The organism is Halorarum halophilum (genome assembly GCF_013401515.1).
GTDB classification, from domain to species: domain Archaea; phylum Halobacteriota; class Halobacteria; order Halobacteriales; family Haloferacaceae; genus Halorarum; species Halorarum halophilum.
The window spans coordinates 277312-333380 of the sequence record NZ_CP058529.1 but is presented as its reverse complement, the minus strand read 5'-3'; the positions used below and the strand labels follow the sequence as shown (position 1 = coordinate 333380).

The window sequence follows — 56069 nt, the reverse complement described above, 5'->3', positions numbered from 1 at the left end:
TTGCTGGCCTCGCGGTCGGACTCCCGCTGTACTTCGTGTTCGTCTTCCTGCCGCTGAACGTGTTGACGCAGACGTACCTCCGGACGTACCAGCTGGCGTCGCTCGCCGGGTTCGACTCCCGGTACGATACGCTCGGCCCCTACAGAGAGGACGACGGCGACGGCGGGAACGCCACCGACGCCCCCGGCGGCGGCACCGGAGGCGGGGGCGTCGGCGGTCACGGTGACCGGTCGGGCGGCGACGCGAGCGGCGGTGACGGCTTCGACGAGTTCGTCCCGGCCGAGAACCTGGTCGACGACGACACCGACGACGACGGAACTGGGGGCGTGCGGGATAGCGGAACGGCGCCCGTGCACTGATGTTTGCTCGGTAGCTTTTTCATCGGTGCTGCGGACCCCAGACCATGGGATTAGACGACGACGCGCGGGAGTACCATCGCGAGGAGCCGCCGGGGAAGATCGAGATCTCGACCACGAAGCCGACGAACACGCAGCGCGACCTCTCGCTGGCTTACTCGCCGGGCGTCGCCGCCCCGTGTCTCGACATCGCCGAGAACCCCGAGGCGGCCTACGAGTACACCGCGAAGGGGAACCTCGTGGGCGTCGTCTCGAACGGCTCGGCGGTGCTGGGCCTCGGAGACATCGGCGCGCAGGCGTCCAAGCCCGTGATGGAGGGCAAGGGCGTCCTCTTCAAGCGGTTCGCCGACATCGACGTGTTCGACATCGAACTGGACCAGCAGGACCCGGAGGACATCATCCGAACGGTGTCCGCGATGGAGCCGACGTTCGGCGGCATCAACCTCGAGGACATCAAGGCGCCCGAGTGCTTCGAGATCGAGTCGCGCCTGCGCGAGGAGATGGACGTGCCCGTGTTCCACGACGACCAGCACGGCACCGCCATCATCTCGGGGGCCGCGCTCATCAACGCGGTCGAGATCGCGGACAAGGAGCTCTCGGAGCTGAACATCGTCTTCTCCGGCGCCGGCGCCTCGGCGATCGCCACGGCCCGGTTCTACATCTCGCTCGGCGCGGACCCGGAGAACATGGTGATGTGTGACTCCTCCGGGATCATCACCGAGGCACGCGCGGACGATGTGAACGAGTTCAAGCGCGAGTTCGCCCGCGACGTGCCCGGCGGGAGCCTCGCCGACGCGATGGAGGGGGCCGACGTGTTCGTCGGCCTGTCGGCTGGCGGCATCGTGGACCAGGACATGGTGCGCTCGATGGCCGCGGACCCGATCATCTTCGCGATGGCGAACCCCGACCCGGAGATCGGCTACGAGGAGGCGAAGGCCGCCCGCGACGACACGGTCATCATGGCGACCGGGCGCTCCGACTACCCGAACCAGGTCAACAACGTCCTCGGCTTCCCGTTCATCTTCCGGGGCGCGCTGGACGTCCGGGCGACCGACATCAACGAGGACATGAAACGCGCCGCGGCGGAGGCGCTCGCCGACCTCGCCCGCCAGGACGTCCCGGACGCCGTCGTGAAGGCGTACGGCGACGAACCGCTGCAGTTCGGCCCGGACTACGTCATCCCGAAGCCGCTCGACCCCCGGGTGCTGTTCGAGGTCGCGCCGGCCGTCGCGGAGGCCGCCATGGACTCGGGCGTCGCCCGCAGCGAACTCGAGGGGCAGGAGTACGCGGAACGACTCGAGGCCCGCCTCGGTAAGAGCCGCGAGATGATGCGCGTCGTGCTGAACAAGGCGCGCTCGGAGCCCAAGCGCGTCGCGCTCGCGGAGGGGACCGACGAGAAGATGATCCGGGCGGCCTACCAGATGAAGGAGCAGGGGATCGCCGAACCGCTGCTGCTCGGCGACCGCGAGACGATCGACGCCACCGCCCAGGAACTCGGACTCGCGTTCACGCCCGACGTCGTCGACCCCGACGAGGACGGGAAGGCCGACGAGTACGCCGACCGGCTCCACGACCTGCGCAAGCGCAAGGGGATCACCCGGTCCGAGGCTGGCGAACTGGTCAGGCGGGACACGAACTACTTCGGGAGCGTCATGGTCGAGGAGAGCGACGCTGACGCGCTCCTCACTGGCCTGACCCACCACTACCCGAGCGCGCTCCGCCCGCCGCTCCAGGTCATCGGCACCGCCGAGGACGCCGACTACGTCGCCGGCGTCTACATGCTGACGTTCAAGAACCGGGTCGTGTTCTGTGCGGACACGACGGTCAACCAGGCGCCGGACGAGGAGGTGCTCGCCGAGGTGACGAAACACACCGCGGAACTGGCCCGGAGCTTCAACATCGAACCCCGCGCGGCGATGCTGTCGTACTCGAACTTCGGCTCCGTCGACAACGAGGGGACGGCCAAACCCCGGAGGGCGGTCGAACTCCTGCACAACGACGCGGAGGTCGACTTCCCGGTCGACGGCGAGATGCAGGCCGACACGGCCGTCGTCGAGGACATCCTCGAGGACACCTACGACTTCGCGGACCTCGACGGCCCCGCGAACGTCCTCGTGTTCCCGAACCTCGAGGCAGGGAACATCGGCTACAAACTGCTCCAGCGCCTCGGCGGCGCCGAGGCCATCGGCCCGATGCTCGTCGGTATGGGCGAACCCGTGCACGTCCTGCAGCGGGGCGACGAGGTGAAGGACATCGTCAACCTGGCCGGCGTGGCGGTCGTCGACGCGCAGGGAGAGTAGCACCGACGATGGAGTGAGCGTGGCATCGGGGGACAATCAAAACGGATTTCCCGTCGGCCTGGTGTCCAGAGAATCGGAATTCTCGACGCGATCATGATTCTCAAGATTCTCCACTATACCGTTCAGTCAATTTATTTATAGAATTCGTAGCGTCCAACCCATATATATAAGTTACCGTCAGTCTACCTCCCTCTCATGTCCAACGACGACACAACGAGGCGACGGTTCCTTCGGACTGCAGGATCGGCGACGGCCGCTGTTGCGCTCGCAGGGTGTTCGAGCGATTCGGACCAGCCGGACCAGACAGAGGAACAAAGTGATACGACCGGAGACAGCAGCGGGAACGGCGCTGGCAACGGGGGCGATGCGGAAGGAACGTTCTCTGTCGGGGTCACGATGGGCCAGATGGACTCTGGACTCGATCCCCAGGACCACGCCGAGACGAACACAGAAATCATCGTGGGCCAGGCCTACGAAGGGTTGATGGACCGCGACAAGGAGGGCGGTATCATCGAGAGCCTCGCGACGGACTGGGAGCGCGTTGAGCCAGGGGTTGCCCGATTCACCCTCCGTGACAACGTAACCTTCCATAGCGGTGATTCGCTCACCGCCGAAGACGTCGCATACAGCATCCGTCGGATCGTCTTCGAGGATGTCGATATTTCTAGCCCCCAGGCAAACGACCTCGGCGCCGTAAGTGAGGTCGAGGCTGGAGACGGGGAGGTTACCGTTATCTTCGACGGCCTCAATCCGATCGTCTTCCAGTTGTTCGCCACGAACGGGGAAATCATGCAACAGTCCTGGATCGAAGAGAACGACTCGGATTTCATCAACCGGAACACGAACGGTACTGGGCCATTCCAACTCTCGAACTACGATTCCGGCAACCAGGTTACCTTCGAAACGTACGAGGACTACTGGGGTGAGAAAGCCGAAGTTGACGAGGTAACACTCAGTGCATCCGGCGAGTCCAGCACCCGCGTCAACCGATTACTCGCCGAGGAGTCTGACATCGTCACCAATGTACCGCCACAGGAAGTCTCTCGGGTCGAAGGGTCCGACGTCGCGTCGATTAACGCGGTGCCGAGTACGCGAGTTATCTTCCTCCAGATGCGCTACGACGTTGAGCCGTTCTCGAGCCAGCAGTTCCGGCAGGCAATGAACTACGCCGTCGACGTCGAGGGGATTATCGAGAACGTTCTCAACGGATTCGGTTCGATCACCGGTCAGCCGACGCTCGAGGCGTTCACAGGCTACAATCCCGATGTCGATCCGTACCCCTACGACCCCGATGAGGCCGAACGACTAGTCGAGGAGTCCGGTCACGCCGGTGTCGAGATCACGCTCCAGACACCGATTGGGCGATATCTGAAGGACGTCGAGATTGCACAAGCTGCGGCCAGCCAGATTGATTCGTTGTCGAACGTCTCCTGTGAACTCGAACAGCGGGAGTTTTCCTCGTTGGTGCAGGACATAACGACGGGTAACATCGAGGATAAGCCACACTTCAACCTTCTCGGCTGGGGCAATGGGGAGTTCGACGCCTCACAGACAATCATTCCCCTGCTGGCCTCTAACGGCGCGCTGACGGTCCTCGAGAACGACGAAGTCGATGCGCTCATGGAAGAGGCTCAGAACGAGTCCGACTTGGAGAAGCGGGAAGCGATCCTTCGAGAGGCTAATCAGCTTCTCCACGACCTCGCACCGTGGGTGTTCATGCACCAGCAGTTCAGCGTTTACGGGGTCTCGAACGGAATCGAGTGGCAGCCCCGGAACGACGAGTTCATCGACGTCGACACGGTCTCCAGTAAGTAACCCAAAATGGAGGACTAGTCATTAATGTCATTCGGGCAGTTCGCAATCAAGAGAGTACTCCAGGGAGTTGGCGTCGTCTGGGGGGTCGTCACCGTTGTGTTCGCGTTGCGGTTTGTCACTCCAGGCAGCGCGATCAACGCGGTCGCCCCACTCGACGCTGATCAAGAGACGAGGCGAGCCATCGCTGCCGAACTTGGCCTCGATCAACCGCTATACGTCCAGTACGGTCAGTACATCTTCGACCTACTTCAGGGCGATATGGGGTTCTCGTATATCAGAGGCCAAGCTGTCACGTCTCTAGTGTTCTCGAAGGTGCCCGCGACGGTAGAACTGGCTGTCGCCGCCACAGTGGTAGCGATCATACTGTCGATTCCACTGGGCGTGCTCAGCGCTACTCGACGGAATCAGCCGATCGATTACGGCGCGACGCTGTTCTCCTTGGGTGGAATCAGCACTCCGAACTTCTGGCTGGGGATTATGATGATTCTGGTACTCGCCGTCGAGTTCGGAATCTTCCACACGAGCGGTCGTGGGGTCAATGTCGGCGACGTAGTACTGTCGCTAGTCGGTACCGAACCGTTCCTCGACACCCTCCTGAGCTGGCTCTCGTACATCACGCTCCCCGCGATCGCGTTGGGGACGTACTTCACGGCGCTGATTACCCGCCTCACGCGTTCAGGAATGCTTGATGAACTCAGCAAACCGTACGTAAAGGCAACACGTGCAAAGGGACTACCTGAAACGCTGGTTCGCTACAAGCATGCGCTGCGAAACACACTCATCCCAGTCATCACGGTACTGGGACTCCAGCTCGGAACGCTAATTGGGGGAGCCGTTATTACCGAAGCAGTCTTCTCCTGGCCCGGACTGGGAACGCTCGTAATCCATAGTATCAACCTGCGCGACTGGCCAGTTCTTCAGGGGAGCCTCATCGTCATCGGAACGAGCTTCGTCCTGGTGAACATCGTAGTCGACATGATATATGCTTACCTCGACCCACGGGTGGCGTACGACTGATGGTTTCGAAACGTGTCATCCGGAACCTGAAAAAGGAGTTCCGTACGAGCGCGCTCGTGAAGCTCGGACTCGTGCTCGTCATCGGGGTCGTGCTTGTTGCCGTATTCGCTCCGTTCATCGCTCCCCACAATCCGACCGCTCAGCAACTTGATCAATCAGAGCTCCCGCCGCTGGGGTTCACCGAGACCAAGGAAACGACTACATCCGAGATGGAAGACGGCGAAGTTGTGACGAAGACGGTAAACGAGACGGTCAGTGCTGACTCAGCGCATCCGCTGGGTACCGACGGTCTCGGACGTGACATGCTCTCCAGGATCGTTTACGGCGCCCGGACGTCTCTAGCGGTCGGGCTTCTTGGGACGATGTTCGCAGCGCTCATCGGTGTCCCGGTCGGACTCGCCGCGGGCTATTACCGCGGGAAATTTGACGACGGTCTGATGCGGTTTGCGGACATCAGCCTCGCGTTCCCATCGCTAGTGCTCGCAATAGCATTGATCGGACTCTGGGGCCGCGCAGCCGTTCCCGTTCCGGACCCGTTCGTCGTTTCCGGTCTGGTCTCAGGGATGCCGGAGATGTTTATCCTCCCCGGTACCGTTATCGCCGTAGTCGGGCTAGTGAATTGGGTTTGGTTCGCCCGGGTTGCTCGCGGAGAAGCGCTCTCCCTACGCGACCAGGAGTACGTCAAAGCCGCCCGTGCGCTCGGTGCTGGGGACGGCAGAATCATCCTGGGCCACGTCTTTCCGAACGCGATCACACCGATTATTGTGCTCGGGACAGTCCAAATCGCGGCCATCATCCTCCTGGAGTCGTCGCTGTCGTTCCTCGGATTCTCCGGGACGACGCTGTCTTGGGGTTTCGACATCGCCCAAGGCCGGAACTACATTTCTTCCGGCCAATGGTGGATCGCGACGATGCCCGGATTCGCGATTATGCTGTCAGTCATCGGTATCAATCTGCTAGGTGATTGGCTCCGTGACGCGCTCGACCCCGGGATCGAGGGAGAGGGAGGTGGTGGTGCATGAGTCGTGTCGCCGATGACGATGTGATACTTGCCGTCCGCGATCTCTCGACTCGATTCTTCACCGAGGAGGGGCAGGTGAACGCCGTCGAGTCGGTCGACTTCGACGTGCGTGACGGCGAAGTGTTCGGCATCGTCGGCGAGTCCGGGTCCGGCAAGTCCGTGACGGCGCTGTCGGTCGTCGACCTCGTCGACTCCCCCGGTCGCGTCACCGAGGGCCAGGTCTGGTACCGCGACGCCGACCTCGCCGCGGAGTTCGAGGACAGCGAGCCCGAGGCGGTCGACGGCGAGTTCGTCGACGTCCGACGGCTCCCACAGGGTATCCGCCGGTCGCTCCGCGGCCCGGCGTTCTCGATGGTGTTCCAGGACCCGATGTCCTCGCTCAACCCGTCGATCACCGTCGGCGAGCAGATCGCCGAGGCCGTCGAGGTCCAGCGACGCGCCAGCGCGAACCCGCGGCGCACCCGGTCGCGGACCCAGGGGTACGGGCTCGCACGGTTCCTGTCCGACGCGCTGCTCCCGAACCGGAGCTACACGAGCGAGGCGAGTCGCGCGCGCGCGATAGAACTGCTCGAACAGGTCGGCATCCCCGACCCCGCCGAGCGAGCCGACCAGTACCCCCACCAGTTCTCCGGCGGGATGCTCCAGCGGGCGATGATCGCCCAGGCGCTCGCCGGCGAACCGGACGTACTCGTCGCCGACGAACCGACGACCGCGCTCGACGTCACCATCCAGGCGCAGATCCTCGACCTGCTGCGCGACCTGCAGGAGGAGGAGGACACGTCCGTCGTGCTCATCACACACGACCTCGGCGTCATCGCCAGGATGTGCAGCCGCGTCGGGGTCATGTACGCCGGCGAGATCGTCGAGCGCGGCACGCTCGCGGACGTGTTCGAGACGCCGGTCCACCCGTACACGCAGGGGCTACTCGGGTCCATCCCGGACCTGGAGGACCCCGCGCCGCGCCTCCAGCCCATCGAGGGGAACGTCCCCTCGCTGCTGGACGCGGAGATGGGCGACCGGTGCTACTTCGCGGACCGCTGTCCGAAGGCGATGCACGACTGTCTCACCCGAATTCCCGAGTACGACGTCGAAGGGGGAAGCGAGGAACACGCCGCGCGCTGCGTCCTCGCCGACCGCGAGTTCGACGAGGCGGACGCGCTGCCGGCGGACTACTTCGACGCCGTCAGCACTGCCGCCCCCAAGGCGGAGGACCCGACCGAAGGGTCGACCGAGGCGGCTGACGAGGAGGTGTCCGCCGATGACTGAGGCGGACCCGCTGCTCCGCGTCCGGGGCCTCCGGAAGTACTACTACGAGGACGACACGCTGTTCGACAGGCTCCTCGGCCGCGAGCCGACGAGCGTGAAGGCGGTAGACGGCGTCGACCTCACCGTCGAACGCGGCGAGACGCTCGGACTCGTCGGCGAGTCCGGGTGTGGCAAGTCGACCACCGGCGAGACCCTGCTGCGCCTCCGCGAGGCGACCGAGGGCAGCGTCGAGTTCGACGGCGAGGACGTGCTGGCCATGTCGAGCCGCGAACTCCGCGAGTTCCGGAAGCGCGCACAGATCGTCTTCCAGGACCCGTTCTCGAGTCTCGACCCCCGGATGACCGTCGGGGAGATCATCGCCGAGGGGCTCTCGATCCACGGCCTGCCCGAGGAGTCGCCCGACGACGGCCGCTCGAAGCGCGAGTGGCGTCGGGACCGGTCGATGGAACTCCTCGAACGGGTCGGACTCTCTGCGGGCCAGGTGGACCGATACCCGCACGAGTTCTCCGGCGGCCAGCGTCAGCGGGTGGGAATCGCACGCGCGCTCGCGCTCGACCCCGAGTTCATCGTGCTCGACGAGCCGGTGTCCGCGCTGGACGTCTCGGTGCAGGCGCAGATCCTCAACCTGCTCGACGACCTCCAGGACGAGTACGGGCTCACGTACCTGTTCATCGCGCACGACCTCTCGGTCGTCCGCCACATCTGCGACCGCGTCGCGGTGATGTACCTCGGCGAGGTCGTCGAGACCGGGAGGACGGACGCCATCTTCGAGGAGGCGAAACACCCCTACACGAACGCGCTGCTGGAGTCGGTCCCGCGCGCGGACGTGAGCGAACAGGGGCGTCGGGTCGACCCGCTGTCGGGCGACGTCCCGTCGCCCCGTGACCCGCCCTCCGGCTGTCGCTTCCGGACGCGCTGTCCGGAGGTGATCCCGCCGCCGGGCGTGGAGATCGAGCAGTCGCACTACCGCAACGTGATGGACCTGCGCGATCGTCTCGAACGGGGCGGCTTCGACGCCGACACGGTTCGAGAGCGCATGGACGACCCGGACGCCGGCGCGGTGGAGTTCAAACAGGCCGTCCGCGACGAGTTCGACCTGGGGGACATCGACGGCGCCAACATGGACACCGTCGAGGACGCCCTCGAGATCCTGGCGAACGACCGGGAGGACGAGGCGGCGGCGCGCCTGCGCGACCGCTTCGAGTCCGTCTGCGAGACGGAGTCCCCGGTCCTCCCCGACAGGGAGCACCCCGCAGCGTGTCATCTGTTCCACGAGGGCGTCGCCGAACACCTCGACGACGACGAGGGGGACGACGGGCCGATCACCGAACCCGAGATCGGCGGGCCGGCCGGGATGGCCATGAACCGGCCCACCCCGGAGGAGACGCCCGAGACCGTCGAATCGGTCGACGGTGGCCCCTCACCGTCGTCGGAGGTCGGCGACGGCACGGGGGCGAACGACGAGGACGGCGGGCCGACGGGGAACGGAACCGGCGACGCGGCGGACGACGACACCGCCGGCCGCGACGACGGCTCGCCGAAACCGTAAACCTCACCGACGCCGGCGGGGAACCGTCGGTGTGAGCCGGTATCGAACCCTCTTCCTGTTCCTGCTGCTCGCGGCCGTCTGGGGCTCGGCGTTCATGGCGATCAAGGCCGGGCTCGGCACTCCGACCGGCCCCGGCGGTTTCTTCGAGACCCCCGTCCTATTCGCGGCCGTCCGGTACGACCTGGCGGGCGTCCTGATGCTCGCGTACGCCGTCATCGTCGTCGACGACCCGATTCCGCGGGGCCGCGACGAGTGGGCGACCGTCGCCGTCGGCGCCGTGCTGCTCATCGCCGCCTACCACGTGTTCCTGTTCGTCGGCGAGACCGACCCCGCAGTGACGAGCGCCGCGGCGGCCGTCATCATCTCGCTCTCGCCGGCGCTCACGACCGGGTTCGCGCGGGCGTTCCTGCCGAGCGAGTCGCTCACCGCCGTCGGCGTCGCGGGCCTGGGAGTGGGGCTCGCGGGCGTGGTCGTCCTGACCGATCCCGACCCGGGGAACCTCCTCGCGGGCGGCGTCGTCGCCAAGTTCCTCGTGTTCCTCGCCGCGGCCTCGTTCGCGCTCGGTTCCGTTCTCACGCGGCGCATCGACGCCGGGATGCCGATCGAGTCCATGGAGGCGTGGTCGATGCTCGGCGGGGCGCTCCTGATGCACGGGGTTGCCTACGGCAGCGGGGAGCGACTGGCGGAGGTGGTCTGGACGACCGACGCCCTCCTCGCGCTGGGCTACCTCTCGGTCGTCTCCTCCGCGCTCGGCTTCCTCGTGTACTTCGACCTGCTCGACCGCCTCGGCCCGGTGGAGATCAACCTCGTCTCCTACGTCGCGCCCGGGTTCGCCGCGCTCGCGGGGTGGCTGTTTCTGGCCGAGACGCCGACGCCCGCCACGGGCCTCGGGTTCCTGTTCGTCTTCGCGGGCTTCCTGCTCCTCAAACGGGACGCGGTACGGACGGAACTCGCGCGGTTCCGCGGTGAACCCGCCTGAGGTGGGAGCGTCGATCAGTTCCGACGAGAGTGGGGCGGTCGGGGCAGATATCGTGTACGGACATTATAATCCAGTCATAAAACCGGGACAACACGTCAGGTTGGAACCAGACCGATCGCGAAGGTGGTGAGTTCTCGGTCAATGAGTTCCTAAATTTCCCCCCTACACCCCAGAAATGCGGAATATTGAATCCTAAATAATATCTTGCGAAAAAGTATTAGCACCCACGATGAACTGTCTATCCGTCTCTCGACCCGCCGTGAAACGTAGTACCCCATCGGTACCAACCGGTGAAACGTCCGAAACGTTGCGAACGCTCGGTCGGCTATATGTCCCCTCTTCCCCATAAGTAAATCAGACACAGGGATAATGACGCCCTCCACTCCACTCAGGCAGTTCGTTCGGCTTACCAAGACGGTCCAAGACAACAGTCCGATCACCTCGCTCCGGGCGGTCGCGTTCTACTCCGCCATCGGGCTGCCCATTCTGTACCTCCCCCTGCTGGCCGACGGACTGAAGCTCGCGGAGGTCCCGCTGCTCGTCGCCCTGCTCTGTGCGAACTTCGCCGCGCTCCTCGCTGGCCACGGCTACGGCGAGAAGTAGGCCGGGCGAACTCCCCCTTTCATCGTTTATCCCATTTTAGAGAAATCGAGCGGTTCGACCGTCCCTTTGACGTCGTCGCGCGACCCCAGACGAGTTCCGCGACGTCTGTTCCACACTGTCGGCCGTATCGGCTGGGTGACCCATCCCCCCATCGTTTTCCGCGAGGAGTTCGATCGGGAACGGAGACGGGGCCAGGTGGCACCATATCGTCCGGGCGTTCCCACAGGTCGAATCCGTGTGGTGGTCGCGAGCACGACCTGCGTGAACGGCTGTCGACTCGAGAACGTCACCGAATACGTTCCGTACTCCAGTCACCCTGCCCGTCGGAGAGCCACGTCCGGACCCCACGGATCGGACGTCGAGTGGTCACCAACCGTCGCCGTCCGGTAACGACCTGAGCGCCATAAGTTCCGATTACCAATGGGTCGAAACGGAGTACGTCGATAGCGTGAAGAACGGCGTGTGCCGATCGTGTCCGAACCGGAGCGCCGAGAGCCGAACGACGGCTCCGATCTCGACCGACCCGGTACGGACGTCCGCACCCTCCGTATGAGCGTCCTGTCGACTCGATGTGAGGTGACCCGTCCCGTTCGGTCCAGCACTGCTGCCGTCATTCTGCCCCACGGTCCCGCCCGGCGGAGGTCGCTCTAGCCGTGATCGGCCCGGGAACTGACGTGGACGCCGAGGAACTGACGTCCTCGCGGGCCGACCTCCTCTACGGCGTGTCGTTCACGTACGCGGTCGCGTTCGCCGGCCTGCTCGCGTCGGCAGTCGTCCACGAGGGCCTGCACGCGGTCCTCCACATCCTCCTGGGCGGCGAGTTACGCCCGTGCGGGCTCGGCCCGTTCGGCATCAGCAACGGTCGCCTCCAGACCTGCTACGCGACACCGGGGAGCCCCGTCAACGCCCTGTTGACGCCCGTGATCGTGTCGGCGCTCGGGTTGGTCGCCATGCTGGTAGCACCCCGACTCGACCCGCCGCCGGTTCGCTGGGGTGTGTTCGCCGCCGGGTGCTACGTCTGGGGGGCCCAGGCGCTCTACTCGATGGGCAGTTTCGTTCCGCCCACGGTGACGGACGAGGGCGTGTACTACACCGGCGACGGGGTGGAGGCGCTGGAGGCGTTTGGCCTCGTCGCGGTCCTCCCCGGCGCGTTGCTGCTCACGCTCGGCTCGTTCGTGCTCGTCGCCCGGATGGTCGACGGCGAGCGTCTGTAGGGTCACGTTCGACCGGGTGAGTCGAGGCGACTCCGCTCTCGCGAGAACGGGCCACATCCGAGGTCGTCTGCCGCGACACGAGTCCCCCCCTAAACAGTTAGGGGATATATCCATTGGGGATAGGTAGAAAATGAAGTATAAGATGGAATTAACGTTCGGGAGGTACTGGAGAAAGTTCCGACAGGTCGTACTGGGACCGATCGATGCGGAGACCAAGCTTGGGGAGCCCTCGACCGAACCCATCGGGTGCACGAAATCCCGGGCCGACGAGGTTGAAACCGAACCGGAGGGAACGCTCGCCGACTACGATCCGAGCAAGTTGTGTAGCCGGCGGGACTTCGTCACGGAGATCGGCGTCCGCCCGGAGGAGTTATTCCCGCAGCTCATCGAGGAACACGGCGGCACGCTTCCCCAGAAGGAGTTCACCGAGTTCACCAACCTGTCGAACTCGACGATCAGCCGGCTCCTGCAGGAGATGGAGGACGATGGGCGGATCGTCCGCGTGCAGGTCGGCAGGGAGAACATGGTCTGTCTCCCCGAACACGCCCCCTCGGACGGGCTCCCCCCGACCGACCGCGCCGAGAGCCCCCCGCGAATCTAACCCATTCCTTCTCACATTCCATCACTGCCGTACCACGGTGACGGTTCCCGGCATATCCGGCGGGGCTGAGCCAGTCTGACGGCCGCTCGGAAGAACTCGCGAATCGAATCCCAGGAGGAACCGAATCACGAACCCTGGGCCTCCAGAAATCGAGATGGGTGGGACTATTTAACATGGACTGTACCGTTGTTCATCGTGTGTCCCGAGACGACGACTACGAATCCGAACTCACGGCCAGCCGTGAGGAGATCGCAGCGGTCCTGAGCGGCGTGGCGGACGGGATCCTCACCGGCTCCATTCGGTTCGGAGACGGCGCGGACGCCGTCGCTGTCGACGTCCCCGACGAACTCTCCCTGGAGATCGAACTCGAAACCGAGGACGACGAGTTGGCTCTGGAACTCGAACTGGAATGGCCCACCTCGGCGGGCGAGTTCGCTCCATCCCCCATGGAAGCCCTCCCCGACGAGGCGGATGCCCTCCCCGCGTCCGTTGGTGCCGCCGACGCATCCCGGTCGCTGGCCCGGTTCGAACTCTTCCGTGATCGGAACGAGGAATGGCGCTGGCGACTCCGCCATCGCAATGGAAACGTCATCGCGAACAGCGGCGAAGGGTACACCCGCAAGCACAACGCGTGGAAGGGCCTCCGGAGCGTGATGCGGAACGCTCCGGAAGCGGAGGTTACCGAGGACACCACGGACTGACGGACGCGACGAACCGAGAAGGAGCCCGTACGGGTTGGGGGAAATCGGGTCACGGTCGCCCGGCCCAATCGCTCCCCGATTCGAATTCGCCCGTCCACACGTCCGATCCCACGGACTCTCGCTCCGCTCCTCGTCGTGAGGAATCGAAAAGTGGGTTGGGGCAGATTTGAACTGCCGGTCTCCTCCATGTCAAGGAGGTGTCATAACCAGACTAGACCACCAACCCGACTGGTTCCCTTCGCATCCATGAGTATCGTAGGTACGTAATTGAAGCTTTCGACTCGGCGCCCCGACCGCCACGCCGTCCCACACTATCCGCCGCTGACCGGCGGAAACAGCGCGAGGTCGTCGTCGGCCTCGACTGGCGCAGCGAGACCCTCATCGCCGACCGGGTCGCCGTTTCGGAGGACGTTGACGTGCTCGCGGAGGGCACCCTCCTCGTCGAGGACGCGCTCGGTGAGCGCCGGATGGGCGTCGAGGAGGGCGTCCAGCGCCTCCCTCAGCGTGTCCGCGTCGCCGACGCCGACGTCCGGTTCGCGCGTCCCCGCCGCCTCTGCGAGGTCGGCGAACAGCTTCCATCCCATACACGACAGTCCCGACCCGGCGTTCAAGAGGGTTGCGCCCCGGCGTGCTCGACGTCGGCCCCGCCGACGGCGGCACGACTCTCCAGGTCGCGAAGCTCCTCCGGCCGCGCGACCACGTACAGGGTATCGCCGGCCCGCATCTCCAGCGAGTGCCCGGGAATCGTCTCCACGGGGCCCGTGGCCGGCCGGACGGCGACTACTGTGCTGCCGACCGACTCGACGGTCGCGCCGACGAGCGCGCTCCCCTCGCTCACCGTGACGACGCCCATCGTCTCGTCGGCCGCCCGGAGGAGCGAGGCGAACTCGCGGTCGGCGCGCGGGTCCGCAGGTAGCGTGAGGAGCCGATACGTCCGATCGTTCTCGAAGGCGGCGGCGTCCGACTCGTCGACGGCGATCGTCACCACGTCGCCCGCCGTCGCCCTGAGTTCCGCGGTCGCGATCCGTTCGGGCTTCTCGCCGTCGGTCCAGACCTGGACCGCCTCCCCCGGACTGGCTCCGTTCGGCGGATCCGCGCGGACGGCCACCGCGCACGTCCCCGGCCCAAGCGTCGGTCCGAGTCCCGCCACGCGTGCGCCGACGGCGAGTCTCACGGCCTCGTTACCGTCCAGTTCCACGTCCACGTGGCCGATGCCGTACTCCTCCTTCAGCCGGTCGACGAGCAGATCCCGAAGCGGTTCGCCCGACCGACGACGCGGGAACAGCATCGTCGTCCCCGCGAAGCGCTCCTTCGTGGCCGACGGGATGGGGTCGTACCCCTCGATGTCCTCGATCTCGGCCGGAAGTTCGATCGCGGTGACGCGCCCGAGCGTCCGGACGGCGCGGCTCACCTCGCCCTCGACGTAGTCCGCCCCCGACACGGCGACGACGTCCGTGATCGCCCGGTCGCCGAGCCGCCGCCCCACGGGGGCGGCCAGGACCGCCGCGCCGAGGCTCACGACGTTCACGACGACGGTGCGGATCGCGAACGGGTCCGTCTCGGTGGTGTTGCCGATCACCTGCCCGAACAGGCCGATCGTGTTCAGGGAGAACGCGACGACGGCGACCCCCACGAGCGTCGCCAGCCCGCGCGGGATGGGCTCGCGGACGTACCACCGGTAGGACAGGGAGGCGAGCGCCGCGACGATCAGCGAGGCGACCGCGAACCCCGCGATCGTGCCGAGTTCGACGGTCGTCGGGAGCTGTGCGGCCTCCGCCGACTGGAGGAGACCGAACCGGGGAAGCGATGACGCCGAATTCCGAAGGGGGTTCACGCGCCCACCTCCTCGACGAAGCGCGACAGGTCGTCGTAGGTGCCGACCACGATGAGGTCGTCGCCGGCGACCGGACGGACCCGCCCGCTCGGCGCCACGGACCACCCGCCCGCCGCCCTGACCGCGAGCACCGCGACGCCGTACTCGTCACGAACCGTCGCCTCCCGGAGCGACCGGCCGTCGAGGGCGCTCCCCTCGCGGACGGTCAGGCGACGGAACCGTCGGCCGGCGCGCCGAAGCAGCGACACCAGTTCGAACTCCCTTCTCGTCCCGCGGGAGCGAACGACCAGTCGGCGGAGGTCCGAACCGAGCGCGGCCGTCGCGTCCGCGCGATCGAGCGCGACCGTCACGCGACCGACCCCGCCGGTCGTCGTCGGCGAGGTGGAGGCCGGCGTCGGCGCCGACGTCGTCTCGTCCGTCCCACTGTCCGTCGCCGCATCCGAATCCAGTGTGGGATCCGCTGCATCGGGGGAACCGCTCGAGTCGGCCGACGACGACGCCGCCACGACCGTTCCCCGGTACTCGCCGCCGTCCGTGACGACGGTCACCTCGTCGCCCCGCGCGAGCCCGGTCGGCACCAGACCCGACAGCGACACCGCCCGTTTCCCGGTCGGGACGCGCTTCGACACGCTTCCGACCGGCGGGGCTGCTGCGACGGTCGCCCGACCCTGCTCGTCGAGCCTGACGGTCGCATCCGAGAGGTCGAACTCCGTGCGAAGCCGCGCGGTGACGAGCGACTCCAGTTCGACGAGGGGGAGGTGGGCGGGGAACGTCTCCGAGAACTCCCCGATCGACGCCCGGAGGTCGGCCGGTAGCGCCGGGTACCCCTCCATGTCGGCCACGTCGCCGGAGACGGTGACCCGAACCTGCCCCTTGCCGCCCACCAGTTCGACGACGTCGGTCGAGATGGTCCGGTCGGTGAGTTGCCGGAGGGAGAGCCGTTTCGGCATCGAGGCGCCCATCGCGTCGCCCTTCGCGTGGGCGTACATGGACAGCATCAGGATGACGATGATGCCGACAAGCAGCGCAGTCTCGTTCACCGAGTTGGCGATGTTCGGATCCACCAGCGCGACCAGCCCGCCGTTGACCCCGGCGATTGCGAGCGCGAGGACGACCACACCGAACCCGGGGATGGTGACCCCGGTGAAGTACTTGAAGAGGAACCCGAGCCCCCACGCGACGAGCGCGGGGATGATCCCCGTGAGCAGGCCCAGATACACGCCGAGGAGGACCTGCACGGGGAACGATGTCGGCGGCATGGTCGGGGGTGTCCCCCGGGGACCAAATGGCTACCGGCATCGGTAGGGCGACAGATACGCTGCGGCCACTGGACTGGCGACTCGGTCCGACGAGGTGATGGCGAGGTTTAAGCGGGCGGCCGCGATTTGTCGGGGCATGGCGGACTGGCGGGACCGACTCGGGGGGCGCGTGACGGTGCTTCTCACCGGAATCACGGCGCTCCTGTCGGTCGGCATCGGCATCCTCAACATCACGACCAAGCCGAGCGGCCCGCTCGTCGAGATACTCCCGCCGGCGGTGGTCCAGACGGCCGGGTTCACGGGGGCGCTCACTGGCTTTCTCCTGCTCGGGTCGGCGTACGGGCTCCGGAAGGGGTACCGCGGGGCGTGGTACTCGACGGTACTCCTCCTGCCGCTCTCGGCGGCGCAGGGGCTGTTGCAGGCGAGCGAGTACTCCTACCCGCTCGTCGGCCTCTCGCTGCTCGCGCTGCCCATCGTCGGGCTGAACCGCCAGGTGTTCGACCGACACGTCGACTTCAGCCTGACGCAGTGGGCGTCGTTAGCGGCGCTCGTCGGCGCGCTCGGCTACAGCACGGCCGGAACGTACGCGCTTCGCGAGAACTTCGACGGGGTGAACACCCTCCTCGACGCGCTGTACTTCTCGGTCGTCACGGCCTCGACCGTCGGCTACGGCGACGTGACGCCCGCTCAGGGCCCCAGCGGCCAGCTTGCGAAGTGGTTCGCCCTCTCGGCGCTCGTCCTCAACGTCGCCGCCTTCGCCGCCGCGCTGGGGGTACTGTTCACGCCGGCCATCGAGGCACGACTCACGACCGCACTCGGACGCATGACAGAAAGCGACATCGAACTCCTCGAACGGCACGTCCTCGTGCTCGGGCACGGGGAACTGACGGAACCGATCATCGAAGAACTGAACGAGGCGGGCGTCGAGTTCCTCGTCATCACGCCCGACGAGGTGGTGACGCGGACACTCCGGGAGCGCGACCTGAACGTGTTCACGGCGGACCCCTCCGACGAGGAGGCGCTGGAGCGCGCGAAGGTCGCCAAGGCACGGGCGGTCGTCGCCGCGACGAACAACGACGCGGAGGACGCGCTGTCCATCCTCACCGCGCGGCAACTCAACCCGGACGTGGCCATCGTCGCGGCCGCGACCGAGCGTGAGAACGAGAACAAGTTGAAGCGGGCCGGCGCGAACACGGTCATCTCGCCGGCGAGCATCGGCGGCCACCTCCTCGTGGAGTCCGCGCTGGAGCGGAGCGACTCGGAGGCAGTCGCGCGGGAACTGCTTTCGGAGGACTCTGACGGAGGGAGTGCCGCACGGAGGGACGCTGATCGCGACGGGTCGACACCTACGGACGACAGCTGAGCGACTGAGGGCTGATCGAACGGTCGGGGTGCTGTTCGCTTGGGCCGGGTGCCGACGCCCTGTTACCGTGGTCGGTTCCTCGATTACCGCGGTCGGCTCCGATCCACGATGGCCACGTCGCACTCGAGTTCGCGGAGCTTCTGGAACGTCGGCGGCGAGACGGCCCGAGAGGCCGCCGACCGGTCGCCCGATGAGCCGAGCAGGACAAGGTCGTAGGCGCCCTCGTTCGCCTCGATGAAGTCGAGCACGTCGGCGCGAGCGACCCGCGTCTCGATCGGTCCATCGACGGCGTCGACGACGTTCGCCAGGGTGCCCTCGGCGCGCCGACGCTCCACCTCGCGGTCGATGCAGGTACACACCGAGACGCTCCCCGAGTCGCCGGCGAGCCGACAGGCGAAGTCGACCATCGCGTGCGCCGAGTCCCCGGGTCGCGAGACGGGGACGAGCACGCGCCGCCATCGCTCCCGCTCGTTCCGCGTCCGGAGCGCGATCGCGTCGACGTCGTCGTCGAACACGCTCCGGACGAACCGGGAGACCAGCCCGCGGTCCTCCTCGTAGGGCGTCACGACGAGGTCGCAGTTCGCCGCGCGAACCGCCTCCCGGGTGGCGTCCAGCGGATCGCCGCTCGCGACGAGCACCTCGCAGGTGACGCCGGTACGGGTCCGGACCCGCTCCGCGCATGTTTCGAGCCGGTGTGCGGCCGACGCGGCCGCCTCCCTCGTATCGGGGTCGGGCACCTCGTTCACGTCGTCGGGGATCTCGTCCGTGTCGCCCTCGAGCGACCCGCGGACGGCCGCGAGTCGGTCCTCCGCGACCACCTCCAGGAGCACGACCTTGCCGGCCTCGTGTGCCGCCGCGAGGCGGGCGGCGAACATCGCGGTCCCCCGGGCCGTCCCGCCGCGCATCGGGACCAGCACGTGGTCGTCCGCGCTCATCGTCCCGTAGAGGAAGCTTGCGCGCCGTTCGTAGAACGCCCGGCGCCAGGCGGCGAACGCGCCGGCGACGACGACGCTGCCGACCAGGATGAACGCGACGTAGAGCAGCGGGTCCGCGCGGTCGGCCGCGAGCACGAGGAGCGCGGAGGAGTACGCGGAGGGCTCCTCGACGTCGAGCAGCCACGTCACCGTCCCCGCGAGGAGGATGGAGAGTGCCGCGACGCCGGGCGTGACGGTCGCACCTGACGCCGCGGGTACGAACACGGCGCCAGCCCTGAGCGCCACCCAGCCACAGACCGCACCCGACGTCAGGCCGACCACGAACCGGAACGGGTCGGAGTAGCGGCCGCCGGGGTTCGCGAAGAGCGTGTACGTCCCGGAGGCCAGGGGCGGGAACAGCAGGAAGGAGAGTTCGACGACGACGTTCGACACCTGGGTGACGAGCGCGATCAGCGCCGGCACGAACAGCAGCGCGGAGAGCCTAACGAGGTTCTCCGTCTCCTCGAGCCACCGCCGGATCGCCACCACCTCACGGCGTTCGAACCTGCGAACGCGACGAGCCAGCGACGCGATCCACGCCCCCACCCGCACCCGCACGGCTACAGGCGCGTGACGGCGTCGAGCGCGAGCGCGATGGCCCGTCCCACGTTGTTCTTCGCCTTCTCCGGCAGCTCCTCGTCGGAGTCGGCCCCCTTCTGCGTGCCGGCGACGAGGTTGCCGTCGGCGGTGCAGATGGCGCCCGCCTTCATCCCCCGACGGCGGGCGAGCGAGAAGACGGCCGCCGCCTCCATCTCGATGGCGAGCAGACCCGCCGCCTCCCAGTCCTCGACGTACTCGTCGGACTCGTTGTAGAAGGCGTCGTCCGAGACGATGGGGCCGACGTGGACCTCCTCGCCCCGTGCCTCCGCGGCGTCGACGAGGGAGGTCAGCGTCTCGTAGTCCGGGACTGCGGGGTAGGTGGCCGACTCGTACCGCTTGCTCGTCCCCTCCTCCTTCGCGGCGCCGGTGGCGACGACCATGTCGCCGATCTCGACGTTCGTCTGGAGGCCGCCGCAGGTGCCGACGCGGATGACCGTCTCGACGCCGGCGTTGTGCAGTTCCTCGATGGCGATGGCCGCCGAGGGACAGCCGATGCCGGTCGAGCAGATGGTGAGTTCACAGCCCTCGTACTCCGCGTTGACGATGCGGTACTCGCGGTTCTCCGAGACGAGTTCGGGGTCGTCGCAGTAGTCCGCGATGCGGTCGACGCGGTCGGGGTTCCCCGGGATGAGCGCGACCTCGGTGACGTCGCCCTCCTCGACGAGGAGGTGGGGTTCTTTCGCCATACGCGTGCCTCCGGCGGTCGGGCCAAAAAGACCGCGGAAGTGGGGACGGGAGGAGCCGAATCGGAACCGGCCGGTGGGCGTCCGTAACAGTGCCCCAGCTCCCGTGAGCGAACGAGATGAGCGAGCAGGACCGTTCGGGACGGGTTCGCGGAATCTCGATTTCGAGCGGTCGGTCGCAGAGCGGGAAGCGCCATTTGTAGTTTATGGAAGAGTGATCGACGGAAGCAGGCCCAGTGAATGGGAGACAGCAGACGGTTACAACAGCAGACCGACGACTCCGAGGAGAGCGATGAGCACTCCCGCAGCCCGGGTGTCCCTGACGCCGGATTCACGCGGGGGAGAGCGGTTCCCGGAATGATACCGGACGCTGGCGAGCGGCCGGGCGAACACGATACAGCTCGCCCCGACTCCGAGAACGACGACGGCGAACCAATTCATGACGAACGAATAACACTGGTCGGCTGAAAAGTCTATGCGTGAAGTTAGCAGGTGTACCGATCGGTTAGTCCAGTCGGTGACCTCCCGAATCTTCCTTCGGACGAATCACCCCGTGACTCCCCACCGCTCACCCGGACACGAGCGACGAGAAGAGCGCAACCCCTTTGCCGAGGTCGGTCGAAGGCGCCGACATGAGCGCGCTGGACGAGGACGTGCTGGGGAAGTACCGCGAGGCGGGCGAGATCCTCGTGACGGTGATGAACGAGGCTCGGGAGCTGGTCGAACCCGGCGCCACCCATCTGGAGGTCGCGGAACACGCCGAGGAGCGCATCCGCGAGGAGGGCGCCGGCATCGCCTTCCCGGTCAACATCTCGGTCGACGAGGAGGCGAGCCACGCGACCCCGGGTCGCGACGACGGGACCGAGTTCGGCGAGGAGCTGGTCTGTCTCGACATCGGCGTCCACGTCGACGGCTACATCGCCGACGCGGCCGTGACCGTCGACCTCGCCGGCGAGGTCGAACTGGTCGAGGCGGCCGAGGAGGCGCTCGCGGCCGCCGTCGAGGCCGCCGGTCCGGGAGTCCCGGTCGGCGAGATCGGGGGCGAGATCGAGGAGGTCATCGACGCGTACGGCTACACGCCGGTGTACAACCTCTCGGGCCACGGCGTCCAGCGGTTCGACGCGCACACCGGCCCGAGCATCCCCAACAGGGGCGTCGACCGGTCGGTCGAACTCGAACCGGGCCAGGTCGTCGCCATCGAGCCGTTCGCGACCGACGGCAGGGGCAAGGTCGGCGAGGGGAACGCCGAGGAGATCTTCGAGTTGACGAACGACCGTTCCGTCCGCAACCGTGCGGCCCGGCAGACGCTGGAGGAGATCCGTGAGTTCGACGGCCTCCCCTTCGCCGCGCGCTGGCTGGAGTCCTCGCGCTCCGAGATGGCGCTGCGCCGCCTGAAGTCGAACGGCGTCGTGAAGGGGTACCCCGTGCTCAAGGAGGAGGACGGACGGCTCGTTAGCCAGGCCGAGCACACGCTGATCGTGACGGAGGACGGCGTCGAGGCGACCACGGCCGGCCTGTTCGAGTGAGGGTCGATTTTCGGACCGACCCCGCCGGCAGACTCAGGCGTTGTTCATCCGCATCGCCGTCTCGGTCCCGCACTCGGTGCAGGTGACGACGCGGTAGGGCTCCCGCGAGAACTCCGCGTTCTCCTCCTTCTCGCTCTCCGTGCGGATCTCCACGCACACCTCGTGGGGCGTCTTCCCGTCGCAGGTGCCGCACGACTGGCGGACGTCGTCGGGGTCGGAGGGTTGGGTCGCCATTGGTCCTACTTACGGGGAAAACGGGCATAAAGATAGGTTTCGACCCTTGTATCTCAGGGTCCGCATAAGCGTTTGCATCGGCGAAGTGGGGGTAGACGGGTCCCTTCGACCGCAGTACCTTCCCGTCGAACCCGATTCGCGTCTCCGAAGCGCGAGGCTTCAAGGCGCACGACCACCTCGCCGGGGGTATGGATCAGGTGTTCGCCCCGTGGCGCATCGACTGGGTCGAGCGCGAGGACGGGGACGAGACCATCGACGGGTGCCCGTTCTGCGTCCTGCCCGAGCGCGACGCCGACCGCGAGTCGCGCATCGTCGCCCGCACGCCCCGCTCGTTCGTCATCCTCAACAACTACCCGTACAACCCGGGCCACGCCATGGTCATCCCGCGGGAGCACGAGGGCGACTACGCCGCGCTGGGGGAGGCCGACCTGCTCGACCACGCGCGGCTGAAACAGCGGACGTTCGAGGCGCTCCGGGGCGCGCTCGACCCGGACGGGTTCAACGCGGGGATGAACCACGGCGGCTCCGCGGCCGGCGGGTCGATCGACGAGCACGTCCACACGCACGTCGTCCCGCGGTGGGGCGGCGACACGAACTTCATGCCGGTTGTCTCGGACACGAAGGTCATCGTCGAGGCGCTCGACGACACCTGGGAGCGCGTCAGGGACGCGTTCGCCGAACTCGACGGGGCTCGACTCGACGGCGACGACGACGCCGTCAGGTTCGTCGGCGAGTGACGGGCGCGGTGCCCGACGACCGGAACCAGGCGGAAACGCGCCCGAGACGGCACGACTCTTCGTCAACGGCCCAACGGTTTTACCCTCCGACGAGAAACCCCCGCGTATGAGTACCCCCGCCGAAGACGCCCCCGAGGCCGTCGAGGAGGCCGGTCTCACGCCCGCGGAGGCGTTCGCCCTGCTCGGCAACGAGACGCGCATCGACATCCTCCAGGCGCTCCACGAGGCCACCGTCGAGCGCGGCCAGGAGCCGGTACCGTTCTCCGACCTGTACGAGCGCATCGACCTCGACGACAGCGCGCACTTCAACTACCACCTGAAGCAACTGCTCGAGCACTTCGTCCGCAAGACCGACGGCGGCTACACCTTCCGCACCGCCGGCTGGAAGGTCGTCCGCTCGGTGTTCGCGGGGACGTTCACCGGCCGCGCGGAGGTCGGGCCGTTCGACGCGCCGGGCGAGTGCTACGCCTGCGGCGGCGACCTCGCGGCGTCGTACCGGAACGAGATGCTCACCATCGCGTGCGGTGACTGTGGCCGGACGCTGGTCGACTACACGTTCCCGCCCGGCGGCCTCGACGATCGCACGCCCGAGGAGTTCCTCGACGCCTTCCACCACCACGTTCGGCACCACTACTGTCTCGCCGCGGACGGCGTCTGCCCGGAGTGCATGGGCCGCATGACGACGACGCTCGACTCGGGGACGAACGTCCCCGGGCGGGACCTCGAGGTCCACCACGTCTGCGACCGGTGTGACAACCGTCTCGACTCGGCGGTCGGGCTGAACCTGCTCGACACCGCGCCGGTGCTGAACTTCTTCTCGGAGCGGGGTCACGACCTGACGACCGAGCCGTTCTGGACGTTCGACTGGTGCGTGAGCGACGCGCGGACGACCGTGCTCCAGGAGGACCCACTGCAGATCCGGCTGGACCTCCCCGCCGGCGACGAGGTCCTCTCGGTGACGGTCGACGGGACGCTCTCCCTGCTCGACGTCAGCGAGGCGTAGTCCGGGGACTCGCCGGGTCAGTTCTCCCCTTCGTCCCTACCGACCGTCGTAGACGAGTTCCCCGCCGACCGCGGCGAACGCGACGTCGATGTCCCCGATCGCGTCCGGACGCTCCCACGGCGAGGCGTCGAGCGCGACGAAGTCCGCCAGCTTTCCGGGTTCGAGGGTACCCAGCCGGTCCTCGTCGAAGCCGGCGTAGGCAGCGCCGCTGGTGTACGCCCGCAAGGCGTCGGTGACGCCGAGGGACTGTCCCTCGCTCGGCGCGTTCACGGCGCAGTGGACGCCGAGCAGCGGGTCGAGCGGCATGCAGTCCGAGCCGAACGCGAGGTGCGCGCCGGCGTTGAGGAACGCGGGAAATCGGTTCGCTTCGGTCCGGCGGTCGTCGAGACGGGAGTCGTACAGGCCGCCTTCGTACCCCCACTTGTGGAAGTTCGGCTGGACGGAGGCGACGACGCCGAGCTCCGCGAAGCGCCGTATCGCCTCGTCGCTCGCGAGTTCGCAGTGCTCGACGCGGTGGCGCATCCCCGCCGGGTCGTCGGTCTCGGCGTAAGCGTCGAGCGCAACGTCGACGGCGGCATCGCCGATGGCGTGGAGCGTCACCTGGAAGCCGGCGTCGTCGGCGCGTTCGACGAGGTCGCGGACGTCCTCCGGCGGGACGACCCACTGACCGGTCTCGTCGGGGACGTCCGCGTATGGTTCCGAGAGCTTCGCGGTGCGGCCGCCGAGGCTCCCGTCGGTGAACGACTTGATCGCTCCGACCTGCACCATGTCGCTGCCGTGGTTCGTCCGGAGGCCCGCGTCGACGAGTTCGTCGAGGTGGTCCGACCAGTAGTTCAGCCGGACCCGGAGCGTGAGTTCGTCCGCCAGGTCGAGTTCGCGGTACACCTGGGGCGCCTTCGACTTCCGGACCATGTCGTGGACCATCGTGACGCCCAGGCGGTTCGCCCGCTGCTGTGCGGCGACCGCGAGTTCGCACGCCTCCGCGGCGTCGGGTTCGATCGCGTCGTACACCGGATCGATCGCCTCCTCGACGAGCACGCCGGTCGGTTCGCCGCCGTCGGTCGCGTTACCCTCCTCGGTCAGCACGTCCCCGTCGGGCATCGCGTCGCGGAACCGGTCGAGCACGACTCGGTTCACGGAGGCGACGTGCATGTCCTCGCGGAACGCCGCGACGGGCGTTGTTTCGGAGACCGCGGCGAGGGCGTCGGCCGTGAGGTAGCGTGAGTCGTCCCAGGTTGACTCGTCGTAACCGAAGCCGAGAATCCAGCCCGCTTGGTCGCCGTGGCTGCCGTCGCCGTCGTCGCCGACTTCTTCGAGTTCCCCTGCGCGCTCGCGGAGCAGGTCGACGGCTTCGTCGGGTCCGTCGGCCTCCGAGAGGTCGGCGTGGACGAGGGACCGTCCGACGGAGAGGAGGTGCGTGTGCGCGTCGACGAAGCCGGGGAGGACGACCCGACCGCCAGCGTCGAGGACGTCGGTCTCGGTGCCGACGAGGAATCCGAGGTCGTACGCGCTGCCGAGGCGGACGACCTCGCCGCCGCGGACGGCGAACGCCTCGAACGTCTCGTCGGGGTCGCCGAGGGTGTGCACCTCGGCGTTCGTCACCACGAGGTCGGCCGCGCCTGTCATGGGTTCCCCGGGGTGTGCGAGGGGGAAAACGGTTCGGAAAGCGGGACGCGGCGCCGGCGACGGGCGGGTGAACTCGGGATCACGGTCAGGAAAACTTACTTTACAGCCAGCGTGAACGTCGAACCATGGTCCCCCAACGATTGACACGGCGCGCCTCCCTCGCCCTCACCGGCGGCGCACTGACGACAGGCTGTCTGGCTCGGGTTCCCGGTGGATTCGACGATACCAACGAAACAGACGATACCATCGGCACCCCCAACAGCTCCGGGGCATCCGAGGGGTCCTGGCCGATGCTCGGCCGGACCGCGGGCCACGTCGGCTCCACCACAGCCGTGACCGGCGCGGAGCCGACCGAACGCTGGCACGTCGAGGTCGACGGCCCGGTGACGACGCCGACGGTCGTCGACGGGACGGTGTACGTCGCCCGCGGGAAGCCGACGGACGGCCCCCCGCGTGCGACGGTTGAGGCGTACGCGCTCGACACTGGGGAACGTCGGTGGTCACTCCCGCTCTCGCGGGACGGCGAGCCAGTCGAGTTCGCGTTCTCCGCGCCGAACTCGAACCGACGACCGGTGTACTACCGTGGTCGGCTGTTCGCGAGCGTCGGGCAGTCGATCGCCGCCATCGACCCCGCCGGACCGGAACAGCTCTGGACGACCGACCCGGTCGAGAACGTCCACTTCAACGAGCCGCCGACCGTCACCGAGAGCGGCGTGTACGCCGGTGGCCCGTTCGGACTCGTCGCGTTCGACCACGACGGGAGCCGTCGGTGGGCGTTCCCCGAGTCCGCGACCGACGACGACCACATGAACGATCCATTCGGCAGTCCTCGCGTGGCGGCGGTCACCGATGACGCGGTGTACGTCTCGATGGGAAAGGCGCTGCTCGAGCTGGACCCGTCCGACGCGACCGAGCGCTGGCGGCGCGAGGACGACGGTCCGTCGACCTCAACGGTCGTACTGGCCGGCGACACCCTCGTCCGTGTGGGCTTCGACGGTGTCGAAGCGGTCGGGACCGACGGCTCGCAGCGCTGGCTCGCGGACTGGCCAGGCAAGGCGGTGCTCCGACCGGCCGTCGCAGGCGACACGGTGTACGTCGCGGGGCTCACCGGCCACGTCGCGGCCTACGACCTCTCGAACGGGGGCGAGCGACTGTGGCACGTCCGTCTCGCCCCCGACCGCTTCGCGCAGGGGACGGTCGCGACGGTGACCGAGCGCGCGGTCCACGTGCTCCGCGTCGACGACGAGGCCCGGGAGGTTCGGGCGGTCGCGCTCGACCGCGAGGACGGGTCGACGACGTGGGAGCTGACGAGGTCCGGGACCAGGGCGCGCGGCGTCGTCCCCGCCGAGGGGAGCTACACGTTCACGACCGAGTCCACGCCCGAGGAAGAGCGTCAGCAGTCCACGGTGGGTTCCGGCCAGGATACGACCGCGACGCTTTGGGCGTTCGACGCCGAGTGAGGGGCCGGGCCGAGGTGCCAACCGGTTCGACACTCGTCGACTCGCCCCGCCCAGCGACGACGCCGACTACTCCCTGCGGGCGCGAGCAGTAGTCCCCGAGGACGAGGTTAGCGGAACTTCGCAGGGTGGGACTGAAAGGGACCGCGCTGTCGGGGAAGCACGGGCGGTCAAGCACCACAGCACCCGAGCAAAGCAAGGGTGCGAGGAGCGCAACCGGCCGCGCGACCCGACAGCGCGGGGGCTTTCAACACCACTCATTTTCCCGATAGGGTGCACAGGGTACTGACGGCAACAGAACACGAACCGGACGCAGCGAATCAACGGAACCGATACGACTTAGCGGCCGCCACCACCAACCGAACCCATGACCGACACGGACCCCGAGACCCTCGCCGACCGGGTTCGAGAGGGCGACCTCCGCCTGTACGAACTCGAGGAGCACGCTGACGCGGACGTAGCCGCCGCGGCCCGGCGCCTGCTGGTCGAGTCCGAGTCCGACGCGGATCTCGCGACGACGAGCGAGTACGCCTTCCCCGCGGCCGACGCGGAGGCGAACATCGAGAACATGATCGGCGCGGTGCAGGTGCCGATCGGCGTCGCCGGCCCCGTCGAGATCGACGGCGGCGCCATCTCCGGCGAGCGCTACCTCCCGATGGCGACGACCGAGGGTGCGCTGCTCGCCTCGGTCAACCGGGGCTGTGCCGCGCTCGACGCCGCCGGCGGCGCCGGCGCCCGCGTCCTGAAGAACCGGATGACCCGCGCGCCCGCGTTCCGCGTCGCCGACGTCGCCGAGGCCGAGGCGCTCGCGTCGTGGGTCCGGGACAACGTCGACTCTCTGCGGGAGGCCGCCGAGTCGACGACGAGCCACGGCGAACTCCACGAGGTGACGCCGTACGTCGTCGGCAACAACGTCTACCTCCGGTTCGCCTACGACACGAAGGACGCGATGGGGATGAACATGGCCACCATCGCGACGGAGGCAGCCTGCGAGGTCGTCGAGGACGAGACGTCGGCCCACCTCGTCGCGCTCTCGGGCAACCTCTGCTCGGACAAGAAGCCCGCCGCGATCAACGCCGTCGAGGGTCGGGGGCGCACCGTCGCCGCCGACGTGACCGTCCCCCGCGAGACGGTCAAGAGGACGCTGAAGACGACTCCCGAGGCGGTCGCCGAGGTGAACACCCGGAAGAACCTCGTCGGGAGCGCGAAGGCGGGCGGGCTGGGGTTCAACGCGCACGTCGCCAACTCCGTCGCCGCGATGTTCCTCGCGACCGGCCAGGACGCGGCGCAGGTCGTCGAGGGCGCGAACGCCATCACGACTGCCGAAGTCGTCGCCCGAGGCGGGGGCGGCGACTCCACGGGGGAGCGGGACGGCGACCTCTACGTCTCGGTCACGCTCGCCTCGCTGGAGGTCGGCACGGTCGGCGGCGGGACGAAGCTCCCGACGCAATCGGAGGCGCTCGACGTGCTCGGCGTCCGCGGCGGCGGCGACCCCGCCGGCAGCAACGCGGACGCGCTCGCGGAGGCCGTCGCGGTCGCGGCGCTCGCCGGCGAACTCTCGCTACTGTCCGCGCTCGCTTCCCGGAACCTCTCCTCGGCGCACGCTGACCTCGGCAGGTAGTCGTCCGTCTCCGTTCGTCCAGCCCACACCACGCTGCGAATCGACCCTACTCCGGTTTCTCGGCGTTGAGCCTCCTCCGCATGCGGGCCGCGGAGACGCTCGCCAGCCACCCTACTCGACGCCGGAGCCGGAGCGGGTCGCCCCACAGGTGCGCCGCCAGTGGGAACTGGAACGCGACCGCGAGGAAGAAGAACGCGCCCAGCGCCGGCTCGACGTACACCCACGTCAGCACGCCCGCCCCACCCTCCCACAGCAGGAGCGCGTAGGCCGCGGCGCCGTGGTTCGCGAGGATGAACCCGCCGAGGCCGAGGAACGTGGCGACGAACAGCAGCCCCCGGTAGTCGCCCGCGACCACGTCGGCGGCGAGCGGAAGTGTCGTCGTGAGGACAACTGCCTGGAACGTCACGCGCGGACGTGTCACGCGAACCGGGATAAACGCTCCGGGCGGCGGACCGGTCGGAACTGATGCCCCGCAAGGCGGAACGGGTCGAACGGACGCGTCGAGCTACAGTATCCGGTACTCGCCGCGCGACTCGGTCACCTCGCCGCGCTGACGGAGCCGGTCGAGGAGATCGCGCGCGGCCTCCGCCGGCACCCCGTGGTCGATCGCGTACTCGACGACGTCGGCCTCCGCCGTGTTCCCCTCCCGGAGCGCGTCGCGGACGACCTCGTCGCGCGACCTGGAGCCGCCGCCCGAAACGTCGCCCGCGGCGTCGATCTCGTCGGCGTCGAGCCCCGACGCCTCGAGGTACTCGCGATCGTCGACCATCCGGCCCGCCTCCTCGACGGCGCGCTCGTGGTCGGCCGCCGTCCCGGCCGCCTCGAACGCGTCGTCGTCGCCGCGCTTCCTCGCGAGTAACTCGGCCCGCGCCTGCACGGCCGCCGACCGGTCCTCCGACTCGAAGAAACGGCGGAGTTTCCGCGTCCGGTGGGACTTCCCGCACCGCCCGCAGGTCGCCGAGTCCTGCCCGTCCGGGTCCGAGAGCAGCCAGTAGGTCCCGCAGTCCGAACAGCCGACGACCGCGTACATGGGCACGCTTCCGCGCTGTCGAACTTGAAGCTGTCTCCTCCCGAAAGCCGCAACCGCCGCAGCCCGTACATGTAAGTGCGAGGCCATCGCTCACGTTCCACATGGAGCGCGTTCCACACGACCCGGACGACGACGTAGAGGCCATCTCGGGCGTCCACCTCGCGAACCTGGCAGCGGGCGACGAGATGAGCGTCCAGCACTTCACCATCGAGGTCGACGCCGAGGTGCCTGCACACAGCCACCCGCACGAGCAGTCCGGCTACATCACGGCCGGCGAGTTGACGTTCCTCCTCGACGGCGGCGAGGAGGTCACCTGCGAGGCTGGCGACTCGTACGTCCTCGCCGGCGGTGAGACCCACGGGGCCGTCAACCGCGGCGACGTCCCCGTGCAGGGCGTCGACGTCTTCTCGCCGCCCCGGACCGACCCCGACTGGGCCGAGGAGTAGGCCGCCGGCTGACGTGTAGACGACCGGACGACGACTACCGGGGGATGGAGGAGGGGCCGGCCCGGTCACCCGAACGGCAAGAGGGGAAGCCCGAGATCCGGTGTCCCGGGCAGGAGCAGCGCCGCGACGGCGTAGTAGAGGACCGCGGCGTAGAGCACGTCGAACCGGAACAGCGAGAGCAGCGCCGAGGTGCGAACGGTCACGACGAGCGTCCGGCCGACCGTCCTGGCCGGCCCCTCGGCCGCCGTGAACGCGCGGCGGATCGCGCTCGCCGTCTCCGGGTCGGGGAAGGCGTGCGAGCCGACGGCGAGGCCGAGCCACGAGCATATCCACCAGCCGAGCGTCCAGAACGGGAGCAGCCGAACCGCGACCGCGAGCAGCGTCGCCGCCACCGCCGAACAGACGAGCACCGGGAGGAAGGTGACGACGAGCGCGGTCCGGGGACTTCCGACGGCGTCGTAGTCGACCTCGTAGGCGTCGGCGCCGTCGCCGACGAGCGAGGTGGGGACGCCGGCGCGGTCGACCACCGCGTCCTGGATCGCCGCCGCGACGACCAGACCGGGGAACGTCGCGACGGTGAACACGGTACCGACGAGTCGAAATGGCATACGAACGCGCGGGGAGAGCGGGGCTTCAAGGCTCGCCCGCGATTCTCGCAGGTGAAACCCCGAACCGCGTTCGACGTCGGCGATCGAGCGTTCTCCGCGGGGATCAGGCGTCCTCGACGGCGAACCCGCGGTCGCGCAGCAGGCCCACGACCCGGTCCTGGTGATCGCCCTGCAGTTCGATGGCGTCGTCGTCCACGGTGCCACCGGTCCCGAGCGCGGACTTCAGGTCGGAGGCGAGGTCCCCCAGGTCGACCGAGTCGTCGTCGAACCCCTCCACGATGGTTACGGGCTTGTTGTAGGTTCGGCGTTCGACGCGAGTGGAGAGCCGCTGCTCCGCGCGCGCGAGGTCGTCGGTCGGGTCGTCCGGCAGGTCTGCGAACGGGTCGTCGTCGCTCACGGTCGGTCTACGTTCCCCACGAGCAAAAATGCGAGGCGTGTTCGGCCGGACGAGTCCGTCGGTCGCGGGCGACTTACGCGAGGTCGTCGATGCGCTCGACGACCTCCTCGGCGAACTCGGAGGTTGCGAGTCGCTCGCCGCCCTCGATCTGGCGCTCCAGGTCGTAGGTGACGCGGCCGGATTCGATCTGCGCCTCGATCGCGTCGCGGACGAGGTCCGCGGCGTCGCTCCAGCCGAGGTAGTCCAGCATCTCGCGGCCAGACAGGATCATCGCGGTCGGGTTCACCTTGTCCTCGCCGGCGTACTTCGGGGCGGACCCGTGAACCGGCTCGGCCAGCGCCATCCCCTGGCCGAAGTTGACGCCGGGCGCGATGCCCAGCCCGCCGATCTGGGCGCCGGCGGAGTCGGACAGGTAGTCGCCGTTGAGGTTCGGCATCGCCAGCACGTCGTACTGGCTCGTCCGCGTCAGGAGCTGCTGGAGCATGTTGTCCGCGATGCGGTCCTTGACGACGAGTTTGTCCTCGGGCGCCTCGCCGTCGTACTCGTCCCAGAGCTCGTCCTCGGTGATCGTCTCGTCGCCGTACTCCTCCTCGGCGACCTCGTAGCCCCAGTCGCGGAAGGCCGCCTCGGTGAACTTCATGATGTTCCCCTTGTGCACGAACGTGACCGAGTCGCGGTCGTTCGCGAGCGCGTAGTCGATCGCCTCGCGGACGAGCCGCTTGGTGCCGAACTCGGAGATCGGCTTGACGCCGATGCCGACGGGGCCCTCGTGGATCGTCCCCTCGTACCCCATCTCCTCCTCCACGAACTCGCGGGCGCGCTCGGCGTCCTCCGTGCCGGCCTCCCACTCGATGCCCGCGTACACGTCCTCGGTGTTCTCCCGGAACGTGACCATGTCCATCTCCTCGGGGTCCTTCACGGGCGACGGGACGCCGTCGAGGTAGTAGGTGGGCCGGACGTTCGCGAACAGGTCGAGCTTCTTGCGCAGCGCGACGTTGAGCGACCGGAACCCGGAGCCGACGGGCGTCGTGAGCGGCCCCTTGATGGCGACGCGGTGCTCGCGGATGGCCCGCACCGTCTCCTCGGGGAGGTTCTCGTCGTACCGGTCGCGAGCGCTCTGGCCGGCGTAGAGCCGCATCCAGGCGATCGAGCGGCCCGTCGCGTCGGCTGCCGCGTCGAGCACCTTCTGGGCGGCGGGACCGACGTCCGTCCCGATGCCGTCCCCGTGGATGATGGGGATGATCGGCGTCTCGGGTACCGAGAGCTCGCCGGACTCCTCGTCGGCGACCGTGATCCGCTCCCCATCCTCGGGGACCTCAGCGATGTCGTAGCTCATAAGCTACTCTGCCGTTTCGGAGGCGCAGTAAAATGCTTGCCGTTATCCACCAAACGGGTCCACCCGTCCGAGGGCGTGGCCCTTCGAATTCGTTTCGCTGATCTTCCGCGGAAACCGGCGACGATGGGCCAACCGAACGGTCGAGTACCGGGTGACCGGTTCCCGGACGCTTTTCATCACACCCGCGAACCCGCCGACCATGCGCGTCATCTGCCACGGCGGCGCGGGCGGTAAGCCCGACGAACCGGAACCCCGACAGGCGGTCCTCGACGAGGCCGCCGAGACGGGCGCGAACGAGTCGGACGTCGTCGACGCCGTCGTCGACGCCGTCGCGACCCTCGAGGAGTCCCCCCGGTTCAACGCCGGCTTCGGGGGCGCGGTCCAGTCGGACGGCGTCGTCCGCACCGACGCCGGACTCATGACCGACGAGCGCGCGGCCGGCGCGGTGGCCTCGATGGAGGGCGTCGCCAGCGCCGCCCGGGCGGCCCGCGTCGTCATGGAGGAGACGCCCCACGTCCTCGTGACCGGCGACCACGCCGTCGAACTCGCCGCCGACTTCGGCGTCGAGACGGGTCGCGACCTCCTGACCCCCGACAACCGCGAGCGATTCGAGGACGAGAACCCCCCGCGAGGGAGCCCCCGCGAGCACCTCGACTGGCTCCGGGAGCGCTTCGGCGGCCACGACACGGTCGGCGCGGTCGCCGGCGATGGAGATCGATACGCCGCCTGCACGTCCACGGGGGGACGGTTCTTCGCGCTGGCGGGGCGCGTCGGCGACGTGCCACAGATCGGATCGGGCTTCTTCGCGTCCCCAGCGGGCGGCGCCTCGGCGACCGGCGCCGGCGAGGACATCGCGCGGGTGACGCTCACGCGCCGTGCGGTTCGGTACCTGGAGGCGGGGGCGGACGCCCAGGCCGCCGCCGACCGCGCCATCGAGGAGTTCGGCGAGTTGACGGGGGCCTCGGCGGGGGTCATCGTCCTCGGCGACGACGGTCCCGGTTCGGCGTTCAACTCCGAGGGGATGCAGACGAGCACCGCGAGCAGCGAGTAGTCGTCGTTCGCGGTTCCGCCACACGTGACCGCCCGATGACGGCCGGCGCGCGCGGCGGGCGGTCAGGGGGCGGCGACGGCGAACAGGAGGACGTTGTGCACGCCCGGGCCGAGACCGACGGCCGTGACCAGCGCGAGCAGGACGTTCCCCTCCGTCGGGGCGTCGCGGACGGTCGGGGCGATGGCGGCGACGACGACCGCGCCGACGACGAGTTTCACGAGCACGAACAGCCAACCGCCGCCGAGCACCCCCGCGGTCGGGAGCGTGTGGGCAAACTCGATGATGAGCCGCGAGAGCGGCGTCCGTTCACCGAACCCGAGCAGATCCACGCCCACTGCCGTCGTGACGCCGTCGACGCCGTGGGCCGCGACCGCGACCACCCCCGCGACGCCGGCGACGGACGCCGCATCGTGGACCCGGTACAGGAGCATCGCGACGGCGACGCCGAGGAGCGCGCCGCCGACGAACCCCGCCGCCGGGAGCCACGGGGTGAGGCTCCCCGCGGCCGCGCCGTAGGCGAGCGTTCGACCGCCGACGACGAGGAACGCGAGGGTTCCGGCGGCGCCGAGGACGACGGCGTCGTCCGCGTCGCTCGCCAGCGACGCGAGCCAGACGCCGCCGGCAACCGCGGCGGTCGTGAGGTAGGCCGACGGCGTGCCGAACAGCGGCGCGAGGACGGGTGGGAACTCGCCGAGGACGAACAGGACGTGCCCCGCGGCGCCCGCACACATCCACGGGACGAGGGCGATGACGTGTCGGGTCCGGAAGCTGGGAGCCCGCTCGCGGAGCGCGTACGCGACGCCCCCGAGCGCCAGCGCCAGGAGGAGGAGGTGGGGCAGCGGCGGGAGCGCGAACCCCTCGGGGAGGAGTGCCATGTCCGGCAGTCCTGTGTCTCGGGCAAAGGTGTACCGATGGCGTCGTCCCGACCCGGGGAGCACCGCACGTCGGTCGAAAGCGTGTTGTCGATGGCGGCCGCGCGACCACGCATGGACCGCGCCGACCTCGCCGCCCGCATCGACCACACCGTCCTCGGCCCCGAGACGACGCTCGCCGACGTGGAGCGCGTCCTCGACGAGGCGGCCGAGTACGGGATGAACGCATGTATCCCGCCGTGCTACGTCACGGAGGCGGCCGAGCACGCTCCCGACGTGACCCTCGCGACGGTAGTCGGCTTCCCGCACGGTCAGAACGCGACCGGCACGAAGCGCGACGAGGCGGAGCGCGCGTGGGACGACGGCGCCGACGAGATCGACATGGTCGTCAACGTCGGCCGGCTGAAAGCCGACGAGGCCGACGCCGTGAGGGAGGACGTCGCCGAGGTCGTCGCGGCCGTCCCTGTCCCCGTGAAGGCCATCATCGAGACGGCGCTGCTGAGCGACGACGAGAAACACCGGGCCTGCGAGGCCGCCCGCGACGCGGACGCGGCGATGGTGAAGACCTCGACCGGCTTCGCCGACGGCGGCGCGACCGTCGCCGACGTGGAACTGATGTCCGAGTACCTCCCCGTGAAAGCGAGCGGCGGGGTCGGGAGCTACGAGGAGGCGCTCGCGATGTTCGACGCGGGCGCCGAGCGCATCGGTGCGTCCTCCGGCGTCGCCATCGTCGAGGGCGCGCCGGAGTAGTTGGGTAGCCGGTCGTCGGCCGAAACCCCCTCGTTCCTCACTCCAGCACGACGACCGCGGGCTCCCCCTCCAGTTCGTCGCAGGTCGCGACGACGGCCGCGTCGGCCACCGCGGTCGCGCTCACGGTCGCCTCGTAGCTCCAGCGTTCGCCGCCGAACGAGAGCCCCTCGACGCCGATGCCGCCGTCGAGCGCGAGGGCACGGAGCGCGCCGCCGACGCCGACGTAGAGCGTGTCGCCCGCCGCGGCGGGCGCTGACGCCGGCGAGGACGTGTCGAACTGCCGGGACCACTTCGTGTGGCCGTCCCCGACGGCGACCGACGTCGCGCGCTGGCCGTCCGCGGAGAGGATCGACCCCCGGGCCGCGACGATCGACTCCGTCGCGGTCGCCGCGCCCGCCGCGTGCCACATGGTTCGGCCGGTTGCCGCCCCGGCGACGAGGCGGAAGACGCCGCCGCCGAACGTCGAGGCGTAGACGGCGTCGCCGTCGACCGCCAGCGCGCGGACGGTCCCCGGGAGTTTTCGTCGCCAGAGCGGGTTCACCTCCGTCCCCGGCGCGTGCAACTGGTACGCCTCCCCGCCGGTCGTGCCGACGAAGAGGGAGTCCTGCCTCGCGGCGAGCGAGTAGACGCCGGTGAACGCCTCGAACCGCCACAGTTCCGTGCCGTCGCGTGGGTCGTACGCTCGCACCCGACCGGACGTGTCGCCCGCGAACACGCGGTCGCCCGCCGGGCCAATCAGGGGGGCCGCCCCGAACGGCGCCTCGTTGGGAACGTGCCACTCCTCCTCGCCCGTTTCGAGCGAGAGCGCGACCGTTCCGGGTTCGCCCCGGAGCGTCGCGTACGCGGTCCCGTCGTGGACGCAGACGCCGTACGTGCTCTCGCCGTGCTGCCAGAGTTCGTCACCCGTCCGCAGGTCGAGGCCGGTGACCCCCTCGGCGCTTGGAACGGCGACGACGTCGTCCGCGACGACCGGGCGCCCCGTCGCAGGGCCGACGGGCGCGCGCCAGCGCTCGGTGGGGGGCGTCCGCGGCGCCGACGCGTCGGGGGCGTAGCTCGTCGCCGCGGCGTCGCAGGCGGGTGCTGGCCACTCCGTGTCGCCGTCGCTCCCCGGCGAGAAGTCCCCGCCAGAACACCCGGCGAGCGCGGCGGTCCCGACGGTCGCCAGCCCGGAGAGCAGGTCGCGTCGGGTTCGCATCGCCGGAGGGTGAAGCCGGCCGGGTTTAGCCGTTTCCCTCCGCCCATCACGGGGATCCGACCGAGTGGACGTGACGTCCGTATCCACGAGACGCGTCCCCGGTGCGACGATGGCACCGACCGAATCAGCGGGGTCGCCGGAACGTCGACCGAACCCCAGGGCGACCGGCCGACACGAACCGGGAGACGGCCGCTCAGAGAATGCAAGGTGAACGGGTTTATTCGGATACGTCCTACGTTCGACGAGACCCGAAGGTGCCGCCTCGAATCGGAGCTGGCGCCGTCGAATCGGGGCGGTTACGACGAACCGTTGGCGCGACCGTCGGGGAGCGGTCTCCGGAATCGGTTCCCGAACGAGCGGTGGAGTTCAGGGGGGATATCGGGCTGTCGGAAGCCAGCCATGTCGGATATCCCACTCACGGTCGACAGGCGAGGAGCACTCAAACGTCTCGGCGTCGCGGGCGTCCTGGGACTCGCTGGAGCCGCGGGAACTGCCAGCGGCCACAGGGACTGTGGCGCTCACTGGGCGGACGGCGCGGTGCTCGACTGTTTCATCAACTTCGCGTCCCAGCACGATCAGATATTCGAGACGATGTCCAGCTGGGAGAACAGTACGGTGTCCTTCACCCGCCCCGAGTGGGACGGGAACGTGAAGTTACGCGTGGGCGACGTGAACCGAGTCGGGAACGACACCGTCCTGGAGAAGTTCGACCACTACGTGGACCGGGGAAACGGCTCCTCGGAACTCGGGGAGGACCGTCAGGTCATGCTGGCGGGGGACTGCGCGCTGGACGTCAGGAACATGTTCCACTACGAGAACCACTGCGGGATGATCAACGAGAAACGCTGTGCGACGAGCGACGCGTCGGTGAAGTACTGGTACCACGAACTCGGCCACGCACACGGTCTCAACCATCGAACGGACAGCGGGGCGTTGATGGCGCCCCGTCAGTGGTACGGGATGGAGCTCACGAGCAGCGAGACCGCCAGGTGGCGCAGCGCGTACGAGGACGGGGACGACTGCAACTGAGTCGCCCGCCGGGGGAGTCGGACGTGAACGTTGCCCTACCTCCGGCTCCTGCGTCCGAACGTCGTCGGCCCCCTTTCCGGTCGAACCTCTTCCCACCCGCACGAGACCCTGGGACTCGCTACGGACCGTACCCCTTATCCGCTCCTGGGCAGAACCACGACCAACGGAATGGCGACGTACCACATCGAGACCTACGGCTGCACGTCGAACCGGGGTGAAAGCCGCGAGATCGAGCGACGCCTGCGCGACGGCGGCCACCGCCCCGCCGACGGGCCGACCGAGGCGGACGTGGCCATCCTCAACACCTGCACGGTCGTCGAGAAGACCGAGCGGAACATGCTCCGCCGCGCCGAGGAGCTGGCGGACGGGACCGCCGACCTCATCGTCACCGGCTGCATGGCGCTCGCGCAGGGCGAGCAATTCCGCGAGGCCGGCCTGGACGCGCGGGTCCTCCACTGGGAGGACGTGCCGACCGCGGTGCTGAACGGCGAGTGTCCGACGCCCGCCGCCGACACCGAGCCGATTCTCGACGGCGAGGTCGGCATCCTCCCCATCGCGCGCGGCTGCATGAGCAACTGCTCGTACTGCATCACGAAGTTCGCGACCGGGCGAATCGACTCGCCGCCCGTCGCGGAGAACGTCGAGAAGGCGAGGGCGCTCGTCCACGCCGGCGCGAGCGAGATCCGGATCACCGGCCAGGACACCGGCGTCTACGGCTGGGACACCGGCGACCGGAAGCTCCCCGAACTGCTCGACCGCGTCTGCGACATCGATGGCGAGTTCCGGGTCCGCGTCGGGATGGCGAACCCCGGCGGCGTCCACGGCATCCGCGAGGAACTGGCCGAGACGTTCGCGAGGAACGAGGAGCTGTACAACTTCATCCACCTCCCGGTCCAGTCCGGCAGCGACGACGTGCTGTCGGACATGCGCCGGCAGCATCGCGTCGACGAGTTCCTGGACATCGTCGAGACGTTCGACGAGCGGCTGGGCCACTGGACGCTCTCGACTGACTTCATCGTCGGCTTCCCGACCGAGACGGACCACGACCACGCGCAGTCGATGGCGCTGCTCCGCGAGGTGCGCCCGGAGAAGGTGAACGTGACGCGCTTCTCGAAGCGGCCCGGCACCGACGCGGCCGACATGAAGGGGCTCGGTGGGACCGTGAAGAAGGAGCGGTCGAAGGAGATGAGCGCGGCGAAGCGCGAGATCGTCGGCGCGGCCTACGAGTCGATGGTCGGCGAGCGCCACGAGGTGCTCGTCGTGGAGGAGGGCACCGGCGACTCGGTGAAGTGCCGGGACGGGGCGTACCGACAGATCATCGTCCAGCAGGCATCCGAACGCGGCGTCGAACCCGGCGACTTCCTCGAGGTGGAGGTATCCGGACAGAACACGATGTACGCGTTCGGCGACCCGGTCTGATCGGGAGCGGTTCAGCGGTCGGTTCCGGGGCGCCCGGCAGGCCGGTTCCGAACCGGACGGCCGGGCGTTCCGCGACCGTTTAGCGAACGAAGGACCCCATTTAGTCGGCGTGTAACCGGCTGAAACCGCCGAAACGCTCTCCCCGTTTGATGGTCGGTCCCCCCGTCGACGAGTCCATGGTGACCCTCCGCCGGGACGATCGAGTCGACCTCGCCGACGTGGCGACGGCCACGACGCTCCGGGATCGACTCCGGGAGCTGCCGGTCGACGGGATCGTCCCCGACGGATGGCGGGCCGGGACCGAGGTCGTCTCCTTCCCGAACGAACCGCCGGCCGACGCCGCGACCGTCTCCCACCCCGCGCACGACCGCGAGCTACTCGTCACGACGGCCGGCACCGACGGGTCGGGTCTCGCGGTGTACGAACGCGACCGGCAGCTCGGCCGCCGCCTCGCGGTCGCAAGCGTTCCGGGAAGGGAGGACGACGCCGAGGCCGTCTGCGCGGGGCTCGAGGCCGCGGCCCGTCACGCGGCCAGGATCGAGTCGGGAGCGCCCGGCGAACCGACCGTGGAGACGAGGGACTCTGCGGCGACGCTCGGGGCCGTCGTCGACGGGATACGCCGCAGGTTCGAGTTCTACTGAACGGCGAACTCCGGTCCGACGGGGTCCGATTCGCAGGAATCTGGGAGGAGGACGCGACGAACGGGCGGATCCGTCCCGCTACTCGGGCGGCTTGTCCGGGTCGGTGACGCGCTCCTCGTCGGGCTTCCACTCGCCGAGCTCCTTCGGATCGACGTGGACGAACACGTCGTCGACGGCGGGGAGTTCGCGGATCGCCCCGACCACGTCGGTCTCGATGTCGTGTGCGCGGTTCAGCGACATCTCCCCCTCCACCTCGATGTGGATGCTCACGTCGACCTCGGGGCCGACGTAGTGGGCGACGACGTCGTGTGCGGCGCGCACGTCGGGGTGTTCGAGCGCGCGGCGGAGGATCTCCCGTCGGAGGTCCTCGGGCGGCGCGGAGCCGACGAGGTACGCGACGTTGTCCCGGACGATCTCGACGCCCGTGTAGAGGATGCCGACCCCGACGACGCCTGCCGCGACGGGGTCGAGTATCGGGTAGCCGGCGGCGGCGCCGAGCACGCCGGCGAGGGCCGCGAGCGCCGTCAGCACGTCGTTCCTGTTGTCCAGCGCCGTCGCGACCAGCGCGGGGGAGTTCCGCCTCCTGCCGACGCGGAGGCAGTAGCGGTACAGGAGGTACTTGAGCGCCGCGGCCGCGGCGAGCACGGCCACTGAGAGCGTCCCGTCCGCCGATGGCTCGATCGGTCCGGGTGCGAGCACTGACGCCGTGGCGCTGTAGATGACCGCGCCGCCAGCGGCGAACACGCCGGCTGCGACGAACAGCGAGACGAACGGCTCGATGCGCTCGTGGCCGTGCGGGTGTTCGAAGTCCGGGGGCTGGGTCGTGAGGTAGAGTCCCGCCAGGACGACCGCCGAGTAGACCGTGTCGGCCAGCGAGTTGACGGCCTCCGAGCCCACCGCGAGGCTCCCCGTCGTCCGCCAGACGGCCGCCTTCCCGAGCACGAGCAGGAGGTTCGCGAGGAGGAGGAGCGCGCCGACGCGGCGCACGGCGGTCCGACGGCTCATGGCGGTCGTGTGCGGAGTACCGGGAAAGGCGTGTCGGCTTCGGGTTACGAGCTCCGGCGCTCGCCGTAGGCCACCCGCAACTCCCTCGCGGCCGGGATGAGCACCCAGAACGTGAGCGCGCCGAGGATGGCCGTCCAGAAGAACACGTCGTTGAGGAAGATGCCAATCGCGTCGAACATGTTCGCCGGCTCCGGCGGTGCAGCGATGAGCTGGTGACTGCTCTCGAACGACTCGGTTCGGTACCAGCTCGCCAGCACCATCCACGCGAGCCCCCCGCCGGTGAAGAGCCCGAGTCCCTTGATGAACTCGTCAGCCATTGGTTGACTCTTCGGCGTCGTCGTCTTGAGCGTTTCCCATTCCCTCGGCCCTGAACCGCGTCCCGACGACATACACGCCGGCGCCGAATGCGATGATCGCGAGCCCCAGCACGGCGAAGATGCCGGTGAGGACGTCCGAGGCGGGGGAGAGGCCGACGAAGCCGAGCAAGTCCACGAGGAACGTCCGAACGAGCGACACCTGGAGCGTCGCCGCGTCGAGGAGCGCGAACCCGATCACGACGCACCCGACGGCGATGAGCGTCGAGAAGACGGTGACGGTCTTGTACAGGCGGAGCGGGACGACGATGTCTCGGCTCCCCCGCTGATCGGTGTTGACGCGGATTCCCTCCCGTCCCGCTCCCTCGTCCCGACCACCCGAGCCGTCGCCGCCGGCGGAATCGCCGCTCATTGGCGTGGGAAGGGGCCGGACCTACAACTGTCCTGCGAAGTGGTGGGAGCGAGGTCGTCCAACGGGTGGACCGACGGTCGGAAAACGGGAGTGGAACGGTATTCGACGGGGGAGAACAACCTTCGCCCGGTTACTTCGGCGGACGGAGCCGGTAGTAGCGCCGGTTGAGGTCGTACATGTACCCCTCGCGCATCGTCTTGAGCACGGCGTAGGCGATGCAGCCGGTGACGAACGGCGCGAGGAACGTCAGGTCCTGCAGCACGCGGAGGTCCATCGGCATGAGGTTCTGCACCGACAGCGCCGAGATGGTGAGCGCGAACGTGACGCCGGCGATGCCGATGGCGCCCCAGAGCGGCTGCTCGACGGGGCGTCGCGCGCTCCCCTTGTTGAGGAACGGGACGATGGCGATGAAGCCGACCACGACCACGTTCGCGAGCACGCCGTACGTCCGGTCCGCCATCAGTTTCTGCCCACCCAGAATGGACAGCTCCGGGTTGAGGTAACCCAGCTTCAGCAGCCCGAACGACCAGTAGAGGTACCAGTCGGGCAGGATGATCGAGGGCGTGACGTTCGGGTTCGCGGGGTCGCCGATGTGGGGCGGGAGCGTCGCCGAGAGGAAGATGATCATCCCTACGAAGAACGAGCTGATCGCGAGGTTCCGCACGATCTCGTGGGGCCACGTCGGGAACGCGAGCACGTCGCGCTCGACGTAGTCCGACTCGCGTCGGAGGTCCTCGTCCTCCCGACGGGCGCGCTCGAAGTACTCGTAGGTGAGCCTGGAGAGCCCAGTCGTGCGCTCCTTGCGCTCGCGCCACGTCGGCGTCTCGTCGTCGGGCGCGACGATTCCGGTACCGCCGCCGTCCGTCTCTGGGGTGTTGTCGTCGGTCATTGGTTTAGTGGGGTTCCGCGATGCCCTGCACCCAGACGATGCCGATGTGGAGCGCGATGAGCGCCGTCACCACGAACGGGAGCAGGAACACGTGCAGGATGTACATCCTCATCAGCGTCGACTGGCTCAGCGAGAAGCCGCCGAAGAGGAGCTGGGCGACCCACTCGCCGGCGAGCGGGATGGACAGTGCCATCTCCACGCCGATCTGGCCGGCCCAGAAGGCGAGCTGGTCCCACGGCAGGAGGTAGCCGGTGTACCCGAACACCATCGTGAGCGAGATGAGCACGATGCCGAGCAGCCAGTTCAGTTCGCGCGGCTCCTTGTAGCCGCCGGTGAAGTAGACGCGGAGCATGTGCAGGAACACCGCGGCGGTCATCACCTGCGCCGACCAGCGGTGGATCGAGCGCAGCATGAAGCCGAACTGCAGGTCCTGCATGATGAACGCGATCTGGCTGTACGCGACCGAGGCTTCCCCGCCAGCCGCTCCGCCGATCGCCGGGCTGTAGTAGAACCCCAGAAGTGCGCCGGAGATGGCCGCGACGATGTACGCGAGCGTGCTGAAGAAGCCCAGCGTGTACAGCGGGTACCAGTACCAGAACTTGTTGTCCAGATCGTACTGTTCGGTGTGGGACTTCGGCATCTGGAGGTTGACCCGGTAGTAGAGGGTCTCCAGCAGTTCCAGGTAGTCGACGATGCGGAACCGCTGGTCCATCCAGATGAGCGAGACGAGGAACCCGCGCTCGACGGGGCTCAGGTCCTTGTTCTCGAGCCAGGCCTTGTGGTCGTGTTCGTCTTGTTTTTGGAGACTCATACTATCGCTTGTAGTAGGGGTAGACGGCGCGCTTGACCTGTTCCCACGCGTCGACGCCGATATCCGCGCCGTCGGCGTCCTCCTCGCGGACGTAGAGGTCCTCCCACTTGCGCCGCCGCTTCTTCACGATGATCACGTCGGGGAGGAACTCCTTGCGGTACAGGACGAGGATGAACGCGAGGTCGATGAACACCACCGCGAGGATCCCGCCGAGGAACATGTTCCCCGTGTCCGAGAGCGCCCAGCCCTCGACGAGGCCGTAGGTGAACATGAACACGAATACGACCTCGACGACCGTGAGCAGCACGATGGCGAGGGTCGCCGCGGTGCTCTCCCGGGCCGGTTCGTACCGGTGGATGTCCCCGTAGGTGGAGCCGGAACTGGACATCGGTCAGCGCCTCCCCGTGCCGGTGTTGGCCGACTCGCCGTACTTGAGCACGTAGAACGTGAACACGATGCTGACGATGATGCCGAGCACGGTGGCCGAGCCGACCCAGTGCGCCTGGATGGGCACGCCCAGATCGTGGAGCTCCTTCGGGCCGCCGCCGCCGGCGGCCACCGTGGGGACGTCCTCGCCGACGGCGATGGCGCCCTGCATCCCGGACTGCCGGTGGGGCTCGCAGTAGTACTTGTAGATGCCCCCGGTGTCGAAGGTGATGTCGAAGGAGAACCCCTCGTTCTCGAGGGCCTCGTGACCGCTCACGCCGGCACCTTCGGGGGCCTCCTCGAACAGGACGTTGTGTCCACCCGAGCTCCACTCGAACGTCACCGTCGTCCCGCTGTCGATCCATACCCCGGTCGGCAGAAACGCGAGGCCGTCCCCGCCACCGACGTCGATGGTCACCTCGCCCTGGCCGCGGAGGTCCTCGTAGGACCCCCCTTGGGCGTCGTCGGTGTAGCCGCCGAAATCGGGTTGCTGGCCGCCGCCCCCGCCGCCATCTTCCTGGGCGGCAGCGGTGCCGGCGGTCGCGGACGCGCCGGCTCCGAGGGCGGCGGTCGCTCCGCCGGCGTTCCTGATAAAGTCCCGCCTCTTCATCTGTGTTCGAGTGTCGGGAGTCGCCGCGCTTAAACCCACCGACCTTTCCCGCCGACCCGAACGGGGCGAGGCGGTGCGCTATCCGTCGGTTTCGCCGGTCTCGTGTCCCCCAGCATCCCGGCGTCCAGTCGTCCGTGCGTCCCGTTCACGCGCCGCGGTGAGCGCCTCGTTCGCGACCTCCTCGAAGGACGCGAACTCCGGCGCGTCCCCCTCGGTGATGCCGGCCGCCCGGAGGCGGTCCCGGTACTCCTCGGCCCGGAACCGATCCGAGAGCCGCGCGTTCGCGACGATGGCGAACAGGAACACCCCGAACAGCAGGAAGAACGTCGCCATCACCGGGGCGACGATCGAGGTGAGGGTGAACTCCGGGAGGAAGGGGACGCCCGCGAGCGGGTCGCCGGGCAGGAGGCTGAGGAGCCACGCACCCCCCAGGCCCAGGCCGGCGAGGATCTGCGCCCCGGCCACCGCCTGCAGCATCGTGTTCCCGAACTCGCCCGTCCCCGACTCGACCTCGGACGGCGTCGGCAGTTCGTACTCCTCGGGGGGTTCGCGGACCTCGTAGGAGTCCATCGAGCAGAGCGCGACCGTCGGCTTGACGTCCCGCATCACCGTCCCCTCGCCCTCGACGCTCCCGTCCGCGTAGACGATGGCGTACCCCTCGTCCGAGTAGGCGACGACAGACTCCGGGTCGTGTCGGCGCTCGAGCACCGCGAACACCGTCCTATCGGCGATTCGCATCCGGAGGTCCTTCTCGACCCGGTCGAGGAGGTCCCGGCCCGTGATCCACGAGTCCGGGTCGAACGCCGCCTCCCACTCGGCGTCGGTCATCTCGGCCATGTCCGCCGGGCGGAAGTCATCGAAGTCGTACTTCTCCTCGACCTCCGCCCGCAGGGCGTCGAGATCCGGAGTACCGGACTCCTCCTCGGGGTTCGGGTCCGCTCCCGCGTCTGCCCCGTCCCGTGCTGTCGGGGACTCCCCCTCGTCTCGGCCGTCCTCGGGGGGTGCTTCGGCGGGGTCGCTCATCGTCCGACGCTAGCCCTCGCGGCGGGATATGCGTTGCGACCTCCGTACCGGCGGGCTTTACCCCGGACCGGTCGTAGCGGCCGACGATGGTCGCAGACTGGACCGTCGCCACGGTCGCGTTGCTCATGGTGACGGCGAGTTTCCCGTTTTACCTCTACGGGGCGTGGATACTCCTCGACCGGGAGCAGGACAACGTGACCTGGGACCTGCTGACCCACCACCTCTCGTTCATCCTCCCGGGGCTGGTGCTCACCACCGTCCCGGTCGTCCTCTGGATGGCCCCCCGGATCTTCACCCAGCTCAGCGGGCTCTCGGCGGTTCACGCGTTCCTCGGCCTCCAGGCGTACGCGCTGCTCGCGTTCGGGCTCACCGGGATCGTTCGCATCTTCCAGGTGAAGCGCTCGGCGGACCTCTACAGCGATCCGGGTCCCGACGTGGATCTGAACGACCTCCACGAGAACATGGGCGCCTGGCGCGGTCGGCTCCGTATCGGGGTGTTCGGCTACACCTTCTTCTGGCTGCTCGCGTACCTCGTCGGGGTCTTCCGCTTCTACATCCGGTACGTCGCCTGACGACGTCCCCGGACGGCCGAACTGCGAGGGAAGAACCCCGCCGACCGGACGGGGTTACGACTGGTACGGTTCCTCGTCGCGGTGGGCGTCCGGGTTCTCCTGATCCGCGGCCTGTTCCTCGCGCACCTCGTCGTCGGCATCCTCCCGACCGACCTCCCCCTCGGACGTTGGGTCGTCCTCCTCGGGTTCCGGACCGTCGTCGACGGTGTCGAGGTCCGTGTCCTCGTCGATGTCGATGCCGTGCTCATCGTCATCGTCCCGTGCCATGTGCGGGGGTTGGGACTCCGACCGGGTAAGCCCGATGGTCGAAGAGGGGTCGGCGACGGTAACCGACCAACTGCAGGTGTTACTCGCCGGATGTCGGGTCGAACGTTATCGGCATGGAGTCGAGTGGCGGTTCGTTCCGAGCTACCAGGGCTCGCCGCTGGCCAGGTCGATCTCCGAATCCCCCCGTTCCGACGGACAGACGTCCGCGAGCACGCAGTCGTCGCAGTCCGGATTCCTGGCCGTGCACGTCGCGCGCCCGTGGCTGATGAGGAGGTGGGTGAACATCCGCCAGTCCTCCTTCGGGACGACCCCGATCAGGTCCTCCTCGATCGCCCCGGGTCGTTCCTCCTCGGTGAGGCCGAGTCGCCTGGAGAGCCGCTGGACGTGCGTGTCGACGACGATCCCCTCGACGACGTCGTGGGCGTGCTGGAGCACGACGTTCGCCGTCTTGCGGCCGACGCCCGGGAGGTCGGTGAGCGCGGTCATCGTATCCGGCACCTCGCCGTCGTGCTCGTCAACCAGGATCTCGCCGATGCCCTTCAGGTAGCCGGCCTTGCTGTTGTGGAAGGTGATGCCGTAGATGTCGTCGGCCAACTCCTCCTCGCTGGCGCCGGCGTAGTCGCTCGCAGTTCGGTACTTCTCGAACAGTTCCTCGGTCACCTGGTTGACGCGCTCGTCGGTGCACTGGGCCGAGAGGACGACCGCGACGAGCAGTTCCAGTCGCGTGGAGAAGTCGAGCGAGATGTCCGTGTCCGGGTACTCGTCGTAGAGCCTGTCGAGTACCTCGCGGACCTGTTCGTCCCGCGAATCGAGCGGCGTTCCCATGAACCCGCGCACGGCGTGGCGGGTGTTGAGTGGTCCGATTCCGCCCCTGGGGGAAGGGTTTTGTGAGGGCGCGCGAACCGCGACGTATGGACTACAGCCACGAATCGTTTCGCGCGGCGCTCGGCGCGGTGGCGGGCTACGGGCTCATCCTCGCGGTCATGACGCTGCTGCTCTTCGGACTCCCGTACCTCCTGTTCTGACCGGCGAAGTCACGACGCTCACGCTGGCGTCGAGTGTAAACCGAAGGACCGCAGCGAGCGTCCGGAAAAAGTGGTCGGCGCCCGGGTTACGCGAACGCGAGCGAGTCGCCGCCCGAGGTGTCCTCGGTCCGCGAGATCTTCTCCCACGCTTCGCGGAAGTCGGCCATCCGGACCTCGGTCCGGTCCTCGCGGATGGCGAACATCCCCGCCTCGGTGCACATGGCCTTCACGTCCGCACCCGAGGCGTCCGAGGCCATCTCCGCGAGCTTGCCGAAGTCGACGTCGTCCGCGACGTTCATGTCGCGGGTGTGGATGCGGAAGATGATCTCCCGACCCTCGTCGTTCGGCTTGGGCACCTCGATGAGGCGGTCGAAGCGGCCCGGCCGGAGGATTGCGGGGTCGAGCATGTCGAAGCGGTTGGTGGCGGCGATGATGCGGATCTCGCCGCGCTCGTCGAAGCCGTCCATCTCCGCGAGCAGCTGCATCATCGTCCGCTGGACCTCCGCGTCGCCCGAGGTCTTCGAGTCAGTCCGCTTCGAGGCGATGGCGTCGATCTCGTCGATGAACAGCACCGCGGGCTCGTTCTCGCGCGCGACCTCGAACAGGTCGCGGACCAGCTTCGCGCCCTCGCCGATGAACTTGTGGACGAGTTCGGAGCCGGCCATCTTGATGAACGTCGCGTCCGTCTGGTTCGCGACGGCCTTCGCGAGCAGCGTCTTGCCGGTGCCCGGCGGGCCGTGCAGCAGGACGCCGCTCGGCGGCTGGATGCCCACGTCGGTGAACATCTCCGGGCTCTTCAGCGGCATCTCTACCGTCTCGCGGACCTCGTTCATCTGCTCCTCGAGGCCGCCGATGTCCTCGTAGGTCACGTCCGGCGAGTGCTCGACCTGCATCACGCGGGCGCGGACGTCGGTCTCCTTCTCGAGCTTCTTCACGACCGAGAGGGAGTTGTTGACCGCGACGCGGTCGTCCGGCTCGAGGTCGTCGCGCATCTCGTCGGTGACCTCGGTGAGCGCCTCCTGGTTGTTCCCGTGCTGTTTGATTACGACGCCTTCGTCGTTGAGTTCCTGGACCGTCGCCACGAACAACGGCGACTGCTTGAGCTTCTTGTTCTCGTGAGTCAGCCGCTCCAGCTTCTGCTGGTACTTGTTGTTCTCGGCGTTCGCATCCAGGAGCTTGTCACGCATCTCTTCGTTCTGGGACTCGAGGACCTCCAGCCGTTCCTCCAGGGCCTCGATCCGCTCCTGACGCGACGTCGACTCCTCGTCGTATGGCATGTCGACGTCGTCGACCGTATCGGTCATCGGAGGGATTAGGGCGGACACTAATAAGAGGCTTCGGGTGGGGACGGAGTTCGAGGGTAAATTCCCAGTAGTAATCAGAATAGATGGTAAGTATTATCTTCCGGCATTCCCTTGCACAGTACACGATGGGAGTTTCCGACACGGAGGCCGTAACGACGGGCGAGGGGGACGCGACCAGCTGGGAGGCCGTGGAGGACCTCCCCCCGAGCGCAAAACTGGTCGCCAAGGTACTCGAGTACGAGGACACGCTGACGCAGAGCCAGCTCGCGGAGGAGACGCTGCTGCCGCCGCGCACGGTACGATACGCGCTCTCGCGGCTCGAGGAGGTCGGAGCCGTCGATTCCCGATTCTCCTTCTCGGACGCGCGAAAACGACTCTACACGCTTTCGATCTAACCGACCCGGCCCGGCTACGCGTCCCCCGGGCCGCCGAACGTTTTTCAGCGATGGCGGGACCAGTCCACTCGTGAGCGAGGAACGAGTCGAGTCCGTAAAGCACGCCCTCCGTCAACTCGTCGTCGACCCGCGAGCATCGGCCACGGTCGACCGGTCGGAGGCTACGGTTCGACGGGGGGAGGCCGCAGTCGAGGACGTACGCGAGGCGGCCCGGTTCGCCGACGCCGACGGGTTCGCCGAACTCGAACGCGCCGTCGGCGCCGCCGAGCGCCACGGACGCCCGGACGTCGTGGCTCGGGGTAACACCGTTCTGGATGCCGTCGACGCATACCGGGCGGCCGCGTCGGACCACTTCCGCCACGGTCACGAGGGGCTTATGTCGAGCGAGCCAGTACTCCCCGAGGAGACTACATGACGCGGGTCATCCACACCGGCGACACCCACATCGGCTACCGGCAGTACCACTCGCCGGATCGTCGCCGGGACTTCCTCGCCGCGTTCGAGCAGGTCGTCGCGGACGCGATCGACGAGGGAGTCGACGCCGTCGTTCACGCTGGCGACCTGTTCCACGACCGACGGCCGGAGTTGCCGGACCTCCTCGGGACCCTGTCGGCGCTCCGCGAACTCGACGACGCCGACATCCCGTTCCTCGCGATCGTCGGAAACCACGAGTCCACCCGCGTGGGCCAGTGGCTCGACCTCTATGAGTCGCTCGGGCTGGCGACGCGGCTCGGCGCCGAACCGGTGACGGTCGGGGACACCGCCTTCTACGGACTCGACCACGTTCCGGAGTCGCGGCGCGACCGCCTCGACTACGAGTTCGCACCCCACGACACGAATCACGCCACGCTCGTCGGACACGGGCTGTTCGAGCCGTTCACGCACGGGAACTGGGACACGGAAACGGTGCTCGAGGAGGCGACCGTCGACTTCGACGCGATACTGCTCGGGGACAACCACACACCGGATACTGCGGAGGTACTCGACACCTGGGTCACCTACTGTGGCTCGACCGAGCGCGCGAGCGCGAGCGAACGCGACGGGCGCGGGTACAACATCGTCCAGTTCGCCGACGGTGAGGTCGACATCCGCCGGCGCGCGCTCGAGACGCGCTCGTTCGTGTTCGTCGAGGCCGAACTCGGGCCCGCCGAGGGGGTCAGTAGGGTCCGTGACCGGATCCGAGAGCACGACGTTTCCGACGCGGTGGTAGTCGTGGAGGTCACCGGCGACGGTGAGCCAATCGCCCCGGCGGCAGTCGAGGAGTTCGCAGCCGAGCGCGGCGCGCTCATCGCCCGCGTGACGGATCGCCGCGAGGTCGACACCGAAGCGGAGGTGTCGGTGAACTTCGCCGACCCGGACGCCGCCGTCCGCGAGCGCGTCGGTGAACTCGGGCTCTCGACGGTCGCCCACGACATCGACGACGTCGTTCGCGGCGAGGCGGCCGACACGAACGTCCGCCGGGACGTGAAACGGCGGGTCGAGGAGCGCTTCGAGGGCGAGGAGTTCCGGGTCGCGGTCGAGCGCGCCGAGCGACCGGAAGTGGACGAGGAAACCGAGGAAGTCGAGGGAGCCGTAGAGGTCGATGGACCTGACGAGGGAAGCGACGAGCCCGTAGCGGACGAACCCGGTTCGACGGACCCCCTCGACGGAGGGGACGAGCCAGCATCGGAGGCCGCCGACGGCCCGGCCGACACCACGGAGACCGAACCCGCCCCTGAAACCGAATCGGACGCGGCGGAGGAGGGAGCCGACCCGTCCGGGCGGCACGAACCCAACCGGGCGGCGGACGGACAGGTCACGATGGAGGACTTCGAATGAGGTTCGACCGCGTGCGCCTGCGGAACTTCAAGCCGTACGCCGACACCGACCTCCGGCTCTCCGAGGGCGTGACGGTCATCCACGGGCTGAACGGGAGCGGGAAGTCCTCGCTGCTGGAGGCGTGTTTCTTCGCCCTCTACGGATCGGCTGGACTCGACGGAACGCTCGAGGACGTCGTGACCAACGGTGCCGACGAGACCGAGGTCGAACTCTGGTTCACCCACGAGGGCGAGTCCTACCACATCCACCGCGAAGTGAAGCGGTACGGCGATCAGATCCAGACGACGACGTGCACCCTGGAGGGGAACGACGGCACGGTAACACGGGACGGCGCGACCGAGGTCCGGTCGTTCGTGGTCGACCTGCTCCGCATGGACGCGGAGGCGTTCGTCAACTGCGCGTACGTCCGGCAGGGCGAGGTGAACAAGCTCATCAATGCGACGCCGAGCGGGCGTCAGGACATGATCGACGACCTGCTCCAGCTCGGGAAGCTCGAGGAGTACCGCGAGCGGGCGGCCGACGCGAGGCTCGGCGTCGAGGACGTGCTCGGCGAGAAGCGCGGCGCGCTCTCGACGGTGGCCGACCAGCTCGAGGAGAAGGAGGAGGCCGACCTCCACGACCGACTGAACGGGCTCCAGTCCGACCTGAAGGAACTGGACGCGAACGTCGAGCGCTACGAGGAACAGCGTTCGAAGGCGGAGTCGACCCGAGAGGAGGCTCGCGACGTCCTCGACCGGTACGAGGAGAAACGGGAGGAGCTCGAGTCGGTCGAGGCGGACATCGAGGAGCTCGAGTCCGCGATCCGCGAGGGAGAGGCCGAGCGCGAGGAACTCGCCTCGACGGTAGGTGAGACACGCGACCGGCTGGCGACACTGCGGGAGAAGCTCTCTGAGCGGGTCGCGGAGACCCAGCTCGACGAGGCGTCCGAAGCGGCGATCGAGGAACGGCGGGCCGAGCTGGATGAACGCGAAGCCGACCTCCGCGCCGACCGTGACGAGGCCCGGAACGAGGCCACGGCGTTCGAGAACCAGTCGACAAACCTCGCCGAGCGCGCCGACGACGACGCGAAGCGCGCCGACGAGAAGCGCGACGAGGCGGGGACGCTCGACGACGACGTGGAGTCGGCACGGGAGACGCTCTCGGAGCGGGAGGACTCCCTCTCCGAGCTCGACGCCGAACGCGAGGAGCTGGAGGCGACGTTCGAGGATGCGCCCGTCGGACCGGGCGAGGCCGAGTCACACCGCGACGGCGTCCGCGAGGAACTCGACGACCTCAGGGACGACGTCACCGAGGTCACGGCGTCGCTCTCGACCGCGCGAGCCAGCGTCGAGGAGGCCGAGGCGCTCCTCGAGGAGGGGAAGTGCCCCGAGTGCGGCCAGCCAGTAGACGACTCCCCGCACGTGGACACGCTCGCCGAGGATCGCGAACGCGTGAGCGACCTGGAGGACGAGCTGGCGGACCTGCGGGAACGCGAGTCCGAACTCGAGTCCGAACTCGCCCGCGCGGAAGAGCTCGTCGAGGCCGGGAACCGCATCGGCGAACTGGAGAGCACGCGCCGGCTCGTCGAGGACGGCATCGAGGAGAAGCGCGCCGAGATCGAGGAGAAGCGGGACCGCGCCGAGACGCTCCGCGAGGAGGCCGGGGAACTCGACGACCGGGCCGAGGAGAAACGCGAGATCGCGGAACGGAAGGCCGAGCAGGCCGAGGCGGCCCGCGATCGGGTCGCCGAAATCGACGAAGAGCTGGAGGAGCTCGACGCCGACCGCGACCGGATCGACGGTGTCGAATCGACGCGCGAGGCCATCGCCGACGCGGAGACCGAGATCGAACGCCTGGAGGAGCGCCGGTCGGACCTCGCGGACCGGAACGGCGAGCGGCGGGAGTTCCTCGCGGGGAAGCGCGACCGGCGCGACGAACTCCGGGAGGGGTTCGACGAGGACCAGGTCGAGACGGCGCGCGAGCGTCTCTCGAACGCCGAGTCGTACATCGAGCAGGTGTCGGGGACGCTGGAGCAACTCGCCGAGCGTCGGGACGAACTCACGAGCGCCATCGGCGCCGTCGAGCGCGAACTGGACGAACTGGAGGAGCTCCGGGAGCGCCACGACGATCTGGCCGAGCGGGTCGCCGCGCTCGAATCGGTCCACGAGGAGTCGGAGGAGCTCGAGGCGATGTACGGCGACCTCCGGGCGGAGCTCCGCCGCCGGAACGTCGAGAGCCTCGAACGGATGCTCAACGAGACGTTCGACCTCGTGTACGCCAACGACGCCTACTCGCACATCGAACTGGACGGCGAGTACGCGCTCACCGTCTACCAGAAGGACGGCGAGCCGCTCGACCCCGAACAGCTCTCGGGCGGGGAACGCGCGCTGTTCAACCTCTCGCTCAGGTGTGCCATCTACCGCCTCCTCGCGGAGGGAATCGAGGGTGCGGCGCCGACGCCGCCGCTCATCCTCGACGAGCCGACCGTGTTCCTCGACTCGGGCCACGTCTCCCGGCTGGTCGACCTGGTCGACGAGATGCGTGGCTTCGGCGTCCGGCAGATCCTCATCGTGAGCCACGACGACGAACTCGTCGGCGCGGCCGACGACCTCGTGCGGGTGGAGAAGAACCCGACGACGAACCGATCGTCCGTCGAGCGAACCGACGAGGCGTCGCTCGCGGACCTCGACGCCGTCGCCGACGACTGAGACTATCCGTCCGGGAACCGTTACTCCCGAAATCGACGGACCGCATCGCGGGCGGCGTCAGTCGGCTCGTAGCCGCGTTCGCCGGCGACCGTGGTCTCGTCGAGCAGTCCGGCCGCCCGGAACTCGGCGACGAGGCCGTGGAGGTCCGACTCGCAGAGGTCGTATCCGTCGAGGAGCGTCCGCACCGCGAGCGGCCCGCGGTCGACGAACTCGACGAGCAGGCCGAGCGCGCGGTCGTCCCGGCACGCCAGCACCGCACGGCGAACCTCCTCGGGAACGCCAGTCGCGGCGATCGCCAGCGGGGACTCCTCCCCCGACGTGAGTCGCTCGTTCGGGACGTACCGCTCCTCGCCCGTCTCCGGGTCGCGGACGCGGCTCGACTCCGCGGACCGCTTGAGCAGGATGTAGCGGGTTCCGTCCTCGTCGCGGACTGACTGCACGGACGGTGGGAGGGGGCGGCGACCGAAAGCCGTGTCGGTCAGGAGGAGTCGAGGTCTGAGTCGTCCCCGTCGCGGTCGCGATTCCGGAACGACCGATACGTCTGGTACACCCGGATACCGGCGAGCAGGCCGACGAGCACGGCCCCGCCGCCCCACCGCCACTGCCCGCGGAACCCGATCAGCATCAGGCCGAACGAGACGCCGAAGAGGGCCACGTTGGCGTAGACCACCGCGGTCCAGAACGCCAGTTGGACCTCGGGGTCCGCCTCGCTCGCGTCGGGAAGGCGGTCGGCGGGGTTCTCGACCTCCGGGACCTCCTGCTTCGGGATCGAGACGAGGTCCTCCTCGGGGTTCCCCCACCGCTCCTCGGGGTCGGGTTCCGCGAAGGGGAACTCCTCGTCGTCGTCCTCGTCGAACACGACTGCCGCTACGGCGATGCCGGTGAAAAGGGTTCGTTCCGCGCTCAGGCGAGTTCGCTGAGCGAGACGGCGAGGCTCGCTTCGACCCAGGCGAGTGGGTTCGCCGCGTCGTAGAGCACGACCCGACCGTCGTCCTCGTACGCCTCGACCGTCTCGACGGCCTCGTCCGGGCGCTCGTCCGCGCCCGTGCTATCCCGCGTAGAGTCAGTTGGGTCGCTCATTGGGTATCCCGTGGTATACGGTGGCACGGTAAATGCTTTCCGTACGAACAGCCGGCGACCCCGGCGGTGATCGGGGCCGAACGCGGGGCGAAGGGCGGGCTTTTTAGCCGGGTGCGACGAAGCCGCGGACATGACGAACGCGAGCCTCACGGACTTCGCCCCGCCCGACGCGGACGGGGGCGGCGGCGAGCGACCCGACGAGGAGGCCGCCTTCGTGGCGGGCGACGGGGCGGGGCACGTCAACGAGGTCGTCGACGCGCAGGACATCCGGGTGCCGGAATCGGAAGGGACGCTCGAACTGATGGTGACCGCGGTGGACTACACCGTCGAGGGGAGCGGCGCGACGGAGTATCCGGTCGTCAACGTGTTCGGACGAACCCGCGACAACACGGTCGAGCACGTCCGAGTGCTCGGGACGGAACCGTACTTCTACGTCCCGACGGCCGACATCGAGGGCCGGGACCTTACCGAGGAGTACGACGTCGTCGTCGCCACCCGCGAGCGCACGCGCGGCGACGACGGCGAGGACCCCTTCGAGAGCATCCGGGGCGAGCGCGTGACGAAGGTGATCGCGAAGACCCCGCGCGACGTCGGGCAGATCCGCGAGGACTTCGGGCGGACGTACGAGGCGGACATCCTGTTCCCGAACCGCTTCCTCATCGACAACGGCGTCAGTTCGGGCATCCGAGTCGAGGAGCGCCGCCTCGACGACGGCCGGCTCCAGGTGTTCCCGGGGCACCTCGAACCCGCCGAGGTGGACGCCGACATCCGCGTGAACACGTTCGACATCGAGGTCGACGACCGCAACGGCTTCCCTGAGGACGGCGAGGAGCCCATCGTCTGTCTCACGAGCCACGACTCGTACCGCGACGAGTACGTGGCGTGGCTGTACGACGCGCCCGACGGCACGGCGCTCGCTCCCGAGGAACTGGGGACGTACGAGCCGTATCGGGATGAAACCGAGATCGAGATCCGGACGTTCGCGGAAGAAGACGCGATGCTCGACGCGTTCATCGAGTACGTGACCGAGACGGACCCGGACGTGCTCACCGGCTGGAACTTCGAGGACTTCGACGCGCCGTACTTCCTCGACAGGTGCGAGGTGCTCGACGGGGCGAGCGAGCACGACCTCTCGCCCGACCGGCTCTCCCGCGTGAACGAGACGTGGCGCTCCGGGTGGGGCGGCCCGGACGTGAAGGGGCGGGTCGTCTTCGACCTGCTGTACGCCTACCAGCGGACCCAGCGTTCGGAACTCGACTCCTACCGGCTCGACGCCGTCGGCGAGGTCGAACTCGACGTCGGGAAGGAACGCTACACGGGCGACATCGGCGACCTCTGGGAACAGGACCCCGAGCGGCTCCTCGAGTACAACGTTCGCGACGTGGAGCTCTGCGTCGAGATCGACAAAAAGGGCGACGTCATCACGTTCTGGAACGAGTCCCGGAAGCTCGTCGGCTGCCAGCTCGAGGACGCGACGACGCCCGGCGACGCGGTGGACATGTACGTCCTCCACAAGGCGTTCGGCGAGTTCGTGCTCCCGACGAAGGGCCAGCAGGAGGGCGAGGAGTTCGAGGGCGGCGCCGTCTTCGAGCCCATCACCGGTGTCCGCGAGAACGTCACCGTGCTCGACCTGAAGTCGCTGTACCCGATGTGCATGGTGACCATCAACGCCTCGCCCGAGACCATCGTCGAGGACCCCGAGGCGTACGACGGCGAGACGTACCGGGCGCCCAACGGCACCCGGTTCCGGAAGGAGCCGGACGGGATGATGCGCGAGATGGTCGACGAACTGCTGGCCGAGCGCGACCAGAAGAAGGCCGCCCGGGACGACCACGAACCGGGCTCGGACGCCTACCAGCAGTTCGACCGGCAGCAGGCCGCGGTGAAGGTCATCATGAACTCGCTGTACGGCGTCTCCGGCTGGGAGCGGTTCCGGCTGTACGACAAGGAGAACGCGGCAGCGATCACCGCGATGGGCCGCCGCGTCATCGAGTTCACCGAGGAGGCCGCCAACGAGATTGGCCACGAGGTGGCGTACGGGGACACCGACTCCGTCATGCTGGAACTCGGCCCCGACGTCTCCACAGAGGAGGCCATCGAGCAGTCGTTCGACATCGAGGCGCACATCAACGGCCGCTACGACGACTTCGCGCTGGAGGAACTCGACGCCGAGGAGCACCGCTTCCAGATCGAGTTCGAGAAGCTCTATCGGCGCTTCTTCCAGGCGGGCAAGAAGAAGCGCTACGCCGGCCACATCGTCTGGAAGGAGGGGAAGGACGTCGACGACGTCGACATCACGGGGTTTGAGTACAAGCGCT

At 68.4% G+C, this 56069-nt stretch carries 58 protein-coding genes and 1 tRNA gene (2 of these 59 only partly in view); 30 read left to right on the top strand and 29 right to left on the bottom strand.

From position 1 onward, the window contains the following. The 12 genes from HUG10_RS01735 to HUG10_RS01680 all read left to right on the top strand — a co-directional run. On the top strand, positions 1–359 hold the 3' portion of the coding sequence (locus HUG10_RS01735; RefSeq protein WP_179167914.1) for a DUF7544 domain-containing protein. Its footprint begins 934 nt before the window's first position; 359 of the gene's 1293 nt are visible here — the last part of the coding sequence; its start codon lies beyond the left edge, outside the window; its stop codon occupies positions 357–359. Between the two features lie 44 nt (positions 360–403). Beyond that, complete coding sequence (locus HUG10_RS01730) at positions 404–2656, top strand: NADP-dependent malic enzyme (RefSeq protein WP_179167913.1); 2253 nt, start codon at positions 404–406, stop codon at positions 2654–2656. Positions 2657–2851: 195 nt separating this feature from the next. Then, positions 2852–4471, top strand: a complete 1620-nt coding sequence (locus HUG10_RS01725) for an ABC transporter substrate-binding protein (RefSeq protein ID WP_179167912.1) — start codon at positions 2852–2854, stop codon at positions 4469–4471. A gap of 24 nt (positions 4472–4495) precedes the next feature. Continuing rightward, positions 4496–5488, top strand: a complete 993-nt coding sequence (locus HUG10_RS01720) for an ABC transporter permease (RefSeq protein WP_179167911.1) — start codon at positions 4496–4498, stop codon at positions 5486–5488. Then, positions 5488–6510: an ABC transporter permease gene (locus tag HUG10_RS01715; protein ID WP_179167910.1), complete on the top strand. Its 1023-nt coding sequence runs from the start codon at positions 5488–5490 to the stop codon at positions 6508–6510. Before HUG10_RS01720 ends, HUG10_RS01715 begins: the two co-directional genes overlap by 1 nt. Beyond that, positions 6507–7775, top strand: a complete 1269-nt coding sequence (locus tag HUG10_RS01710; protein ID WP_179167909.1) for an ABC transporter ATP-binding protein — start codon at positions 6507–6509, stop codon at positions 7773–7775. The genes HUG10_RS01715 and HUG10_RS01710 overlap by 4 nt, the downstream gene beginning before the upstream one ends. After that, the gene (locus HUG10_RS01705) at positions 7768–9324 is read left to right on the top strand and encodes an ABC transporter ATP-binding protein (protein ID WP_179167908.1); all 1557 of its coding nucleotides are present in this window, start codon (positions 7768–7770) and stop codon (positions 9322–9324) included. Before HUG10_RS01710 ends, HUG10_RS01705 begins: the two co-directional genes overlap by 8 nt. Before the next feature lie 31 nt (positions 9325–9355). Then, on the top strand, positions 9356–10303 hold the full coding sequence (locus HUG10_RS01700) for a DMT family transporter (RefSeq protein WP_179167907.1): 948 nt from the start codon (positions 9356–9358) through the stop codon (positions 10301–10303). Between the two features lie 369 nt (positions 10304–10672). Next, complete coding sequence (locus tag HUG10_RS01695) at positions 10673–10906, top strand: hypothetical protein (protein ID WP_179167906.1); 234 nt, start codon at positions 10673–10675, stop codon at positions 10904–10906. A 653-nt stretch (positions 10907–11559) separates the two neighbouring features. Continuing rightward, positions 11560–12120, top strand: coding sequence for a hypothetical protein (locus HUG10_RS01690; protein ID WP_179167905.1), 561 nt, complete (start codon positions 11560–11562; stop codon positions 12118–12120). A 130-nt stretch (positions 12121–12250) separates the two neighbouring features. Then, the gene (locus HUG10_RS01685) at positions 12251–12721 is read left to right on the top strand and encodes a helix-turn-helix transcriptional regulator (protein ID WP_179167904.1); all 471 of its coding nucleotides are present in this window, start codon (positions 12251–12253) and stop codon (positions 12719–12721) included. Positions 12722–12918: 197 nt separating this feature from the next. Then, entirely contained in the window at positions 12919–13422 is a 504-nt protein-coding gene (locus HUG10_RS01680) for an HVO_2922 family protein (protein ID WP_246310199.1), read from the top strand. Positions 13423–13573: 151 nt separating this feature from the next. Here HUG10_RS01680 and HUG10_RS01675 read toward each other — a convergent pair. The 4 genes from HUG10_RS01675 to HUG10_RS01660 all read right to left on the bottom strand — a co-directional run bounded on the left by HUG10_RS01675 (position 13574) and on the right by HUG10_RS01660 (position 16515). Next, positions 13574–13648, bottom strand: a tRNA-Val gene (locus tag HUG10_RS01675). Between the two features lie 85 nt (positions 13649–13733). Beyond that, a complete protein-coding gene (locus HUG10_RS01670; RefSeq protein WP_179167902.1) occupies positions 13734–14006 on the bottom strand; it encodes a ubiquitin-like small modifier protein 1 in 273 nt (90 codons plus the stop codon). A 23-nt stretch (positions 14007–14029) separates the two neighbouring features. Continuing rightward, a complete protein-coding gene (locus HUG10_RS01665) occupies positions 14030–15256 on the bottom strand; it encodes a TrkA C-terminal domain-containing protein (RefSeq protein ID WP_179167901.1) in 1227 nt (408 codons plus the stop codon). Then, the gene (locus tag HUG10_RS01660; RefSeq protein WP_179167900.1) at positions 15253–16515 is read right to left on the bottom strand and encodes a potassium channel family protein; all 1263 of its coding nucleotides are present in this window, start codon (positions 16513–16515) and stop codon (positions 15253–15255) included. Before HUG10_RS01660 ends, HUG10_RS01665 begins: the two co-directional genes overlap by 4 nt. 136 nt (positions 16516–16651) lie before the next feature. Here HUG10_RS01660 and HUG10_RS01655 point away from each other — a divergent pair, with 136 nt between their 5' ends. Next, the gene (locus tag HUG10_RS01655; protein ID WP_179167899.1) at positions 16652–17878 is read left to right on the top strand and encodes an NAD-binding protein; all 1227 of its coding nucleotides are present in this window, start codon (positions 16652–16654) and stop codon (positions 17876–17878) included. Between the two features lie 83 nt (positions 17879–17961). Here the strand turns inward: HUG10_RS01655 and HUG10_RS01650 are convergent, their stop codons facing one another. Together HUG10_RS01650 and HUG10_RS01645 are read right to left on the bottom strand one after the other, a co-directional pair. Next, positions 17962–19410, bottom strand: a complete 1449-nt coding sequence (locus HUG10_RS01650; RefSeq protein WP_179167898.1) for an HPP family protein — start codon at positions 19408–19410, stop codon at positions 17962–17964. Between the two features lie 2 nt (positions 19411–19412). After that, positions 19413–20138: a nucleoside phosphorylase gene (locus HUG10_RS01645; protein ID WP_179167897.1), complete on the bottom strand. Its 726-nt coding sequence runs from the start codon at positions 20136–20138 to the stop codon at positions 19413–19415. Between the two features lie 629 nt (positions 20139–20767). On the opposite strand from HUG10_RS01645, the gene map reads away from it, so the two are divergent. Continuing rightward, positions 20768–21661 (top strand): type II methionyl aminopeptidase, encoded by an 894-nt coding sequence (gene map, locus HUG10_RS01640; protein ID WP_179167896.1) that lies wholly within the window; start codon positions 20768–20770, stop codon positions 21659–21661. 33 nt (positions 21662–21694) lie between these two features. On the opposite strand, the gene HUG10_RS01635 is transcribed toward map, so the two are convergent. Then, positions 21695–21895, bottom strand: a complete 201-nt coding sequence (locus HUG10_RS01635) for a DUF7835 family putative zinc beta-ribbon protein (RefSeq protein ID WP_179167895.1) — start codon at positions 21893–21895, stop codon at positions 21695–21697. A gap of 188 nt (positions 21896–22083) precedes the next feature. Between HUG10_RS01635 and HUG10_RS01630 the strand changes: the two genes are divergently transcribed. Together HUG10_RS01630 and HUG10_RS01625 are read left to right on the top strand one after the other, a co-directional pair. Continuing rightward, entirely contained in the window at positions 22084–22632 is a 549-nt protein-coding gene (locus HUG10_RS01630; protein ID WP_179167894.1) for an HIT family protein, read from the top strand. Between the two features lie 106 nt (positions 22633–22738). Beyond that, positions 22739–23635, top strand: coding sequence for a winged helix-turn-helix domain-containing protein (locus tag HUG10_RS01625; RefSeq protein WP_179167893.1), 897 nt, complete (start codon positions 22739–22741; stop codon positions 23633–23635). Between the two features lie 36 nt (positions 23636–23671). Here HUG10_RS01625 and HUG10_RS01620 read toward each other — a convergent pair whose 3' ends face one another. Next, a complete protein-coding gene (locus tag HUG10_RS01620) occupies positions 23672–25261 on the bottom strand; it encodes an amidohydrolase (RefSeq protein ID WP_179167892.1) in 1590 nt (529 codons plus the stop codon). A gap of 125 nt (positions 25262–25386) precedes the next feature. On the opposite strand from HUG10_RS01620, the gene HUG10_RS01615 reads away from it, so the two are divergent. Further along, entirely contained in the window at positions 25387–26721 is a 1335-nt protein-coding gene (locus HUG10_RS01615; protein ID WP_179167891.1) for an outer membrane protein assembly factor BamB family protein, read from the top strand. Between the two features lie 364 nt (positions 26722–27085). After that, positions 27086–28339: a hydroxymethylglutaryl-CoA reductase (NADPH) gene (hmgA, locus tag HUG10_RS01610; RefSeq protein WP_179167890.1), complete on the top strand. Its 1254-nt coding sequence runs from the start codon at positions 27086–27088 to the stop codon at positions 28337–28339. A gap of 46 nt (positions 28340–28385) precedes the next feature. On the opposite strand, the gene HUG10_RS01605 is transcribed toward hmgA, so the two are convergent. Both HUG10_RS01605 and HUG10_RS01600 read right to left on the bottom strand, forming a co-directional pair. Continuing rightward, a complete protein-coding gene (locus HUG10_RS01605; RefSeq protein ID WP_179167889.1) occupies positions 28386–28745 on the bottom strand; it encodes a hypothetical protein in 360 nt (119 codons plus the stop codon). Between the two features lie 99 nt (positions 28746–28844). Beyond that, positions 28845–29369 carry a DUF5817 domain-containing protein gene (locus HUG10_RS01600; RefSeq protein ID WP_179167888.1) on the bottom strand — a complete coding sequence of 175 codons (525 nt, stop codon included), beginning with the start codon at positions 29367–29369 and terminating at the stop codon, positions 28845–28847. 101 nt (positions 29370–29470) lie between these two features. On the opposite strand from HUG10_RS01600, the gene HUG10_RS01595 reads away from it, so the two are divergent. Beyond that, positions 29471–29815 carry a cupin domain-containing protein gene (locus HUG10_RS01595; RefSeq protein WP_179167887.1) on the top strand — a complete coding sequence of 115 codons (345 nt, stop codon included), beginning with the start codon at positions 29471–29473 and terminating at the stop codon, positions 29813–29815. A 65-nt stretch (positions 29816–29880) separates the two neighbouring features. On the opposite strand, the gene HUG10_RS01590 is transcribed toward HUG10_RS01595, so the two are convergent. The 3 genes from HUG10_RS01590 to icd all read right to left on the bottom strand — a co-directional run bounded on the left by HUG10_RS01590 (position 29881) and on the right by icd (position 32156). Then, on the bottom strand, positions 29881–30423 hold the full coding sequence (locus tag HUG10_RS01590; RefSeq protein ID WP_179167886.1) for a hypothetical protein: 543 nt from the start codon (positions 30421–30423) through the stop codon (positions 29881–29883). Between the two features lie 103 nt (positions 30424–30526). Continuing rightward, positions 30527–30820, bottom strand: coding sequence for an SUI1 family translation initiation factor (locus HUG10_RS01585; protein ID WP_179167885.1), 294 nt, complete (start codon positions 30818–30820; stop codon positions 30527–30529). 73 nt (positions 30821–30893) lie between these two features. Next, positions 30894–32156 (bottom strand): isocitrate dehydrogenase (NADP(+)), encoded by a 1263-nt coding sequence (gene icd, locus HUG10_RS01580; RefSeq protein ID WP_179167884.1) that lies wholly within the window; start codon positions 32154–32156, stop codon positions 30894–30896. Positions 32157–32355: 199 nt separating this feature from the next. Between icd and HUG10_RS01575 the strand changes: the two genes are divergently transcribed. Then, positions 32356–33207 (top strand): isoaspartyl peptidase/L-asparaginase, encoded by an 852-nt coding sequence (locus HUG10_RS01575; protein ID WP_179167883.1) that lies wholly within the window; start codon positions 32356–32358, stop codon positions 33205–33207. Positions 33208–33269: 62 nt separating this feature from the next. On the opposite strand, the gene HUG10_RS01570 is transcribed toward HUG10_RS01575, so the two are convergent. Next, a complete protein-coding gene (locus HUG10_RS01570) occupies positions 33270–34082 on the bottom strand; it encodes a DUF63 family protein (RefSeq protein ID WP_179167882.1) in 813 nt (270 codons plus the stop codon). Between the two features lie 111 nt (positions 34083–34193). Here HUG10_RS01570 and deoC point away from each other — a divergent pair, with 111 nt between their 5' ends. Beyond that, positions 34194–34829: a deoxyribose-phosphate aldolase gene (gene deoC, locus HUG10_RS01565; protein WP_179167881.1), complete on the top strand. Its 636-nt coding sequence runs from the start codon at positions 34194–34196 to the stop codon at positions 34827–34829. Between the two features lie 37 nt (positions 34830–34866). On the opposite strand, the gene HUG10_RS01560 is transcribed toward deoC, so the two are convergent. Then, complete coding sequence (locus HUG10_RS01560; protein ID WP_179167880.1) at positions 34867–36024, bottom strand: PQQ-binding-like beta-propeller repeat protein; 1158 nt, start codon at positions 36022–36024, stop codon at positions 34867–34869. A gap of 399 nt (positions 36025–36423) precedes the next feature. On the opposite strand from HUG10_RS01560, the gene HUG10_RS01555 reads away from it, so the two are divergent. The 3 genes from HUG10_RS01555 (at position 36424) to HUG10_RS01545 (ending at position 39113) form a co-directional block, all read left to right on the top strand. Continuing rightward, positions 36424–37053, top strand: coding sequence for a hypothetical protein (locus tag HUG10_RS01555; protein WP_179167879.1), 630 nt, complete (start codon positions 36424–36426; stop codon positions 37051–37053). 168 nt (positions 37054–37221) lie between these two features. After that, a complete protein-coding gene (locus HUG10_RS01550) occupies positions 37222–38472 on the top strand; it encodes a tRNA (N(6)-L-threonylcarbamoyladenosine(37)-C(2))-methylthiotransferase (RefSeq protein WP_179167878.1) in 1251 nt (416 codons plus the stop codon). Between the two features lie 149 nt (positions 38473–38621). Then, entirely contained in the window at positions 38622–39113 is a 492-nt protein-coding gene (locus HUG10_RS01545) for a hypothetical protein (protein ID WP_179167877.1), read from the top strand. Positions 39114–39191: 78 nt separating this feature from the next. On the opposite strand, the gene HUG10_RS01540 is transcribed toward HUG10_RS01545, so the two are convergent. From HUG10_RS01540 to HUG10_RS01505, 8 genes are all read right to left on the bottom strand, one after another. Further along, positions 39192–40118: a cation diffusion facilitator family transporter gene (locus tag HUG10_RS01540; protein ID WP_179167876.1), complete on the bottom strand. Its 927-nt coding sequence runs from the start codon at positions 40116–40118 to the stop codon at positions 39192–39194. Between the two features lie 44 nt (positions 40119–40162). Continuing rightward, positions 40163–40435 carry a DUF7314 family protein gene (locus HUG10_RS01535; protein WP_179167875.1) on the bottom strand — a complete coding sequence of 91 codons (273 nt, stop codon included), beginning with the start codon at positions 40433–40435 and terminating at the stop codon, positions 40163–40165. Continuing rightward, positions 40428–40844, bottom strand: coding sequence for a DUF7315 family membrane protein (locus HUG10_RS01530; RefSeq protein ID WP_246310198.1), 417 nt, complete (start codon positions 40842–40844; stop codon positions 40428–40430). The genes HUG10_RS01535 and HUG10_RS01530 overlap by 8 nt, the downstream gene beginning before the upstream one ends. A 130-nt stretch (positions 40845–40974) precedes the next feature. Then, positions 40975–41733 (bottom strand): cytochrome bc complex cytochrome b subunit, encoded by a 759-nt coding sequence (locus HUG10_RS01525; RefSeq protein WP_179167874.1) that lies wholly within the window; start codon positions 41731–41733, stop codon positions 40975–40977. Between the two features lie 4 nt (positions 41734–41737). Beyond that, entirely contained in the window at positions 41738–42544 is an 807-nt protein-coding gene (locus HUG10_RS01520) for a cytochrome b (protein WP_179167873.1), read from the bottom strand. A 1-nt stretch (position 42545) separates the two neighbouring features. Beyond that, on the bottom strand, positions 42546–42932 hold the full coding sequence (locus tag HUG10_RS01515) for a DUF7318 family protein (RefSeq protein ID WP_179167872.1): 387 nt from the start codon (positions 42930–42932) through the stop codon (positions 42546–42548). Positions 42933–42935: 3 nt separating this feature from the next. Then, on the bottom strand, positions 42936–43580 hold the full coding sequence (locus HUG10_RS01510; RefSeq protein ID WP_179167871.1) for a plastocyanin/azurin family copper-binding protein: 645 nt from the start codon (positions 43578–43580) through the stop codon (positions 42936–42938). 78 nt (positions 43581–43658) lie between these two features. Continuing rightward, positions 43659–44603 carry a DUF7319 domain-containing protein gene (locus HUG10_RS01505; protein WP_179167870.1) on the bottom strand — a complete coding sequence of 315 codons (945 nt, stop codon included), beginning with the start codon at positions 44601–44603 and terminating at the stop codon, positions 43659–43661. 86 nt (positions 44604–44689) lie between these two features. On the opposite strand from HUG10_RS01505, the gene HUG10_RS01500 reads away from it, so the two are divergent. After that, complete coding sequence (locus HUG10_RS01500; protein WP_179167869.1) at positions 44690–45175, top strand: DUF7321 family protein; 486 nt, start codon at positions 44690–44692, stop codon at positions 45173–45175. A 54-nt stretch (positions 45176–45229) separates the two neighbouring features. On the opposite strand, the gene HUG10_RS01495 is transcribed toward HUG10_RS01500, so the two are convergent. From HUG10_RS01495 to pan1, 3 genes are all read right to left on the bottom strand, one after another. Beyond that, positions 45230–45442, bottom strand: coding sequence for a hypothetical protein (locus tag HUG10_RS01495; RefSeq protein WP_179167868.1), 213 nt, complete (start codon positions 45440–45442; stop codon positions 45230–45232). 141 nt (positions 45443–45583) lie between these two features. After that, positions 45584–46267, bottom strand: a complete 684-nt coding sequence (nth, locus tag HUG10_RS01490; RefSeq protein ID WP_179167867.1) for an endonuclease III — start codon at positions 46265–46267, stop codon at positions 45584–45586. Between the two features lie 286 nt (positions 46268–46553). Beyond that, positions 46554–47771, bottom strand: a complete 1218-nt coding sequence (pan1, locus tag HUG10_RS01485; RefSeq protein ID WP_179167866.1) for a proteasome-activating nucleotidase Pan1 — start codon at positions 47769–47771, stop codon at positions 46554–46556. 125 nt (positions 47772–47896) lie between these two features. Here pan1 and HUG10_RS01480 point away from each other — a divergent pair, with 125 nt between their 5' ends. The 4 genes from HUG10_RS01480 to rad50 all read left to right on the top strand — a co-directional run bounded on the left by HUG10_RS01480 (position 47897) and on the right by rad50 (position 52671). Further along, positions 47897–48166 carry a MarR family transcriptional regulator gene (locus HUG10_RS01480; protein WP_179167865.1) on the top strand — a complete coding sequence of 90 codons (270 nt, stop codon included), beginning with the start codon at positions 47897–47899 and terminating at the stop codon, positions 48164–48166. A 70-nt stretch (positions 48167–48236) separates the two neighbouring features. Continuing rightward, a complete protein-coding gene (locus HUG10_RS01475; RefSeq protein ID WP_179167864.1) occupies positions 48237–48581 on the top strand; it encodes a hypothetical protein in 345 nt (114 codons plus the stop codon). After that, positions 48578–49984: a DNA double-strand break repair protein Mre11 gene (mre11, locus tag HUG10_RS01470; RefSeq protein ID WP_179167863.1), complete on the top strand. Its 1407-nt coding sequence runs from the start codon at positions 48578–48580 to the stop codon at positions 49982–49984. Before HUG10_RS01475 ends, mre11 begins: the two co-directional genes overlap by 4 nt. After that, positions 49981–52671, top strand: a complete 2691-nt coding sequence (gene rad50, locus HUG10_RS01465; protein WP_179167862.1) for a DNA double-strand break repair ATPase Rad50 — start codon at positions 49981–49983, stop codon at positions 52669–52671. The genes mre11 and rad50 overlap by 4 nt, the downstream gene beginning before the upstream one ends. 20 nt (positions 52672–52691) lie before the next feature. Here rad50 and HUG10_RS01460 read toward each other — a convergent pair whose 3' ends face one another. Genes HUG10_RS01460 through HUG10_RS01450 form a run of 3 tightly spaced genes read right to left on the bottom strand, consistent with a single transcriptional unit; the run spans position 52692 to position 53751 of the window. Beyond that, positions 52692–53111 (bottom strand): DUF7346 family protein, encoded by a 420-nt coding sequence (locus tag HUG10_RS01460; protein ID WP_179167861.1) that lies wholly within the window; start codon positions 53109–53111, stop codon positions 52692–52694. 38 nt (positions 53112–53149) lie between these two features. Continuing rightward, positions 53150–53530, bottom strand: coding sequence for a DUF7322 domain-containing protein (locus tag HUG10_RS01455; RefSeq protein WP_179167860.1), 381 nt, complete (start codon positions 53528–53530; stop codon positions 53150–53152). Positions 53531–53574: 44 nt separating this feature from the next. After that, positions 53575–53751: a DUF7331 family protein gene (locus tag HUG10_RS01450; RefSeq protein ID WP_179167859.1), complete on the bottom strand. Its 177-nt coding sequence runs from the start codon at positions 53749–53751 to the stop codon at positions 53575–53577. A 130-nt stretch (positions 53752–53881) separates the two neighbouring features. Here HUG10_RS01450 and HUG10_RS01445 point away from each other — a divergent pair, with 130 nt between their 5' ends. Then, positions 53882–56069, top strand: partial view of a DNA-directed DNA polymerase gene (locus HUG10_RS01445; protein ID WP_179167858.1) — the 5' portion only. Its footprint extends 551 nt past the window's final position; 2188 of the gene's 2739 nt are visible here — the first part of the coding sequence; the start codon lies at positions 53882–53884; the stop codon falls past the right edge of the window.

Coding starts and splice junctions, on each gene's coding strand:
- HUG10_RS01730 (WP_179167913.1), top strand. CDS start 404: ATGGGATTAGACGACGACGCGCGGGAGTACCATCGCGAGGAGCCGCCG.
- HUG10_RS01725 (WP_179167912.1), top strand. CDS start 2,852: ATGTCCAACGACGACACAACGAGGCGACGGTTCCTTCGGACTGCAGGA.
- HUG10_RS01720 (WP_179167911.1), top strand. CDS start 4,496: ATGTCATTCGGGCAGTTCGCAATCAAGAGAGTACTCCAGGGAGTTGGC.
- HUG10_RS01715 (WP_179167910.1), top strand. CDS start 5,488: ATGGTTTCGAAACGTGTCATCCGGAACCTGAAAAAGGAGTTCCGTACG.
- HUG10_RS01710 (WP_179167909.1), top strand. CDS start 6,507: ATGAGTCGTGTCGCCGATGACGATGTGATACTTGCCGTCCGCGATCTC.
- HUG10_RS01705 (WP_179167908.1), top strand. CDS start 7,768: ATGACTGAGGCGGACCCGCTGCTCCGCGTCCGGGGCCTCCGGAAGTAC.
- HUG10_RS01695 (WP_179167906.1), top strand. CDS start 10,673: ATGACGCCCTCCACTCCACTCAGGCAGTTCGTTCGGCTTACCAAGACG.
- HUG10_RS01685 (WP_179167904.1), top strand. CDS start 12,251: ATGAAGTATAAGATGGAATTAACGTTCGGGAGGTACTGGAGAAAGTTC.
- HUG10_RS01670 (WP_179167902.1), bottom strand. CDS start 14,006: ATGGGATGGAAGCTGTTCGCCGACCTCGCAGAGGCGGCGGGGACGCGC.
- HUG10_RS01660 (WP_179167900.1), bottom strand. CDS start 16,515: ATGCCGCCGACATCGTTCCCCGTGCAGGTCCTCCTCGGCGTGTATCTG.
- HUG10_RS01655 (WP_179167899.1), top strand. CDS start 16,652: ATGGCGGACTGGCGGGACCGACTCGGGGGGCGCGTGACGGTGCTTCTC.
- HUG10_RS01645 (WP_179167897.1), bottom strand. CDS start 20,138: ATGGCGAAAGAACCCCACCTCCTCGTCGAGGAGGGCGACGTCACCGAG.
- map (WP_179167896.1), top strand. CDS start 20,768: ATGAGCGCGCTGGACGAGGACGTGCTGGGGAAGTACCGCGAGGCGGGC.
- HUG10_RS01635 (WP_179167895.1), bottom strand. CDS start 21,895: ATGGCGACCCAACCCTCCGACCCCGACGACGTCCGCCAGTCGTGCGGC.
- HUG10_RS01630 (WP_179167894.1), top strand. CDS start 22,084: ATGGATCAGGTGTTCGCCCCGTGGCGCATCGACTGGGTCGAGCGCGAG.
- HUG10_RS01625 (WP_179167893.1), top strand. CDS start 22,739: ATGAGTACCCCCGCCGAAGACGCCCCCGAGGCCGTCGAGGAGGCCGGT.
- HUG10_RS01620 (WP_179167892.1), bottom strand. CDS start 25,261: ATGACAGGCGCGGCCGACCTCGTGGTGACGAACGCCGAGGTGCACACC.
- HUG10_RS01615 (WP_179167891.1), top strand. CDS start 25,387: ATGGTCCCCCAACGATTGACACGGCGCGCCTCCCTCGCCCTCACCGGC.
- hmgA (WP_179167890.1), top strand. CDS start 27,086: ATGACCGACACGGACCCCGAGACCCTCGCCGACCGGGTTCGAGAGGGC.
- HUG10_RS01600 (WP_179167888.1), bottom strand. CDS start 29,369: ATGTACGCGGTCGTCGGCTGTTCGGACTGCGGGACCTACTGGCTGCTC.
- HUG10_RS01595 (WP_179167887.1), top strand. CDS start 29,471: ATGGAGCGCGTTCCACACGACCCGGACGACGACGTAGAGGCCATCTCG.
- HUG10_RS01590 (WP_179167886.1), bottom strand. CDS start 30,423: ATGCCATTTCGACTCGTCGGTACCGTGTTCACCGTCGCGACGTTCCCC.
- icd (WP_179167884.1), bottom strand. CDS start 32,156: ATGAGCTACGACATCGCTGAGGTCCCCGAGGATGGGGAGCGGATCACG.
- HUG10_RS01575 (WP_179167883.1), top strand. CDS start 32,356: ATGCGCGTCATCTGCCACGGCGGCGCGGGCGGTAAGCCCGACGAACCG.
- HUG10_RS01570 (WP_179167882.1), bottom strand. CDS start 34,082: ATGGCACTCCTCCCCGAGGGGTTCGCGCTCCCGCCGCTGCCCCACCTC.
- deoC (WP_179167881.1), top strand. CDS start 34,194: ATGGACCGCGCCGACCTCGCCGCCCGCATCGACCACACCGTCCTCGGC.
- HUG10_RS01560 (WP_179167880.1), bottom strand. CDS start 36,024: ATGCGAACCCGACGCGACCTGCTCTCCGGGCTGGCGACCGTCGGGACC.
- HUG10_RS01555 (WP_179167879.1), top strand. CDS start 36,424: ATGTCGGATATCCCACTCACGGTCGACAGGCGAGGAGCACTCAAACGT.
- HUG10_RS01550 (WP_179167878.1), top strand. CDS start 37,222: ATGGCGACGTACCACATCGAGACCTACGGCTGCACGTCGAACCGGGGT.
- HUG10_RS01545 (WP_179167877.1), top strand. CDS start 38,622: ATGGTCGGTCCCCCCGTCGACGAGTCCATGGTGACCCTCCGCCGGGAC.
- HUG10_RS01540 (WP_179167876.1), bottom strand. CDS start 40,118: ATGAGCCGTCGGACCGCCGTGCGCCGCGTCGGCGCGCTCCTCCTCCTC.
- HUG10_RS01535 (WP_179167875.1), bottom strand. CDS start 40,435: ATGGCTGACGAGTTCATCAAGGGACTCGGGCTCTTCACCGGCGGGGGG.
- HUG10_RS01530 (WP_246310198.1), bottom strand. CDS start 40,844: ATGAGCGGCGATTCCGCCGGCGGCGACGGCTCGGGTGGTCGGGACGAG.
- HUG10_RS01525 (WP_179167874.1), bottom strand. CDS start 41,733: ATGACCGACGACAACACCCCAGAGACGGACGGCGGCGGTACCGGAATC.
- HUG10_RS01520 (WP_179167873.1), bottom strand. CDS start 42,544: ATGAGTCTCCAAAAACAAGACGAACACGACCACAAGGCCTGGCTCGAG.
- HUG10_RS01515 (WP_179167872.1), bottom strand. CDS start 42,932: ATGTCCAGTTCCGGCTCCACCTACGGGGACATCCACCGGTACGAACCG.
- HUG10_RS01510 (WP_179167871.1), bottom strand. CDS start 43,580: ATGAAGAGGCGGGACTTTATCAGGAACGCCGGCGGAGCGACCGCCGCC.
- HUG10_RS01505 (WP_179167870.1), bottom strand. CDS start 44,603: ATGAGCGACCCCGCCGAAGCACCCCCCGAGGACGGCCGAGACGAGGGG.
- HUG10_RS01500 (WP_179167869.1), top strand. CDS start 44,690: ATGGTCGCAGACTGGACCGTCGCCACGGTCGCGTTGCTCATGGTGACG.
- HUG10_RS01495 (WP_179167868.1), bottom strand. CDS start 45,442: ATGGCACGGGACGATGACGATGAGCACGGCATCGACATCGACGAGGAC.
- nth (WP_179167867.1), bottom strand. CDS start 46,267: ATGGGAACGCCGCTCGATTCGCGGGACGAACAGGTCCGCGAGGTACTC.
- pan1 (WP_179167866.1), bottom strand. CDS start 47,771: ATGACCGATACGGTCGACGACGTCGACATGCCATACGACGAGGAGTCG.
- HUG10_RS01480 (WP_179167865.1), top strand. CDS start 47,897: ATGGGAGTTTCCGACACGGAGGCCGTAACGACGGGCGAGGGGGACGCG.
- mre11 (WP_179167863.1), top strand. CDS start 48,578: ATGACGCGGGTCATCCACACCGGCGACACCCACATCGGCTACCGGCAG.
- rad50 (WP_179167862.1), top strand. CDS start 49,981: ATGAGGTTCGACCGCGTGCGCCTGCGGAACTTCAAGCCGTACGCCGAC.
- HUG10_RS01450 (WP_179167859.1), bottom strand. CDS start 53,751: ATGAGCGACCCAACTGACTCTACGCGGGATAGCACGGGCGCGGACGAG.